The sequence below is a fragment of the Acrocarpospora phusangensis genome (assembly GCF_016862995.1).
GTDB classification, from domain to species: domain Bacteria; phylum Actinomycetota; class Actinomycetes; order Streptosporangiales; family Streptosporangiaceae; genus Acrocarpospora; species Acrocarpospora phusangensis.
Genome location: NZ_BOOA01000013.1, coordinates 56,682 through 113,933, shown reverse-complemented (window position 1 = coordinate 113,933; position 57,252 = coordinate 56,682). Strand labels below are relative to the sequence as shown.

49 protein-coding genes (1 of these 49 cut by a window edge) are annotated in these 57,252 nt (G+C 71.4%); 16 read left to right on the top strand and 33 right to left on the bottom strand.

The window, feature by feature from the left end:
* Nucleotides 1–198, top strand: the end of a protein-coding gene (locus Aph01nite_RS10685; RefSeq protein WP_204040640.1) for a phosphoketolase family protein. 2,118 nt of this gene lie to the left of the window's left edge; 198 of the gene's 2,316 nt are visible here — the last part of the coding sequence; its start codon lies off the left edge, out of view; the stop codon is at nt 196–198.
* 7 nt (nt 199–205) lie between these two features.
* Here Aph01nite_RS10685 and Aph01nite_RS10680 read toward each other — a convergent pair whose 3' ends face one another.
* Entirely contained in the window at nt 206–787 is a 582-nt protein-coding gene (locus Aph01nite_RS10680; protein ID WP_204040639.1) for a 1,2-dihydroxy-3-keto-5-methylthiopentene dioxygenase, read from the bottom strand.
* A gap of 85 nt (nt 788–872) precedes the next feature.
* On the opposite strand from Aph01nite_RS10680, the gene Aph01nite_RS10675 reads away from it, so the two are divergent.
* The 3 genes from Aph01nite_RS10675 to mtnK are packed head-to-tail and all read left to right on the top strand — an operon-like array spanning nt 873 to nt 4,113.
* On the top strand, nt 873–1,964 hold the full coding sequence (locus Aph01nite_RS10675) for a substrate-binding domain-containing protein (protein WP_204040638.1): 1,092 nt from the start codon (nt 873–875) through the stop codon (nt 1,962–1,964).
* The gene (locus tag Aph01nite_RS10670) at nt 1,961–2,926 is read left to right on the top strand and encodes an ABC transporter permease (protein WP_204040637.1); all 966 of its coding nucleotides are present in this window, start codon (nt 1,961–1,963) and stop codon (nt 2,924–2,926) included. Before Aph01nite_RS10675 ends, Aph01nite_RS10670 begins: the two co-directional genes overlap by 4 nt.
* The gene (gene mtnK / locus Aph01nite_RS10665) at nt 2,923–4,113 is read left to right on the top strand and encodes an S-methyl-5-thioribose kinase (RefSeq protein ID WP_204040636.1); all 1,191 of its coding nucleotides are present in this window, start codon (nt 2,923–2,925) and stop codon (nt 4,111–4,113) included. Before Aph01nite_RS10670 ends, mtnK begins: the two co-directional genes overlap by 4 nt.
* Here the strand turns inward: mtnK and mtnB are convergent.
* From mtnB to Aph01nite_RS10645, 4 genes are all read right to left on the bottom strand, one after another.
* Nucleotides 4,103–4,720 (bottom strand): methylthioribulose 1-phosphate dehydratase, encoded by a 618-nt coding sequence (gene mtnB / locus Aph01nite_RS10660; RefSeq protein WP_204040635.1) that lies wholly within the window; start codon nt 4,718–4,720, stop codon nt 4,103–4,105. The two genes, mtnK and mtnB, sit on opposite strands and share 11 nt — an antisense overlap.
* Entirely contained in the window at nt 4,717–5,388 is a 672-nt protein-coding gene (gene mtnC / locus Aph01nite_RS10655) for an acireductone synthase (RefSeq protein WP_204040634.1), read from the bottom strand. Before mtnC ends, mtnB begins: the two co-directional genes overlap by 4 nt.
* Before the next feature lie 75 nt (nt 5,389–5,463).
* Nucleotides 5,464–6,180 carry an SDR family oxidoreductase gene (locus Aph01nite_RS10650; protein WP_204040633.1) on the bottom strand — a complete coding sequence of 239 codons (717 nt, stop codon included), beginning with the start codon at nt 6,178–6,180 and terminating at the stop codon, nt 5,464–5,466.
* A gap of 206 nt (nt 6,181–6,386) precedes the next feature.
* A complete protein-coding gene (locus Aph01nite_RS10645; RefSeq protein WP_204040632.1) occupies nt 6,387–7,583 on the bottom strand; it encodes a cytochrome P450 in 1,197 nt (398 codons plus the stop codon).
* Between the two features lie 156 nt (nt 7,584–7,739).
* Between Aph01nite_RS10645 and Aph01nite_RS10640 the strand changes: the two genes are divergently transcribed.
* Nucleotides 7,740–8,318: a TetR/AcrR family transcriptional regulator gene (locus Aph01nite_RS10640; protein ID WP_204040631.1), complete on the top strand. Its 579-nt coding sequence runs from the start codon at nt 7,740–7,742 to the stop codon at nt 8,316–8,318.
* Here the strand turns inward: Aph01nite_RS10640 and Aph01nite_RS10635 are convergent.
* The 3 genes from Aph01nite_RS10635 to Aph01nite_RS10625 all read right to left on the bottom strand — a co-directional run bounded on the left by Aph01nite_RS10635 (nt 8,309) and on the right by Aph01nite_RS10625 (nt 11,410).
* Complete coding sequence (locus Aph01nite_RS10635) at nt 8,309–9,298, bottom strand: LLM class flavin-dependent oxidoreductase (RefSeq protein WP_204040630.1); 990 nt, start codon at nt 9,296–9,298, stop codon at nt 8,309–8,311. The two genes, Aph01nite_RS10640 and Aph01nite_RS10635, sit on opposite strands and share 10 nt — an antisense overlap.
* An 8-nt stretch (nt 9,299–9,306) precedes the next feature.
* Complete coding sequence (locus tag Aph01nite_RS10630) at nt 9,307–10,176, bottom strand: leishmanolysin-related zinc metalloendopeptidase (RefSeq protein ID WP_204040629.1); 870 nt, start codon at nt 10,174–10,176, stop codon at nt 9,307–9,309.
* A gap of 91 nt (nt 10,177–10,267) precedes the next feature.
* Nucleotides 10,268–11,410: a ZIP family transporter gene (locus Aph01nite_RS10625; RefSeq protein ID WP_204040628.1), complete on the bottom strand. Its 1,143-nt coding sequence runs from the start codon at nt 11,408–11,410 to the stop codon at nt 10,268–10,270.
* Between the two features lie 152 nt (nt 11,411–11,562).
* Between Aph01nite_RS10625 and Aph01nite_RS10620 the strand changes: the two genes are divergently transcribed.
* Nucleotides 11,563–12,423 (top strand): 3-methyladenine DNA glycosylase, encoded by an 861-nt coding sequence (locus Aph01nite_RS10620; protein ID WP_239161564.1) that lies wholly within the window; start codon nt 11,563–11,565, stop codon nt 12,421–12,423.
* Here Aph01nite_RS10620 and Aph01nite_RS10615 read toward each other — a convergent pair.
* From Aph01nite_RS10615 to Aph01nite_RS10575, 9 genes are all read right to left on the bottom strand, one after another.
* Nucleotides 12,406–12,654 carry a hypothetical protein gene (locus tag Aph01nite_RS10615; protein WP_204040627.1) on the bottom strand — a complete coding sequence of 83 codons (249 nt, stop codon included), beginning with the start codon at nt 12,652–12,654 and terminating at the stop codon, nt 12,406–12,408. The two genes, Aph01nite_RS10620 and Aph01nite_RS10615, sit on opposite strands and share 18 nt — an antisense overlap.
* Before the next feature lie 78 nt (nt 12,655–12,732).
* Nucleotides 12,733–13,458, bottom strand: coding sequence for an SIR2 family NAD-dependent protein deacylase (locus tag Aph01nite_RS10610; protein ID WP_204040626.1), 726 nt, complete (start codon nt 13,456–13,458; stop codon nt 12,733–12,735).
* 116 nt (nt 13,459–13,574) lie between these two features.
* Nucleotides 13,575–15,122: a fused response regulator/phosphatase gene (locus Aph01nite_RS10605; RefSeq protein ID WP_239161563.1), complete on the bottom strand. Its 1,548-nt coding sequence runs from the start codon at nt 15,120–15,122 to the stop codon at nt 13,575–13,577.
* A complete protein-coding gene (locus tag Aph01nite_RS10600) occupies nt 15,115–16,749 on the bottom strand; it encodes an ATP-binding protein (RefSeq protein WP_204040624.1) in 1,635 nt (544 codons plus the stop codon). Before Aph01nite_RS10600 ends, Aph01nite_RS10605 begins: the two co-directional genes overlap by 8 nt.
* Complete coding sequence (locus Aph01nite_RS10595) at nt 16,746–17,735, bottom strand: ATP-binding protein (RefSeq protein WP_204040623.1); 990 nt, start codon at nt 17,733–17,735, stop codon at nt 16,746–16,748. The genes Aph01nite_RS10600 and Aph01nite_RS10595 overlap by 4 nt, the downstream gene beginning before the upstream one ends.
* Entirely contained in the window at nt 17,723–18,121 is a 399-nt protein-coding gene (locus tag Aph01nite_RS10590) for an anti-sigma regulatory factor (RefSeq protein ID WP_204040622.1), read from the bottom strand. The genes Aph01nite_RS10595 and Aph01nite_RS10590 overlap by 13 nt, the downstream gene beginning before the upstream one ends.
* Nucleotides 18,118–18,471 (bottom strand): STAS domain-containing protein, encoded by a 354-nt coding sequence (locus Aph01nite_RS10585; protein ID WP_204040621.1) that lies wholly within the window; start codon nt 18,469–18,471, stop codon nt 18,118–18,120. Before Aph01nite_RS10585 ends, Aph01nite_RS10590 begins: the two co-directional genes overlap by 4 nt.
* Nucleotides 18,471–19,310, bottom strand: a complete 840-nt coding sequence (locus tag Aph01nite_RS10580) for an STAS domain-containing protein (RefSeq protein WP_204040620.1) — start codon at nt 19,308–19,310, stop codon at nt 18,471–18,473. Before Aph01nite_RS10580 ends, Aph01nite_RS10585 begins: the two co-directional genes overlap by 1 nt.
* Before the next feature lie 169 nt (nt 19,311–19,479).
* Complete coding sequence (locus tag Aph01nite_RS10575) at nt 19,480–19,722, bottom strand: hypothetical protein (RefSeq protein WP_204040619.1); 243 nt, start codon at nt 19,720–19,722, stop codon at nt 19,480–19,482.
* 725 nt (nt 19,723–20,447) lie between these two features.
* On the opposite strand from Aph01nite_RS10575, the gene Aph01nite_RS10570 reads away from it, so the two are divergent.
* From Aph01nite_RS10570 to Aph01nite_RS10560, 3 genes are read left to right on the top strand one after another with little or no spacing between them, the layout of a single operon-like run.
* Complete coding sequence (locus Aph01nite_RS10570; protein ID WP_204040618.1) at nt 20,448–21,542, top strand: hypothetical protein; 1,095 nt, start codon at nt 20,448–20,450, stop codon at nt 21,540–21,542.
* A 13-nt stretch (nt 21,543–21,555) separates the two neighbouring features.
* The gene (locus Aph01nite_RS10565) at nt 21,556–22,701 is read left to right on the top strand and encodes a hypothetical protein (RefSeq protein WP_204040617.1); all 1,146 of its coding nucleotides are present in this window, start codon (nt 21,556–21,558) and stop codon (nt 22,699–22,701) included.
* Between the two features lie 43 nt (nt 22,702–22,744).
* A complete protein-coding gene (locus Aph01nite_RS10560; protein WP_204040616.1) occupies nt 22,745–23,251 on the top strand; it encodes a GNAT family N-acetyltransferase in 507 nt (168 codons plus the stop codon).
* Nucleotides 23,252–23,255: 4 nt separating this feature from the next.
* Here Aph01nite_RS10560 and Aph01nite_RS10555 read toward each other — a convergent pair whose 3' ends face one another.
* The gene (locus Aph01nite_RS10555; protein ID WP_204040615.1) at nt 23,256–24,209 is read right to left on the bottom strand and encodes a TIGR03885 family FMN-dependent LLM class oxidoreductase; all 954 of its coding nucleotides are present in this window, start codon (nt 24,207–24,209) and stop codon (nt 23,256–23,258) included.
* A 143-nt stretch (nt 24,210–24,352) separates the two neighbouring features.
* On the opposite strand from Aph01nite_RS10555, the gene Aph01nite_RS10550 reads away from it, so the two are divergent.
* Both Aph01nite_RS10550 and Aph01nite_RS10545 read left to right on the top strand, forming a co-directional pair.
* Nucleotides 24,353–25,573 (top strand): endo-1,4-beta-xylanase, encoded by a 1,221-nt coding sequence (locus Aph01nite_RS10550; protein ID WP_204040614.1) that lies wholly within the window; start codon nt 24,353–24,355, stop codon nt 25,571–25,573.
* 90 nt (nt 25,574–25,663) lie between these two features.
* The gene (locus Aph01nite_RS10545) at nt 25,664–26,839 is read left to right on the top strand and encodes an erythromycin esterase family protein (RefSeq protein WP_239161562.1); all 1,176 of its coding nucleotides are present in this window, start codon (nt 25,664–25,666) and stop codon (nt 26,837–26,839) included.
* Nucleotides 26,840–26,958: 119 nt separating this feature from the next.
* On the opposite strand, the gene Aph01nite_RS10540 is transcribed toward Aph01nite_RS10545, so the two are convergent.
* From Aph01nite_RS10540 to lanL, 7 genes are all read right to left on the bottom strand, one after another.
* Entirely contained in the window at nt 26,959–27,729 is a 771-nt protein-coding gene (locus Aph01nite_RS10540; RefSeq protein ID WP_204040612.1) for a CGNR zinc finger domain-containing protein, read from the bottom strand.
* An 18-nt stretch (nt 27,730–27,747) separates the two neighbouring features.
* Nucleotides 27,748–29,466 carry an ATP-binding cassette domain-containing protein gene (locus Aph01nite_RS10535; protein ID WP_204040611.1) on the bottom strand — a complete coding sequence of 573 codons (1,719 nt, stop codon included), beginning with the start codon at nt 29,464–29,466 and terminating at the stop codon, nt 27,748–27,750.
* Nucleotides 29,463–31,112, bottom strand: a complete 1,650-nt coding sequence (locus Aph01nite_RS10530; RefSeq protein ID WP_239161561.1) for an ABC transporter ATP-binding protein — start codon at nt 31,110–31,112, stop codon at nt 29,463–29,465. The genes Aph01nite_RS10535 and Aph01nite_RS10530 overlap by 4 nt, the downstream gene beginning before the upstream one ends.
* Nucleotides 31,113–31,195: 83 nt before the next feature.
* Nucleotides 31,196–31,330, bottom strand: coding sequence for a hypothetical protein (locus tag Aph01nite_RS42095; RefSeq protein WP_275419049.1), 135 nt, complete (start codon nt 31,328–31,330; stop codon nt 31,196–31,198).
* Nucleotides 31,331–31,379: 49 nt separating this feature from the next.
* Nucleotides 31,380–31,544, bottom strand: coding sequence for a hypothetical protein (locus Aph01nite_RS10525; protein WP_204040610.1), 165 nt, complete (start codon nt 31,542–31,544; stop codon nt 31,380–31,382).
* Between the two features lie 59 nt (nt 31,545–31,603).
* The gene (locus Aph01nite_RS10520; protein WP_204040609.1) at nt 31,604–33,199 is read right to left on the bottom strand and encodes an alpha/beta hydrolase family protein; all 1,596 of its coding nucleotides are present in this window, start codon (nt 33,197–33,199) and stop codon (nt 31,604–31,606) included.
* The gene (gene lanL, locus Aph01nite_RS10515) at nt 33,196–35,907 is read right to left on the bottom strand and encodes a class IV lanthionine synthetase LanL (protein ID WP_204040608.1); all 2,712 of its coding nucleotides are present in this window, start codon (nt 35,905–35,907) and stop codon (nt 33,196–33,198) included. The genes Aph01nite_RS10520 and lanL overlap by 4 nt, the downstream gene beginning before the upstream one ends.
* A gap of 397 nt (nt 35,908–36,304) precedes the next feature.
* Between lanL and Aph01nite_RS10510 the strand changes: the two genes are divergently transcribed.
* Nucleotides 36,305–40,594 (top strand): galactose-binding domain-containing protein, encoded by a 4,290-nt coding sequence (locus tag Aph01nite_RS10510; RefSeq protein WP_204040607.1) that lies wholly within the window; start codon nt 36,305–36,307, stop codon nt 40,592–40,594.
* Nucleotides 40,595–40,661: 67 nt separating this feature from the next.
* On the opposite strand, the gene Aph01nite_RS10505 is transcribed toward Aph01nite_RS10510, so the two are convergent.
* Nucleotides 40,662–41,486 carry a DUF4253 domain-containing protein gene (locus Aph01nite_RS10505; protein ID WP_239161560.1) on the bottom strand — a complete coding sequence of 275 codons (825 nt, stop codon included), beginning with the start codon at nt 41,484–41,486 and terminating at the stop codon, nt 40,662–40,664.
* 381 nt (nt 41,487–41,867) lie between these two features.
* Nucleotides 41,868–42,044, bottom strand: coding sequence for a type II toxin-antitoxin system Phd/YefM family antitoxin (locus Aph01nite_RS10500; protein ID WP_204040606.1), 177 nt, complete (start codon nt 42,042–42,044; stop codon nt 41,868–41,870).
* Between the two features lie 54 nt (nt 42,045–42,098).
* On the opposite strand from Aph01nite_RS10500, the gene Aph01nite_RS10495 reads away from it, so the two are divergent.
* The 3 genes from Aph01nite_RS10495 to Aph01nite_RS10485 all read left to right on the top strand — a co-directional run bounded on the left by Aph01nite_RS10495 (nt 42,099) and on the right by Aph01nite_RS10485 (nt 45,820).
* Nucleotides 42,099–43,337: an RNA-guided endonuclease InsQ/TnpB family protein gene (locus tag Aph01nite_RS10495; protein WP_204040605.1), complete on the top strand. Its 1,239-nt coding sequence runs from the start codon at nt 42,099–42,101 to the stop codon at nt 43,335–43,337.
* Nucleotides 43,338–43,389: 52 nt separating this feature from the next.
* A complete protein-coding gene (locus Aph01nite_RS10490; protein WP_204040604.1) occupies nt 43,390–45,285 on the top strand; it encodes a WD40 repeat domain-containing serine/threonine protein kinase in 1,896 nt (631 codons plus the stop codon).
* A gap of 97 nt (nt 45,286–45,382) precedes the next feature.
* Nucleotides 45,383–45,820, top strand: coding sequence for a VOC family protein (locus Aph01nite_RS10485; RefSeq protein ID WP_204040603.1), 438 nt, complete (start codon nt 45,383–45,385; stop codon nt 45,818–45,820).
* Between the two features lie 27 nt (nt 45,821–45,847).
* On the opposite strand, the gene Aph01nite_RS10480 is transcribed toward Aph01nite_RS10485, so the two are convergent.
* The 3 genes from Aph01nite_RS10480 to Aph01nite_RS10470 form a co-directional block, all read right to left on the bottom strand.
* On the bottom strand, nt 45,848–46,516 hold the full coding sequence (locus Aph01nite_RS10480; protein WP_204040602.1) for a class F sortase: 669 nt from the start codon (nt 46,514–46,516) through the stop codon (nt 45,848–45,850).
* 1 nt (nt 46,517) lies between these two features.
* Nucleotides 46,518–47,360: a DUF4397 domain-containing protein gene (locus tag Aph01nite_RS10475; RefSeq protein ID WP_204040601.1), complete on the bottom strand. Its 843-nt coding sequence runs from the start codon at nt 47,358–47,360 to the stop codon at nt 46,518–46,520.
* Nucleotides 47,361–47,432: 72 nt separating this feature from the next.
* A complete protein-coding gene (locus Aph01nite_RS10470; protein WP_204040600.1) occupies nt 47,433–48,296 on the bottom strand; it encodes a hypothetical protein in 864 nt (287 codons plus the stop codon).
* 209 nt (nt 48,297–48,505) lie between these two features.
* On the opposite strand from Aph01nite_RS10470, the gene Aph01nite_RS10465 reads away from it, so the two are divergent.
* The gene (locus Aph01nite_RS10465; protein WP_204040599.1) at nt 48,506–49,411 is read left to right on the top strand and encodes an alpha/beta fold hydrolase; all 906 of its coding nucleotides are present in this window, start codon (nt 48,506–48,508) and stop codon (nt 49,409–49,411) included.
* Here Aph01nite_RS10465 and fxsT read toward each other — a convergent pair.
* From fxsT to Aph01nite_RS41285, 3 genes are all read right to left on the bottom strand, one after another.
* On the bottom strand, nt 49,380–53,285 hold the full coding sequence (gene fxsT / locus Aph01nite_RS10460; RefSeq protein ID WP_204040598.1) for an FxSxx-COOH system tetratricopeptide repeat protein: 3,906 nt from the start codon (nt 53,283–53,285) through the stop codon (nt 49,380–49,382). The genes Aph01nite_RS10465 and fxsT overlap by 32 nt on opposite strands.
* Nucleotides 53,275–54,537: a TIR-like protein FxsC gene (locus Aph01nite_RS10455; protein ID WP_204040597.1), complete on the bottom strand. Its 1,263-nt coding sequence runs from the start codon at nt 54,535–54,537 to the stop codon at nt 53,275–53,277. Before Aph01nite_RS10455 ends, fxsT begins: the two co-directional genes overlap by 11 nt.
* A 370-nt stretch (nt 54,538–54,907) precedes the next feature.
* Complete coding sequence (locus Aph01nite_RS41285) at nt 54,908–57,130, bottom strand: FxsB family cyclophane-forming radical SAM/SPASM peptide maturase (RefSeq protein ID WP_239161559.1); 2,223 nt, start codon at nt 57,128–57,130, stop codon at nt 54,908–54,910.
* Between the last annotated feature and the right edge of the window lie 122 nt (nt 57,131–57,252).

Sequence of the window (57,252 nt, the reverse complement as noted above, 5' to 3'; positions counted from 1 at the left end):
CCCTTCGACATGGCCATGCTCAACGACATCGACCGCTACCACCTGGTCATGGACGTCGTCGACCGCGTGCCGGGCCTGCGCGTCACGGCCGCCCACCTGCGCCAGCGCATGGCGGACGCCCGGCTGCGCGCCCGCGTCCACACCCGGGACCACGGCGAGGACGGCCCCGAGATCCGTGACTGGACCTGGCCCGGCTGAACCCGGTTCAGGCCCCGGCGCGGTCCGCGGTGATCGTGTCGTAGTCGGGGATGCGGGCGGCGACGGGGTCGCCGGTGAAGTCGCCCACCCAGCCGTCGTCGTCGTGGAAGAAGCGGATGGCGGTGAAGTCCGGCCGGGTGCCCATGTCGAACCAGTGCGTGGTCCGGGCGGGCACGCTGAGCAGGTCGCCCGGCTCGCACAGCACGGCGTGCACCTTGCCGTCCACGTGCAGGTAGAAGATGCCGGAGCCGGCGACGAAGAAGCGCACCTCGTCGTCGTCGTGGGTGTGCTCGGCCAGGAACTTGTTCCGGGCGGCGCTCGCCCGCTCCGGCCAGTCGGGGGAGTCATCGGGGTGCAGCTGGGCCACGTCCACGAAGCTGTAGCCCTCCTCGGCGACGACCTGAGCCACCTCCTCGCGGTAGGCGGCCAGGATCTCGTCCTGCCCGGCGCCGTCAAGACCGCCGACGGTCCGCCAGTGGCGCAGCCGTACGCCGATCTCCTTGAGGGCGGTGGCGATCTCGGCGGTGTCCTCGGTGCGCAGGAGCGTGCCGGGGGTGTCACCGTCGGTATACACAGTGAGATATGTCATGATATGTCCTTATCATGTCTCGCTATTTAGGTAAATCCTACTGGAAAAGTGGACAATCGGCATCAGGGCTGTCTAGCATCCCTCTGTGATTCGTGCACGACTTCTCGGAGCCCTGGTCAGCGTACTCACGGTCGCGGCCTGCTCCCAGGGAACCACCGCCTCCGCCCCCGCCGCACCCGTCCCCGGCACCGCCGCCGCCGCGCCCACCGCCGCCGCGCCCACCGCCGCCGTCCCGCCCAAGTTCGCCGAGGGTGTCCGGGTGGCCCTGGTCCGCCAGCTCTCCTCCGGCGACTACTTCGAGCAGTGGCTGGCCGGCGCCCAGGCGGAGGCCGAGAGCCTCAACGTGAAGCTGGAGATCTCCAGCGGGGACGGCAACAACGACAAGCAGGCGCTCAACCTGGAGCAGGCGGTCAACCAGAAGGCCGACGCGATCATCGTGGACCACGGCTTCGCCCAGACGGTGCAGCCCGCCATCAAGAAGGCGGCCGACGCCGGCATCCCGCTCGTCGCCTTCGACGTCGACCCCGGCACCCCGAAGGCGGTCTCCCTCACCCAGGACGACCACAAGATCGCCGAGCTGGCCCTGGGCGCGCTCAAGGAGGGCACCGGCGGCAGCGGCGACGTGATCTACGTCTACGTGGCCGGGTTCGCGCCGCTGGACCGCCGCAACGAGGTCTGGACCCAGTTCAAGAAGGACAACCCGGGCATCAAGGAGGTCGCCCAGATCGGCGTGGTCAACAACTCGACCGCGTCGGCCGTCGCCGACCAGGCCAAGGCGGCCCTCCAGGCCAACCCGGGCGTCAAGGCGATCTTCGCGCCGTACGACGAGTTCGCCAAGGGCGCCGCCATCGCGGTCAAGGAGCTCGGGCTCCAGGGCCAGGTGAAGATCTACGGCGCGGACATCTCCACCGCCGACATCGGCGTCATCACCGAGCCGAACAGCCCGTGGGTGGCCACCGCCACCACCGACCCGTCCAACGTGGGCCGGATCGCCGTCCGGGCCGCCGCGCTGCTGGTCGCCGGGGAGCGGGTCGCGCCCGAGCTGAAGGTGCCGCCCGCCCTGGTGACCCAGCGGCAGCTGCGCGACGGCGGCATCGCCGGCATCGAGCAGCTGACCGCCGCCGTACCCGCCCTGACCACGCCGGACGTCGCGCGGGTGCCCTGGGCCGCGTCGTGACCGAGGCGGCCTACCGGTATGGCCTGCTGGCCATCCTGGCCGCCATGCTGGTGATCTTCGCGGTGCTCCGCCCGGCCTTCGGCACGTACGGCAACGCCCTGATCGTGCTCCAGTCGGTGGCCGTGGTCGGCGTGGTCGCGCTCGGCGTCACCGTCTCGATGACCACCGGCGGCTTCGACCTGTCGGCCGGGGCCTGCGTGGGCGCGGTGGTCATGGTGACCGCGCTCACGATGGTCAGGTTCAACCTCACCGGCGGCACCGCGATCGCCGCCGGGCTGCTCACCGGGCTCCTGGTGGCCGGCGTGAACGCGCTGCTCACCGTGGTGGCCCGGATCCCCGACCTGGTGGCCACGCTGGGCACCATGTTCCTCTTCCAGGGACTCGCCCTGATCCTCACGTCGGGGCGGTCGGTGGCGGCCGGGATGACGGTGGACGGCGCGCCCGCTCCCGGCCGCTACACCGAGGGCTTCGCCTGGCTGGGCGGCGGCACGGTCGGCTCGGTGCCGGTCCCGGTCATCGTGTTCGGCCTGGTCGCGCTCCTGGTCTACCTGTTCCTCGAACGCACCCGCTGGGGCGTGGCCCTGTACGCGATCGGCGGCAACCCCGAGGCGGCCAGGCTGGCCGGCATCCGGGTGGCCCGCTACCGCGCCCTCGCGTACGCCGTCTCCGGCCTGTGCGCCGCCGTCGCCGGGATCATGCTGTCGGCCCGGCTCGGCCGCGGCGACGTCGGCGCCGGGGACGCCTACCTGCTCCAGTCCGTCGCGGCGGCCCTCATCGGGTACGCCGTGCTCGGCGCCAACCGCCCCAACACGCTGGGCACCGTGGTGGGCGCGCTCTTCATCGGCGTGGTCGTCAACGGCATGACCATGCTCAACGCGCCCTACTACACGCAGACCTTCGTCCAGGGCGTGCTGCTGGCCGGCGCGCTCGTCGTCAGCTACACCCGCAGGAGAGCCCGTTGACCGGCTACGAGCTGCTCACCGTCGAGAACGTGCCCGCCTACCTGGGCGGCCGGCCCGCGCTGGCCCGGTGGGCCGATCCGGCCAGGATCACCGGGGTGCGGGAGATCGGCGACGGCAACATGAACATCGTCTTCGCCGTCGAGGTGGACGGCGGGCCCGGCGTGGTGCTCAAGCAGTCCATGCCGTACGTGCGGGTGGACCCGGACTGGCCGATCACGCCGGACCGCAACCGGATCGAGGCCACCGTGCTGGCCGAGCACGGGCGGGTGGCCCCCGGCCTGGTCCCGGCCCTGCTCGACGTGGACGAGACCCGGCACGTACTGGCCCTGGAGGACCTGTCCGACCACCGGGTCTGGCGCGGCCTGCTCGTCGAGGGCTCCCGGGACGAGGGCGTCGCGGGCGAGCTCGGGCGGTACGTGGCCAGGGTGGCGTTCGGCACGTCCGTGTTCGGGCTGGGCGCGGAGCGGCACAAGGCCGCGGTGGCCGCCTCGGTCAACCCGGAGCTGTGCGAGATCACCGAGGACCTCGTCTTCACCGAGCCGTACGTGGAGCACGAGCACAACCGGATCCTGCCCGCCACCAAGGCGGACGTGGCCGCGTACACCGGCGACCCGGCCGTGCGGACCGCGATCGGGCTGGCCAAGCTGGCGTTCATGACGCACGCCGAGGCGCTCATCCACGGCGACCTGCACACCGGCTCGGTGCTGGTCCGGCCGGGCTCGCCGCCGTCGGTCCGCGCCTTCGACGTGGAGTTCGCCTTCTACGGCCCGGTCGGCTTCGACATCGGCGCGCTGTGGGGCAACTACCTGCTGGCGGCGGCCCGCGGCTTCGCCCTCGGCGACGCCGGGCGCGCCCGGTGGGCGCTCGGGCTGGCCGAGCGGACCTGGGACGCCTTCCGGGCCGAGTTCACCGCGCTCTGGCCGGACCGCGCCGACCCCCGCGTGTACGGCGACGGCGTGCTCGCCGCGTACCTGGCCACGGTACGGGCGGACGCGGCGGCCTTCGGCGCGGCCAAGGCGGCCCGCCGGGTGATCGGGTTCTCCCGGGTCGCCGACATCGAGACCCTGCCGGAGGAGCCGCGGGCCGCCGCCATCCGCGGCGTGCTGCGCGCCTGCCGGCACCTGCTCACCGCCCCGCCCGCCGAGGGCCTGTTCGACCGGGCCGGGGAACTCCTCGTCAGCGCGTAGCGATCCGGTACGCCAGCAGCCAGTCCACGCACTCGGTGACGTGGCGGGCCCGGAGCAGGTCGTCCCCCCAGGCGTAGAGCCCGTGCGAGGCGACGATCACGGCGGGCACGCCGGGGTCGTACGCGGCCTCGAAGCGGTCACCCAGTTCGGCCATGTCCTGGCTGTTGGGGATCACCGGGACGAGCACCTCGTCGTCGTGGGCGCCGCGGCCGATGCCCTTGAGGGTCTCCAGGTCCCGGAGGCGTACGCCGCCGGGCCAGTGCGCGCCGGCCACGACGGCGCTCAGCGTGTGCACGTGCACGACGGCGCCCGCGCCGGTCAGGGCGGCCACCCGGGCGTGCAGCCCGGCCTCGGCGGAGGGCCGCAGCGGCGCGATCCCCTCGACCTCCACCGGATCGCCCGCCGGGCCCACCACGGCCAGGTCGGCGGCCGACAGCTCGCCCTTGTCCAGGCCGCTGGCGGTCACCGCGAGGCGCAGCGGGTCGCGGGACACCACCTCGGACAGGTTGCCGGAGGTGCCGCGCATCCAGCCGAGCGCGGCGAACCTGGCCGCCTCGGCCGCGAGCCGCGCGCCCGCGCCGAGCACCTCGCCGGCGGTGGGGCTCATACGATCTCCTCGAAACTCGCGACCACGGGGTGCGCGCCGAAGCGGGCGTGCTCGTTGGGCTCGCCGGGGCGGCGCACCCCGGTCACCCGCCATCCGGCCGCCGCGGCGGCGTCCAGCTCGGCGGGCACGTCGGACAGGAAGAGCACGTCGCCGGGCGGGGTCTCCAGGGCGGCGGCGATCCGGCGGTAGGACGCGGGTTCCCGTTTGGGGCCGGCGTTGACCGTGTCGAAGTTCCGCTCGATCAGCGTGGACAGGTCGCCGTCCGGGCTGTGCGCGAACCACGGCCGCTGGCTGGAGACCGACCCGGAGGAGAAGACGGCCAGCCGCCGTCCCTCCGCGTGCCAGGCGCGCAGGGCGGGCGGCACGTCGGCGAAGAAGTGCGCGGTCAGCTCGCCCCCCGCGAAGCCGGCCGCCCAGATCCGTCCCTGGAGGGTCTTCAGCGGAGTGGCCTTGACGTCGCCGTCCATCCAGCCGTGCAGGATGGCCACGGTCTCCGCGGTGGTCGCGCCGCCGGTCTCCCGGACCGCGGCGGCCACCTCGGGGTCGTCGCGGTGGGCGTCGATCCACGGGCCGAGCCGGGGGCGGGCGTAGGCGTACAGGCCGGTGCGCACCGACTCGGTGGAGCTCGTGGTGCCCTCGATGTCCAGCACGATCCAGCTGATTCTCATGGGGTCCTGGTTCCGGGTGTTCGGGAAGTACACCGGCGAGCATATCTACATATTTCCTACCAAAACAAAATGTAATCACCCTTGGCGGGTGGGCAGGACCTCGACGCGGGCCACGTTCATCCGCGCCGGCGCGGCCACCGTGTACGCGATGACGTCGGCGATGTCCTCGCTCTCCAGGGGCGGCACGTCCGCCCGCCACCGCGCCAGGTGCTCCCGCTGGGCCTCGTCGCGCATGTCCTCGCCCAGTTCGGTGGCGACCAGGCCCGGCTCGATCGTCCTGACCCGGACGCCGCGCGGGCCGAACTCGGTGCGCAGGTTGCGGGTGAGGTGGGCGACCGCCGCCTTGGTGGCGCCGTACACGGCGTAGTTGGGGAAGACATTGTGGCCGCCGATCGAGCCGACGTGCACCAGGTCGGCGGGGCGGCCCTCGGCGGCGGCGGCGAGCAGGTCCGCCGCGAACGCGCGGCCCGTGTAGAGCACGCCGTTGACGTTCGTGGCGATCATGCTCTCCCACTCCTCGACCGCGGCCTCCTCGTACGGCGCGGGCAGCATGACGCCCGCGTTGGCCACGACCACGTCGACCCGCCCCAGATCCTCCCGGATGAGCGGCGCCACCCGCTCCATGGCGGCCCGGTCGGTGACGTCCACCACGACCGGCAGCGCGTGCCCCTCGATCTCGTACGCGAGCTCCTTGAGCCGGTCGTCGCGGCGCCCCAGCACGGCCACGGCCGCGCCGTCCCGGGCCAGCCGGCGCGCGGTGGCCGCGCCGATCCCGCTGGTCGCCCCCGTCACCACCGCAACCCGCCCGAAAAGCGGCTGTCTTTCACGGTTTGTTCGCATATTTCAAGTTTTGTTGGGCCTCGCAAAAGCGGTCATGCCGGGATGCCCATGCCTGGGCAAAGCCTGGCCTCGTCCGGCCGGGGTCAGCGGCCGGAGCGGACGAAGGCGAGCACGTCGAGCACCACCACCGGAGCACCGCAATCACCGGAGCGCCGGGGTCACCAGGTGACCGGGAGCCTGCGCGCGCCGAAGATGACGCCGTCGCGGAAGTCGATCTCGGCCGGGTCGACGGCCAGGGCGAGGTCCGGCATCCGGGTGAGCAGTTCGCCCAGGGCGATGCGCAGTTCGGCGCGGGCGAGCGGCTGGCCGAGGCACTGGTGCACGCCGAAGCCGAAGGCCACGTGCTGGTGGGAGCCGCGGCTCAGGTCCAGGCCCTCCGGGTCGTCGAAGACGGCGGCGTCGCCGTTGGCGGCCGACAGCCAGGCGATCACGCCCTCGCCGGCCTTGACGGCCTGCCCGCCGATCTCGGTGTCGGCCACCGCCGCGCGGGTCACGCCGGTCCGCACGATGGTCAGGTAGCGCAGCAGCTCCTCCACCGCGTCGTCCATGGACTCCGGCCGCTCGCGCAGCCGCCGCAGCTGCTCGGGGTGGCGCAGCAGCACCAGCGTGCTCAGCCCGATCATGTTCGCGGTGGTCTCGTGCCCGGCGACCAGCAGCAGCAGCGACGCGCCGACCAGTTCCTCCGCCGCCATCTCGCCGGTGGCCACCCGCTCGGCCGCGATCCGGCTGATCAGGTCCTCGCCGCCCTCCCGCAGCCGCCGGGCGATCAGGCCGGCCAGGTAGTCGCGCAGCTCGTCGCGGGCGGCGAGCGCCCGCTCCGGCGGCGTCGACCAGGCCAGCAGCGTACGGCTCCGCTCCTGGAAGAACTCGTGATCCGCGTACGGCACGCCCAGCAGATGGCAGATCACCTTCGACGGCACCGGCAGCGCGAACCACTCGATCAGGTCGGCCGGAGCCCCGGCGGCGCGCATGTCCTCCAGCGCCCCCACCACCGTGTCCCTGATCATGGGCTCCAGCGCGCGGATGTGCCTGATCATGAACTCGGGGATGAACATGCGCCGCAGGCGGGTGTGGTCCAGCCCGTCCATGCGGATGAACATGCCCGGCGGAGGCGTGTGGTCGGCCGGTAGGACGGGCCGCAGCAGCGGGAAGCCCGGCTTGGTGAAGTCGCTGGAGAAGTCGGGGCTGCGCAGCACCTGACGGACGTACTCGTGGCGGGTGATCAGCCAGGCGAGCTGCCCGTCGGGCAGTTCCACCTGCCCGAGCCCGTCGGGGAAGGGGTCCGGATGCGGCGTCAGGGTGTCCTCGCCGTACGGGTGGAACGGGAACCGCGGCGTCCCGGATATGCCGATCATCAGATCCTCCGAGTAGGCGAATGGGATGTTCTCCCTGGTCAGCCTCCCTGGTCAAAAGGGATGCACGCCCACGTTATCTGCCATTTAGGCAAAAATGCCCAATGGGCAAGTATGCTGGAGGTGTAGGTATATTTCCTGGTGGAAGGTGGTGCGCCCATGGCAGGGCTACGCGAGCGCAAGAAGGCCGCCACCCGCCAGGCCGTCCACGACGCGGCCATCCGGCTGAGCCTCGAACGCGGCATCGACGGCGTCACCATCGACGAGATCGCCGAGGCGGCCGGCATCTCCCGCCGCTCCTTCTCCAACTACTTCACCAGCAAGGAAGACGCCCTGCTGTACGCCGACGGCCAGCAGATCCGCGCCCTCGTGGACGCGGTGCGCGACCGGCCCGCGGGGGAGTCGGGGTGGACGGCGATGCGGGCGGTCGTGAGCGCCCTGGCCGTACAGGACGAGCACATCGTGCGCGAGTGGGCGCTGCGCAGCAGGCTCGCCATGAGCCACCCCGCGCTGCTGGCCGTGCAGCTGGGCAACCAGGCCGCCCTGGAGCAGGACCTGGCCGCCGCCGTGGCCGACCGCGACGGCGTCGGGCCGATCAGGGCCCGGGTGCTGGCCACGGCCTTCCTGGCCTCCCTGCGCGTCGCCATGCGCCTGTGGAACCAGCAGGAGCGGACCGCCCACCCGCGCGAGACCATGGAGCAGGTCCTGGACGAGATGGAGCGGGCCTTTCAGGGCTGAGCCCGGAGCCGGGGCAGGACCTCCGCGCCCAGCCGCCGGATGTTCTCCAGGGTGCGGCCGTGGTCGGCGCCGCCCTCCACCATGAGGATCAGATGGCCGAGGCCGGTGGCCTCCCGGGTGCTGGTGATCGTCCGTACGCAGTGGTCGGCGTCGCCGACCGGGTGGACGCGGGCCAGGAAGTCCATGTACTCGGTCAGGTCACGGGCCTGGCGGGGAAGGCCGTCCACGCGGACGTATCCGGCCAGGCCGGGTTCCAGCCAGCGGGGGAGCCGGGTCAGCAGCTCTTTCCTGGCCGCCGCCGTGGAGTCGCCGACGAACGCCAGGACCGCGGCCAGATGCGGGGGCCGCGCGGCCGGGGCCAGCCGTCCGTACTCGGCCAGGATCGCCGCCTTCGCCGGGTCGTCGAGTTCCATGCCCAGCAGCAGGGCCAGGCCCCGCTCGGCCGCGATCCTGGTCGTACGCTCCGACGCCCTGGCCACCACCGGCCGCAACGTGGCCGGCGGCACCATGTCCACCTCGCGGAACTGGAAGAACTCCCCGTCCGCCGACACCGTGGCCTGGCTCAGCGCGCGGCACAGCAGATCCAGGGACTCCGGGAACCCCCGCTCCCACCGGTCCAGGCCCGAGCCGAACACCTCCAGGTCCACCCACGGCCCGCCCCGCCCCACGCCCAGCGTGAACCGGCCGCCGGACAGGTGGTGCAGCATCGCCGCCTGCTCGGCCAGCGCCACCGGATGCGCCGTGGACAGCACGCTGACCGCCGTGCCGAGCCCGATCCGCTCGGTACGGCCCAGCGCCATCGCCGCCAGCGTGACGGCCGACGGGCAGACGCCGTACGACATGAAGTGGTGCTCGGCGATCCACGCGTCGTCGAACCCCGACTCCTCGGCGACGGCGACGGCCTCCAGCGTGTCCCGCAGGACCTGCCCCGGCTCGCGGTGCGGTCCGCCCGCCGCGATCAGGAATACGCCGATCCGCATGGATCCCCTCAGATGAGCGTGGGCGCCGACTCCTGCGAGACGGCGCAGAACAGGGTGGCCTCCAGTGTCGTCGACGCCCGGATTTCCGCGAGCAGCAACTGCGACGGCAGCGCGTACGGCTCCGCGGCGGCCAGATCGACCTGGTAGCCCATGTCGCCGAGCGCGGCCACCGTGATCCGGCTGAGCGGGTTGCCGATGCCGGTCCCAACCCTGCTGGTCATGAGCTCCGCGCCGAAGACCGACTCGCGCCAGTGGGAGCCGACGCTGCCGGGACCGCCGACGTTCTCGACCGGGACGACGTGCGGCACGCCGCCGCCGAGCAGGACGCCGAACTCCTGACCGGCCCTCGGCCCGACGAAGACCGGGTCGATGGCGCTGTCGCCCTCGACCAGGCGCAGCTCCCGCCAGATGCCGCCGCCGAGGCCCAGCGCGTGGCCCATCTCGTGGGCGATGACGTCGTGCAGCAGGCCGGTCTGCTCCATCCGGTCCAGGTCGAAGCTGTCGAAGGTCATCGTGCCGACGGCGGGCAGGCGGCTGCCGGTCCTGACCAGGATCGGGCGGGCCTGGCCCAGCACGTTGCCCGACGGGGTGCCCGCGCCGTCGATCTGGGCGCCCTGGGCCAGGATCACGATGTCGTCGACCGTCTCGCCCGCGGCCAGGCCCTCCGGCAGCCCGGGCAGGTCGGGAATCGCGACGTCGGGCAGATCCCCGACGATCATCCGGGCCCAGCGGTCGGCGGCGACCGAGAAGGCGGCCTTCTGGGTCTCGCTCAGGCCGCCCAGGAAGCGCACCTCGATCGTGAACGGTGACGCGGTGTCCGCCACTTCGCGGGCGCGCTCCGCGTCGGCGCGCGCCAGATGGGTCTCGAACTCGCCCATAGCCCCGTTTCTCCCTCGTTGCCGGTGCCTCACTGTGCGTCAATGGTCCACTCTCCGTGGCGTGCGGCGCTTGAGTAAGCCTCTACTCAATTCACTGGTCGGTCGAGATGTGCTCCACCAGGTAGTCACGCTGCCGCCGGGTCAGTTCCCCGATCGTGCGGGTCGGCGAGATGTCCTGGGCCTCCAGCAGCCGCCTGATGTCGCCGGAACGGTATCCGGGCAGGCCCCGGAGCAGCCACGCCACACAGGTGCGTTTCGCCGCCTTGTCGTCGCGTTCGAGCACCTGGGCGAGGCTCAGCTCCCCGGCCGCGAGCGCGGCGCGCAACTGCTCGCTGTCCTCAGGCTCACTTGTGGCCGTGGGGGTGGCGCTCGGGGCCGGTACGGGCGCCGGGCCGGCCGGCGCGGGCAGACGGTGTCCCGCGCCCGCGCTGAGCACGGCCGGATGCTCCGGCACCAGGTGCACGGCCGCCAGGAGCACCGCCATCGTTCCCGCGACGCCGATCGCGCTGAGCACGTGCCGGCGCGGCAGCCTGCCGTCCTCCTGCCGGATCGCCGCCAGTTTCAGGCCCACCAGCGCCGTACGCAGCAGCACGCCCGCCACCACCCCGACCAGGATGGGCTCCGCCCGCGCGGGCAGCGGGCTGACCGTGGCGATCAGGACGCCCGCCACGGGGCTGACGCAGGACACCACCAGCCACGGAGCCGGCCGCCGCGAGGCCATGTCCAGCAGGGCCGTCAGCGCCAGGCCTTCGCTGGTGGAGTGCACCATGAGGGCGATCACCACGACGGCCGACGTGGTCAGCGCGAGCGTCGCGCCCTCCACGGCACGGTGCACGGCGAGCGCGGCCGCGGTGCCCACTCCGCTGAACACGGCCGCGCCGATGACCTCCTTGACGCGGCGGTGCAGGCCGGGCGCGTGCCTGCCCGTCGCGGCGGCGGGCTCGTCGTGCCCGTGCCCGCAGCCCTTCCGGGTGAAATAGGTGATCACCAGGAAGCCGGACAGGATCGCCGCTCCCACCGCCCACAGCGGGACACCGCTCTCCACCGCGCCCTGCCAGGCGTCGGGCAGCATGTCGATCAACGCGGTGACCAGCATCAGCGCGGACGCGACGGCCAGCCAGGCGGTGACCTGCCGGGAGGCGCGGCGGGCCAGCCACGCGCCCGCGAGCGTGGACAGGCAGACCAGGACGACGGCCAGCCACACCGCCAGACCGGGCATCGGTTCCGTGACCATGGCACTCCCTTGATCGAGGGTGTTGGCGGGGAAGGGCCGCCACCTGCTCTCATTACGGAGAGTAGATATCCCGCTACCCATTGTTTACACATCTGAGCAACCGTTCACATGACACGCGCGGCTCATCCGGGATCTCCGCCTACGATGTTGCGGTGAACGTGCTCGGCAGGCGGGAGTGGGAGGCCAGGGCCACGGCCCATCGGCTGCGGGTGGACGCGTGGATCGGCCCGCACCTGAGCCGCCGCCGGGCCGGGGTCGCGCACCCGGTGGAGGACTTCCTGTTCACGTACTACGGGTACCGGCCGAGCAGGTTGCGGCGCTGGCACCCGGGTCCCGGCGTACTGCTGGAGGACGCGCGCGAGTTCGGGACCGGATACCTCGACGTGGACGGCGGGGCCACCCTGGACACGGCCGCGCTGGTGGCGCGGCGGCGGGAGACCCTGGAGTGGGTGGCCGGGCTGCTGGCGGCGACCGCCGGGCGGGCCGGGCAGTTCGGGTGTTTCGGCATGCACGAGTGGGCGATGGTCTACCGCCTGCCCCCCGAGCAGGTCAGGCACGCCGCCCAGCCGCTGCGCCTGACGCCCGCCGCGGTCGCCGCCGTGGTCGAGGAACGGCCGCTCCGCTGCAGCCACTTCGACGCCTTCCGGTTCTTCACCGAGGAGGCCCGCCCGCTCAACCAGCTGCTGCCCACCCGGGAACGCCAGACCGAACTCGAACAGCCCGGCTGCCTGCACGCCAACATGGACCTCTACAAGTGGGCGAGCAAACTCTCGCCGCTGGTCCCGAGCGAACTGGTCGCCGACTGCTTCGAACTGGCCCGCGACATCCGCGCGGTGGACATGCGCGCCAGCCCGTACGACCTGCGCGCCCAGGGATACCGGCCCATCACCGTCGAGACCCCGGAGGGCCGGGTCGAGTACGCGGCGGCCCAGCGCGACTTCGCCACCCGGGCCGCGCCCCTGCGCGCACGACTCCTGGCAGCCTGCGACGACCTGCTAGCGGCGGCACCCTAGGACCGCGGGGATCGGGCGGGTGTTCTCCGGGGCCGCGCCCGCCGGGTTCGGCGGGCGGCGCCGGGAGTAGCTGCAGGCGATGCCGCCGCGGGAGTTGGCGAATCCCACCGGATCGGTCGGCGTGGGGGCGTTCAGGTCGAACGCGATGGGATCCCGCTCCGCCGCGACGACGGCCGCGAACTCCTCCCGCACCGCTTCGAACCCCGGCGCGACGACCCCGTGCACGCTCACCCTCACTCCTCCCGATTCCGCCATGTTCCGGCGCTCTAGGCCCATTACCGGAAATTTCGGTACATCGGGGGTGTTGGGCTATTTGCGGCTCTCCTGGATCAGCCGGCTCACCAGGTCGGGCACGGCGACGCCGATCGGCTCCCTGACCACCTCGTCCGCCACCTCGTCGTACGGCGTCGCGCCCGCGTTGACGATGATCAATCGCGCTCCCGCCCGCACCGCCAGCCCGACCAGCCCGGCGGCGGGGTGCACCTGCAACGATGTGCCGACCGCCACGAACACCTCGCTCCGCTCCGCCGCCGCCACGGCCTCGCCGAGCGGCCCCTCCGGCAGCGCCTCCCCGAACATCACCGTGGTCGTCTTGAGGATCCCGCCGCACTCACGGCACGCCGGATCGCGCTCCCCGCCGTCGATGCGATCGAGCGCCTCCCGCAGCGTCGTCCGTTCCCCGCACCGCACGCACACCACGCCGAACATGTTCCCGTGCAACTCCAGCACCCGGCCGGACCCCGACCCCGCCCTCTGATGCAGCCCGTCCACGTTCTGGGTGACCAGCCGATCCAGCAGCCCCGCCCGCTCCAACTCCACCAGCGCCAGATGCGCGTCGTTGGGCTCCGCCCCCCAGGCCGGGCTGTCCCGCCGGAACTCCCACGACCGCCGCCGGATCTCCGCGTCCCCGAGGTAGTAGTCGATCGTGACCAGCTTCTGATAGTCCGGGTCGGCCCGCCAGAGCCCCTGCGGCCCCCGATAGTCGGGAATCCCCGACTCGGTCGAAATCCCCGCCCCCGTCAGCACGCTGATCATTCCCGGCCCTTTCCGATCACCCGGAGTTCCTCGCGGTCCTGTCCATAGTCATGTTCTCGACCTACCCGCGCCGGCACGTGCCGGCGAAGGGCTCCGCGAGGAGAACCGCCGGTCCGTCACGTGCGGCGCAGGACCACGAGGGCGACGTCGTCCTCGTGGCCGGGGCGCATCAGGCCCGTGAGCAGGCGGTCGCAGAACGCCTCCAGGTCGGGGTCCACCGGGGTGCTCAGCTCGCGCAGGCGGTCCAGGCCGTCGGAGACGCCGAGGTCGCGGTGTTCGATCAGGCCGTCGGTGACCAGGACGAGCGCGCCGCCGGGGGGGAGCGTGAGGCGGGTCTCGTCCGGGCGGGGGAGGTCGGCGCCGAGCAGGGGGCCGGGCAGGATCACGTACTCGGCGTGGCCGCCGGTGACGAGCAGGGGCGGGAGGTGGCCGGCGTTGCACATCAGGAGCTCGCCGGTGGCCGGGTCCACCAGCAGCAGCACCACGGTGGCCAGCTCGCGGGGCAGGAAGTCCAGCATGAGCCGGTTGACCCGGCGCAGGATCTCGCCCGGCGAATGGCCCTCGCTGGCGTACGCCCGGACGGCGTGCCGGATCTCCGCCATCACGGTGGCGGCGTGCAGCGAATGTCCCATCGCGTCGCCGACCGCCACCAGCAGCCGGTCGCCCAGCTGGATCACCTCGTAGAAGTCGCCGCCGATCTCGGCTTCGGTGGAGGCGGGGACGTACCTGGCCGCCAGCTTCAGGCCGGGCACGTCCGGCAGGGAGCGGGGGAGCAGGCTGCGCTGCAGGGTGAGCGCGATCCGCCGCTCCTCGTCGAGCGAGCGCAGCCCCTGCACGGCCAGCGCCACCGTCTGGCTGAGCTGCGACAGCACGTGCAGGTCGGCCTCGCTCGCGGTCGCGTCGGCCGGGACGAGCACGGCGACCAGCGGCCTGGCCTGGAGGCGGGCCAGCGCCACCCGCACCTCGCCGTCCCGCGCCGACGGGTCCAGCAGGGGAGCCCAGTCGGAGCCTGGCCCGGTCAGCATCGTGAGCCCGTGGGCCGCCTCGCCGAACACGGCCCGCTCCACCGAGACCCGCGCCTGCTCGCCGTCCGCGCCGACCGCCGCCACGTGCACGTGCGGGCCGTTCAGCGCGGTGGCCAGGACGGTCACGGCGCAGCCGAACATCAGCGCCGCGCCCCTGGCCGCCGCCGCGACCACCTCCGGCACGCTGCCGGTCGAGTTGACCGCCAGCGTCGTGTCGGCCATCGCCGCCAGCTGACCGGCCAGGCGTTCTGCCCGCCTTCGCGCGCTGGCGTACCTGAGCGTGGCCTGCACGGTCGCCAGCAGCACCTCCGGCTCGACCGGCTCGGTGAGGTATCCGTCGGCCCCGCGCGACAACCCCTGGGTACGGTCGCGCACGTCCACCGCCGACGCGGTGAGATGGATGACGGGCACCGCCGCGGTGGCCGGATCCGCCTTGATGCGCTCGCACACCTCGAAGCCATCCATGTCCGGCATGCGCACATCGAGCAGCACGAGGTCGGGGGACTGCTCGCGGACCGCCGCCAGCGCCTCCCCGCCGCTCGCCGCCTCGATCACGTCGTAGCCGGAGTGCTCCAGCCATCTGCCGATCACGTACCGGTTGGCGTTGACGTCGTCCACCACCAGAATGCGTTCACCCATCGGCTCCCACCCCTCTGATGACACGCAGCAGACCACCCCGGTTCAGCCGCGACTTCTCCAGCACCGCCACCGCGCCCGCCAGCGGTCCCGCCTCGGCCGAGGTGACCACGATGACCGGCAGGTCCCGCAGCTCCAGATCGGCGCGCAGCTGTGCCAGCACCTGCCCGCCATCCAGGTCCGGCATGCGCAGATCCAGCAGAACCAGGTCGGGCCGTTCCCGCCGGATCGCGGCCAGCGCCGCCCTGCCGTCCCCGACCTGCTCGATCTCGGCGGCCACGCCGCGCAGCAGGTCCGCCAGGATCGCCCGGAAAGCCGGGTCGTCGTCGGCGATGAGGACCCGGGGCACCGTGATCCGGTCCAGCCGGGGCAGGCACAGCTCGAACGTGCTGCCCACCCCCACCTCGCTCCGCACGGTCAGCGTGCCCCCCAGGATGGCGGCCAGACTCCGCGCGTACGGCAGACCGAGGCCCGTCCCGGCGAGACCGGTCTGGATCGGGCCCCGGACCTGGTAGAACTCCTCGAAGATCTGGTCCAGCTGGTGGGCCGGGATGCCGATGCCGGTGTCGGAGACCCGTACCAGCACGGTGTCCTCCTCCTCGGCCACGGTGACCGCGACCTCGCCCCGCTCGGTGAACTTCAGCGCGTTCGTCACCAGGTTGCGCAGCACCTGGGTGAGCATCATGGGGTCCGTGAGCAGCGGGGCGATCCCGTCGGGCACGTCCACCACGAGCGCGACCCCGTCCCTGGCCGTCGGCCGCAGCTGGCCGGCCAGCCGTTCGGCGATCGGGCGGATGTCGACCTCGGACAGCGTCGGCTCCAGCCGTCCCGACTCGGCCTTGGCCAGGTCGAGCAGCTCGTTCACCAGCGTGAGCAGGTCCCGGCCGGAGACGCGGATCAGCTCGATCTGGTGGCGCGTGGTGTCGTCGAGCGGCTCGCCCAGCTCCAGGATCATCCGGGCCAGCCCGAGGATGGAGCTGGCCGGGGCGCGCAGCTCGTGGCTGACGCTGGCCAGGAACCGGGTCTTCGCCTCGCTCGCCTCCCTGAGCTGGACCGTCTTGTCCTCCAGCTCGGCGTACAGGGCGACGACGCCCTGGTTGGTGTGCTCCAGCTCCTCCGACAGCTGGGTGTAGAGGGCGAGCACGCCGTGGTTGGTCTGCTCAAGTTCGTCCCGCTGGGCCTGCACGTCCTCCAGCGCGGACAGCAGTTCCTGGTTCTGGGCGCGCAGCTCGTCCAGGGGGTTGATCGTGGCCAGGGTGGACAGGTGGGCGCGCAGGTCGTCGAGGCGCGGGGCGCTGGGCTGGGGCAGGCTCTTGACCAGGGTGATCGCGTCGGCGTCGTACCTGAGCTCGTCCACCAGGCGGGATGCCGCCGCGAAACCCGGAGTGCCCGGCTGGAACGCGCGGTCGCCGCGCAGGGTCACGGTCAGCACGCCGTCCACGGCGAAGACAACCGTGCCGCCGCCGGCCTGCGCCAGCGCCTCCCGGCCGACCTCGCTCAGCGCCGTCGCCAGGCGTACCTGGTCCTGGTAGTCGAGCCCGGCCCCGGCGGCCACCTCGCGGCCGGCCCGGCGCAGCGCGAACACGTCCGGCTCGGCCCTGACCACCATCGTCAGCAGGTCGGCGGTCACGGCGCGGTCCCGGCCACGAGGACGCCCGCGTCGTCGCGGCGTACGCCCATGTCGCGCAGGAGCGCCCCGGCGATCACCAGCGGGTCGCGGCTGCCCAGGCCGGGATAGCCGGCCAGGTCCCACCGCTGGCTCAGCCCGTCCGTGTGCATGATCAGCAGCGGGCGGGCCGGCAGCGGATACTCGAACGCGCGGATGGCGGCGGCGCGGTGCCCGGCGATGCCCGGCAGCGACACCAGGCCGCGGCTCTGCCCGCCCAGCAGGACGCCCGAGATGTTGCCGAGCCCCGCGTAGGCGAGCACGCCCCCCGCGCGGTCCAGCCGGGCCACCGCGACCGCCGCGCCCCGGGTGTGCGCGATCTCCGCGTGGACCCGCTTCAGCAGCTCCGCCGGCGCTCCCGGGGGCGCGTCCTCGAAGGCGCGGACCGCCGCGTGCGCCGCCGACGCCGCCAGCGGGCCGTGGCCGAGCCCGTCACACAGCATCAGCGTGACCAGCGGGCCGTCCGCGCGCACGGCGAAGCCGTCCCCGCAGCTGTCCTCGCCGCTCATCGGGCGGACCAGCCCGGCCACCCGCCAGCCCGCCGGGTCCGGCTCGGCCGGGCCGATCCGCAGCGTGTAGACCGTGCCCGCGCCCGGCCGGGAGTACCCGTCCGTCCAGTCGCTCAGCCGGGCCAGCGCGCCCAGGCCGATGCCGAGCGTGCCGGCCGTGGAGTAGCCGTCCGCCTCGTACGGGATGCCCTCGGCCATGCCGGGTCCTGAGTCCAGCGCGAGGATCTCGACCGCGGAACCGGTCCGGCGGACCAGGACCGTGCCCCGGCCGGCGTGCCGGCACAGATTCGTGACGATCTCCGCCGCCACGATGCCCAGCCCGGCGATCCGCTGCTCGCCCAGGCCGGCCGCCGCCGCCCGCTCGGCGACCGCGCGCTGCACGGCCGCGACGGCGCTCTCCTCCGCCACGTCGATCCAGACGCCCGGCGTCAGCGCGCCCATTTGACCACCGTGACCGTGGTGCCCTCGCCCGGACTCGACACGATGTCGAAGGTGTCCACCAGCCGTTTGGCGCCGCCCAGGCCGAGGCCCATGCCGTTCGCGGAGGTGTACCCGTCGGTCAGGGCGAGCGCGATGTCGGGGATGCCCGGCCCCTTGTCGTGGAAGACCACCCGTACGCCCGCCTTGATCGTGGAGGAGACCTGCTCCACCGTGGCGCTGCCGCCGCCGCCGTGCGTGAGGGTGTTCCTGGCCAGCTCGCTGGCGGCGGTGACCAGCTTGGTCTGGTCGACGAGCGAGAGCCGGGCGGCCACGGCCGCCGTACGGACCAGCTGGCGGACCCGGACGACGTCCGCGTCTCCGGCGATCGGCAGCTCCTGGGCGGTCATGCGCGGGCGGAAAGCAGTCGCATGCCGCGCTCCACGTCCAGAGCCGTCTTGATCCCCTCCAGCGAGAGCCCCAGCTCGACCAGGGTGATCGCCACCGCCGGGCGCATGCCGACGACGACCGTCTCCGCGTCCAGCACCCGGGAGATCGAGGCGATGGTGGCCAGCATGCGCCCGGTGAAGGAGTCCACGATGTCGAGCGCCGTGATGTCGATGACCACGCCGCGCGCGCCGGTGGCCACGATCTTCTCGGCCAGGTCCTCCTCCAGCGTGATGACGGTACGGTCCTGCAGGTCGACCTGGATGGAGACCAGCAGCAGATTGCCGATCTTGAGGATCGGGATGCGCTCCATCACAGACCCCGCTTCGCCATCTCCGCGCCGAAGTCCACGCCGCTGCGGCTGATGGCCAGCATCAGCGCGTCGGCCAGCGTCGACTTGGTCGCGATGTCGCCGAACTCGATGCCGAGCGCCACGATGGTCTGGGCGATCTGCGGGCGGATGCCGGAGATGATGCAGTCGGCGCCCATCAGCCGGGCCGCCACGACGGTCTTCAGCAGATGCTGCGCCACCTGCGTGTCGACCGCGGGGACACCGGTGATGTCGATGATGGCGTGCTCGGAGCCGGTGTCCACCAGGGTCTGCAGCAGCTTCTCCATCACCACCTGGGCGCGCGCCGAGTCCAGCGTGCCCACCAGCGGCAGCGCCACCACGCCGTGCCACAGCTTCACCACCGGGGTGGCCAGCTCCAGCAGCTGCTCCGCCTGGTTGCTGATGACCTCCTCACGGGCCCGCGTGTACACCTCGAACGTGATCAGGCCGAGCTCGTCGATCAGGTCGGTCAGCGGCGTGAACCCCGGCTCGTCGCCGATCCGGTCGCGCAGGGCCCGCTTCAGCGCGAACACCGCGACCGCGGTCTCCCGCGGGCTGAACCCCTGGTGCGCCCGGTTGCGCGACAGCTCTCCCAGCAGGGCCCTCACCTCTCCGTACGCCTCCGCGCCCGGATCCGTGCCGCCGCCGGCCGCGAGCGCCGAGAGCAGCGCGTCGAGCAGGTCCCGTAACTCCTTGTCCAGCTCGACACCGGTCATCCGCCCCCGCAACGACTCGGCGACGATCTCCTTCCACCGGCCGAGCAGTTCCTCCTCCTCCGCCCGGCACCGCTCCACCACATTCCCGAAAACCTCGGCCGCCATGACTTCCCCTACTGTCCGGTTTTATCGGCATATCTCGCCTTGGAGAGGCAGCCAAGTATGCGGCATCTTCCGTGCCGGAACACCCTCTCCGGACCCTTCACCGGCGATCCGGGGACCGACGGCGCTTGCCGCGGCAAGCCCTGCGCCAAGCGCCGCATCCGGTACGGCCTCAGGCCGTCTTGACGGTGAACAGGTAGGCCAGGATCAGGATGATCAGGGCGTTGCCCAGGACCACGATGACCAGAGCGGTGACCAGGATCCGCATTCCGCTGATCTTCGCGGTGAGGCGGACCAGCCAGCGGATCGCGCCCAGGACCAGCATGATCGCGCCGCCCAGAATCAGCAGCGTCATACTGGCGGGATCGAGCGAGACGGGCATTGTCTCCACGATGTGGAGGTCTACTGTTGTCATAGGGTTTCCCCCGGTGCCGAGAAGCGCTGGATTGGAAGCCTTGCCGCGGGCGCACCTCTGCCGATTCGCCAGTCGTGGGGGTGCCCGCGGCCAATCAGTGAGTGACCTCTCCGGTCACGGTGACGCTCTTCCTCCCCCCGAGTTTTCCGTTGACGGATACGTCGAGCAGTGATGCCGGAAGATCGGGGCAAAGCTCATAGTGCTCCCTTCTCGCTGGTTGGCGCGTTGCGCTCATTGTGAGGAATGGCAAACGCGGGGGCAATATGCGATCGCGAGTAAATGGGAATTCACGTGAGGTAAGGTGCTCGCACGGTTCGGGGAAGTATTCACCTAGCTTTTGTGCAGGTTAGCTCAATTCGTTGACGTGATGCGTTGGCTACTGCTGTGATCGTGTGCCGTGGCATTATTTTGCAACCTGGGGTGCGTGGTGCCGGATTTCGTGTGGTGCTGGCCCGCTGGACTAGCTGATCAGCTTAACTTCACCTGAAGTCATTGCGACGTGAAGTTGCTCGCAGTGCTCGCATCGTGTTGGCCAGATGGGGCCAGCCGAGTCCTGGACCGGCTCAAATGTGCATGGAGCGCACGTTAATAGGCGAGGAGGGCGGGCTCGCCCTCAAGATCAATAACTAGGATGGTGCTCCGGGTCGAGGAAAATCTTGATGGGCAACCTCTCGACGAAGAGACTTAAAAAAGGTTTGCTGAACTTCAGGTGAATTGGAGTTGAGGTGACTGACAAGGTTCCTGGCGGGGGCGGTGCGCTGGCGCGCCGGTTACGCGAACTCCGCGGCGGCCACTGGCCCGACATGGCGATCACGCAGGTCCAGCTCCGTATCGCCCTCGACGTCAGCGCACCGCTCATCTCGTCGTGGGAGTCAGTCAAGAACCCCAAAATTCCACCGCTGGATCGCATTCGGGAGTACGCGGCGTTCTTCGCCACGCGCCGCTCCATGGCTGGAAGCACGCCCCGGAAGCTCGCGCTCGCCGAACTGACCGGCGAGGAGCGCGCCGAGTATGAGCGGCTCCTCGAGGAGTTGAGAAAACTACGCAACACCGCACTCGGCGATCAGGGGTTCATGTCTGACGGCGGGACATCGACAGGCAATCCCCTCGTCGGGGACTTGTGGTACTTCGCTGACGATGTGCCGATCGCTATGATCTGTTCCGAGGTTCCCCTGAGCGTGCGAGCCCAGATCCCGTACTCGGATCCGAACGAGCCCGATCACATCGATCTCTATCGATTCTCCGACCTCGACTCGCTGATGGAACTGCACGGCCATTTGCGCGCGGCAAATCCGCGCAGCCTGGTCACCTTGCGCACAGTCGAAGACCTGACCTCCGACGACCTCACCTCGCATATCGTCCTGTTGGGCGGCGTGGACTGGAACCGCATTACCGCATCCTTTCTGAATCGCCTCGAACTCCCTGTACGTCAGGTGTCTGATTGGAACGGGGCGAAGGGGCCGTATTTCGAGGTGGACGAGGACCCTCAACGTCGGCATTACGCGACGCTGGACCCCGAGGACCGGACTCTCCGGGAAGATGTGGCCTTCTTCTATCGCGGGCCGAACCTGAACAACGTCCAGTGCACCATCAGCATCTGCAACGGCATGTACGCGCGCGGCGTGTACGGAGCGGTCCGGGCGCTGACCGACGCGCGGTTCCGGGACAGGAACGCGGGCTACCTGCGCGAGCGCTTCGCGGGCTCGGAAGCTTATAGCATCCTGTCCCGGGTGCGGGTCGAGGCCAATCGCGTGATCACGCCGGACTGGACGATCGACACCACCCGGCTGCACGAGTGGCCGGAGCGGCAGCATGCATAGTGGGACCAAGCAGGTGGATCAGGCCCGTCGCGACCATCATGGCTCGCACCGGCATTTGATCGCCGAGCCCTCCCTGCCCGGCGACGCCTCGCCTGGAAAGGTCGACGCGGTCGTGGTGCCGACCATCCGCCACCCCCGCTGGCTGCAGCACGCGGCGCGACTGGCGGCCTACCTGGAGTGTCCGCTGGTCTCGCTAAACAGCAAGTACTGGAGCAACGTCACGGACGTCCTAAGCATCGTGCCGCGGGCCGTGGAACTCGCCGCGGTGTTCATCGAGGATGCCCGACGACTGAATCTGCCGGATTTCGCGACCGACGCGCTGCTCCGCCGCAGCCCGTTCAGCCGTTCCACCGACTTGAGCGCGAAACGCAACCTGGGCCTCGTGCTCGCACGGGTGGCGGGCTGGCGGCACATCGTCTTCCTGGACGACGACATCAAGGTGGGGGCCCCGCAGGAGGTCGCGCGGGCCGCCGCGCTGCTGGACATCTATGACGCCGTGGGGATGCGGATCGGCGGCTATCCCGACAACTCCGTCGTGTGCCACGCGTACCGGGTAACGGGAGGCCGGCAGGAGTCGTTCGTGGGTGGCGGGGCTCTCGTCGTGCAGACGATCAGGAACGTTTCGTTCTTTCCGAATGTGTACAACGAAGACTGGTTCTATCTGCTGGGAGAAAAGGAGCTGCGGTCGCTCGCCGTGACGGGGACAGTCGCGCAGCGGCCGTATGACCCGTTCGACCGGGCTGTCAGAGCGCGGGACCAGGAATTCGGGGACGTGCTCGCCGAGGGTATCTACTGGCTTCTCGACGAGCGATCCGTGGACGGCTGGATGGCGGCGGCGGACCGGCGGCACTGGGAGCGGTTCCTGGCCCAGCGGAAGAACTTTATCGAACACGTGCGGTACCGAGTGCGGAAATTTCCCGGCATTTCTCGGCCGGAACGTGAGGCCATGGAGTCGTCCCTGCGCGCCGCGCTTGGCCGCCTCAGCCTGATCACACCCGACTTCTGCGTCGCCTATCTGCATGCCTGGATGGATGATCGTATTCGCTGGGAGAAACACTTGGACGGACTGTCGCACCACACGCCCGAGCTCGGCGATGCACTCAAGTACCTGGTCAAAAGGGGTGGACCCGCATTGCTTTCGGAATATCGATATCGCTGATAACTTATGATTTCTCCCGCGTTTAGGCGGGAATGTGGGGTTTGTGCGGTCTATTGATATTCGGCCAGCGGTTCGGGCGGAGCTTCCGCGTATCTGCCGGACGCTGGGGCAGCGACCCTACTTCGTCGACAGGCTGAACGCGCAGGCCACCGGGCATGGGGTGCTGCTGGTCGCGTGGGACCGCACGGAGGCGGTGGGAGACCTCTACCTGTGGCTGGCGGCGGCCGAAGAGCGAGAGATTCGGGCCCATCTGCCCGGCGTGCCGCTGATCACGCATTTGGAGGTCGAGGCGGACCGGCGCAACCGGGGGGTCGGGACCGCGCTCATGCGTCACGCGGAACGCCACCTGTGGCTGGACGGCCTCAAGCAGGTCGCCCTGGGGGTGGGCCTGCACAACGAGGCCGCCAGGCGGCTGTATGTCCGGCTGGGTTACGTCGAATGGCCGCACGGACCGATCGACACGACCGAGGTGCTGTTTCGCGCGGACGGCACGCGGGAGCACCGCCCCGAGACCTGCCGGATCATGGTCAAGCAGCTCGCCTCCGAGTGACCCGTCAGGTCGGCAGGTCGGGGAGGACCTTGGTGCCGAAGGCGTCGATGAAGGCGGTCTGGTCCTGGCCGACGTGGTGGAGGTAGACCTGGTCGAAGCCGAGGTCGGCGTACGCGGCGAGCCAGGCGCGGTGGCGGCCGAGATCGGCTGAGATGTGCACGGCCTCCGCGACGAGGGCGGCCGGAACGTGGGCGGAGACCTGGTCGAAGAGTTCGGCTGTCTCCAGGTCCCAGGTGACCGGTGGGCCGAAGACGTTGGAACGCCACTGGTCGTACGCGATGGACCTGGCCTCGTCCTCGCCGGGAGCCCAGCTGAGGTGGACCTGTACGGCGGCAGGGCCCCGGCCGCCGGCCTGGCGATAGGCGTCGAGCACGCGGCCAGCCGCAGGGCCGCCGACGGTGATGAGACCGTCCGCCCAGTCGGCGCACCAGGCGGCGGTGGCTTCGGAGACGGCTGCCCCGATCAGGAGGGGCGGCTGCTCCGGCAGGGTCCAGAGGCGGGCGCGGTCGACGGTGACGAGGCCGTCGTGGCTGACCTCCTCGCCGGCGAGCAGGGCGCGGATGACGTCCACACACTCGCGCAACCGGGCGTTCCTGACGTCCTTGCGCGGCCAGCGGTCTCCGGTGATGTGCTCGTTGCTGGCTTCGCCGGTGCCGAGCGCGACCCAGAACCGGCCCGGGAACATGGCGGACAGGGTTCCGGCGGCCTGGGCGATGATCGCGGGGTGGTAGCGCTGGCCGGGGGCGTTGACGACCCCGAAGGGGAGCCCGGTGGCCTGGAGGGCGGCCCCGAGCCAGGACCACGCGAAGCCGGACTGGCCCTGGCGGGCGCTCCAGGGCGAGAAGTGGTCCGAGCACATGGCCAGAGCGAATCCCGCCTGCTCCGCCTGGGCCACGGCGGCCAGGAGCGCCGAGGGGTGGACTTGTTCATGAGACGCGTGAAAGCCGTAGGTCGCCATCGTGGCCGACTACCCCAGGCCGGATCGTGCTCACCCGATTCGCGTGACGGCTACTCGCGGCCCGGCTCGGGTCACTTTGGAATTGTTGCGGTTCGTGGGGATCGGGGTGGGCGGCGGGGGTGGTGGGAGCTGAGAATGGGCGCATGTCGATCAGGGAGTTCCGGGCCGCGGGCGTGACGTTGACGGTGAGCGAGGGCGGGGTGCCGCTCGCGGGCAGGGAGGTGACGGTCGCCCAGCGGGACCATGCGTTCCTGTTCGGGTGCATCGGGTTTGACTTCGTGGATCTCGCCAACGGCGCGGGGACCGAGCAGGACGAGCGGATGGCTGAGCTGTGGCTCGGGCTGTTCAACGCGGTCACGTTGCCGTTCTACTGGGGCGGGTTCGAGCCGGAGCGGGGGCGGCCGGACACCGCGCGGTTGCTGGCGACGGCGCGGTGGTTCGCGGAGCGGGGACGTGTGGTCAAGGGGCATCCGCTGGCCTGGCACACGGTGACGGCCGACTGGCTGATGGACCTGCCCAACGAGGAGATCGCGCGGGTGCAGGTCGAGCGCATCAAGCGGGAGATGACCGACTTCGCCGGGGTCATCGACATGTGGGATGTCATCAACGAGGTCGTCATCATGCCGATCTTCGACAAGTACGACAACGGCATCACCCGAATCTGCCGCGAAATGGGCCGCATCCCCATGGTCCGCATGGTCTTCGACGCCGCCCGCGAGGCCAACCCGCGCGCGACCCTGCTGCTCAACGACTTCGACATGTCCGCCGCGTACGAATGCCTGATCGAGGGCGTCCTGGAAGCCGGGATCAAGATCGACGTGCTCGGCCTGCAGAGCCACATGCACCAGGGCTACTGGGGCGAGGAGAAGACCCTGGCCACGATCGACCGTTTCGCCCGGTACGGCCTGCCGATCCACTTCACCGAAACGACCCTCCTGTCCGGCCACCTCATGCCCCCGGAGATCGTCGACCTGAACGACTACCAGATCCCCGAGTGGCCGACGACTCCCGAGGGTGAGGCCCGCCAGGCGGACGAGGTCGTACGCCACTACAGGACCCTGCTGTCGCACCCGTCGGTCAAAGCCATGACGTACTGGGGCATGACGGACGGCGGCTGGCTCGGCGCCCCCGGTGGCTTCGTCCGCGCCGACGGAACCCCCAAACCCTCGTACGAGGCCCTGCACAACCTCATCAAGGGCGAATGGTGGCTCCCGCCCACGACCATGCGCACCGACGGCGAAGGCCGAATCCGTTTCAACGGCTTCCTCGGCGCGTACGAGGTCACCGCGGATGGCGCCACCGCGGAATTCACGGTCGACGCTCCCGGCGACGTGACGGTCGAAGCGGCGCTCACGAAGCCGTGAGCCCGCATCACCGATTGAAGGTTTAGCGCGATGGAAGCGGGGATTTGAGGCAAAAGTTTACATCGAATGTTCAACGATACCGTTGAAGGTATGGACATCAAGGACATAGCACGTCCGCTTGACGGCGTGGGCGTATCGGCGTTCCTCCGAGAGCTTCCCGCCAGGCCCCTGCTGCTCGGCCTGGGCGAGGCCAGGCATTTCGTGGGAGAGCTGGGCGAGTTGCGCAACGAGATCTTCCGGCATCTGGTCGAGCACGAGGGCTACCGCTCGTTCGCCATCGAAAGCGACTGCCTCAGGGGCCTCGTGGTGGACGACTACCTCGCGACGGGCGCGGGCACGCTCGACCACGTCATGGAACGCGGCTTCAGCCACGGCTTCGGCGCCGCACCGGCCAACCGCGACCTCGTCCAGTGGATGCGCGCCTACAACGAGAAACATGACGAAAAACTCCGGTTCTACGGGTTCGACGGCCCTCTGGAGTACTGGGCGGAGAGCCCGCGCCAGGCGCTCACCGGCCTCTACGCCCTCCTCGACGGCCCGCTCCCGCGCACCGTGGTGACCGGGGAAACCCTCGACACGCTGCTGGGCCCGGACGACCGGTGGTCGAACGAGGCCACGGCCATGGACCCGTCCCAGTCGATCGGCCGGTCCGCCGACGCCCAGCGGCTGCGACTGATCGCCGACGACCTGGTCGCGCTCCTCGACACGCAGACGCCACAGCTGAACGCGAAGGACGGGGAACTCGCCGCACTGTACGCGCGCACCGCCACCGGCCTGCTCCGCTACCACTACTGGATGGCCGACACGTCCCCGGCCCGCTGGACCCGGCTGTCGGCCCTGCGGGACGCGATGATGGCCGCCAACCTGCGCGCCATCGCCGAACACGGCCCGGCCCTGGTCTTCGCCAGCAACCTCCACCTGCAGCGGAACAAGACCGTGATGCCGTTCGGCGACCAGTCATTGGAGTGGTGGAGCGCGGGAGCGATCACCTCGACCCACCTGGGTGACCGGTACGCCTTCCTGGCCTCGGCCCTCGGCACGGCCGGCGACGACACCCCGCCCCCGGACACCGTCGAAGGCATCCTGTCCACACTCCCGTGGGACCAGGCGCTCATCGACGCCCGCCGCCTAGCCGAGGCCATCCCGAACCCCGCCCCGCGCATCTCCCACGATTTCGCGTATTTCCCACTCGACCATGCCCGGCTCGACATGATCGACGGCGTCGTCTTCCTCAAGAAGGCCGTCAACCTGGGAAAGCTGGGCTGACAGCCCGCGTACGCGCCAGTCTGGGCGGATAGGGGAGAACCGCCGCCGGCGGTGAGTATCGGCACCACGTCCCGCACCCGAGGGATCGCAAGGCGGAGTAGCGGTCGCGAGCCACGAAGTCAGCGGGTGCGTTTCGCCTCGCGGTAGACGCGCATCTTCGCGCGCGTGCCGCAGACCGCCATCGAGCACCACCGGCTGCCCCGATTGCGGGATCGGTCGTAGAAGATCCACTCGCAGCGAGGCTCATGGCAGGCCTTGAGACGCTGCCAGGACCCGTCGGCCACCGCCCCCGCCACGGACGCCAGGATGACCGCGAGCGCGCCGCGGATATCGGACAGCACGGGCCGGAACCCGAGCCGCCCGACACCTTGGCGGTCGTCGGACGCCCCGGAGGGCCCACCGGCCAGAACGGCCGGTCCACCGGCTGAGCGGACCTCTCCGCCGGTCACGCCGATCGGTCCGCCGGTCACGCCAGCCAAACCTCTGGCGACGCCGGTCGGGCCGGCGTCCGCGGCGGACGATCCGGAGTCCTCGTGGGTGGGTTCGGGGTCCGAGCCGCTCGGTCCGATGGCGTGGCCTGTGCCGAAGCTGACGACTAGCGGGCAGTTCCTGGCGATGTGCGCCATCGTGCGGCGGGCCTCCAGGTCGGGCCCGGCGCCGTTGTTCTCGCGGAGGAGGGCGCGTACGGCCTCGCGCAGGGCGACGGCGTCGTGGCGGTCGAGTTCGCCCACCGCGATGGTCCCGAGGCTGTGGCGGGCCAGCCAGGCCGCGAGGCCGTCCGCGGTGGCGAACTCGTCAGGCCCGAACTCGATGTTGACGCTGTTGACGAACATCTGGACCAGGCCGAGCGCGCCCGGCGCCTCGGCTCTGTCGGCCGCTTGGACCTTCATACCTTCTATTTAGCCCAATCAGGTGCCCGCGGGCGCGGGATCGGCCGCCCAGTGGCCGGACAGGCCGGCGTAGAGCGGGTTGGCGTGGCGCAGCGACTCGTGGGTGCCGAGTTCGGCGCGGGCGCCGTCCATGACGAGGACCTGGCGGGCCCGCATGGCGGAGCTGATGCGGTGCGCGATGACGACGAGGATGCCGCCGCGCGCGGCGAAGGCCCGCTCCACCGTGGCTTCGGCGGCGGCGTCGAGATGACAGGTGGCCTCGTCCAGCACGACGACCCGGGCGGCCGAGACGTGCACCCGGACGAGGGCGATCAGCTGCCGTTCCCCCTGCGAGAGAGTGTCCGGGACCTCGGCGTCCAGCCCGCCGAGCCGGGTGACGAGGTCGGCCGCGCCGAGCGCCGCGCAGGACTCGGCCAACTGGCCGTCGGCAGCGTCCGGGTTCAGGTAGGCGAGGTTGTCGCGGAGGGTCCCGGCGAAGACGTACGCCTCCTGGGGGATCAAGGCGACGGTCCGGCGCAGGGCGGCCTCGTCCAGGTCGGGGAGGGGGACGCCGCCCAGCCGTACCTCGCCGTGGCGGGGGGAGAGGAGGCCGGTGAGCAGGCCGGCCAGGGTGGACTTGCCGATGCCGCTGGGGCCCACGACGGCCAGGTGGCAGCCATCGGTCAGAAACAGGTCGAGGCCGGCGACGACGGGTTCGGCGTGGGGGCCGTACGCGAAGGTGAGACCGGTGGCGGTGAGGTCGCCGGGGGTCGGCGGGCGGCCACCGGGCGGGCGGCGGAGGGGCGTCCAGGACTGTTCGGCGATGCGGGTGAGGAGCGTGCCGAGCTGGAGGCCCCAGCCGCCGACGACGGCGATCAGGGAGCGCACGGCGGGTTGCAGGGTCACCGACACGTACGCCACCGCCGCCAGCAGTTCGCCGGGGGTGACCGTGCCGCCGGACAGCAGCCAGGGCGCGCTCAGCAGCAGCGCCACCAACGGCAGCTGTGCGCCCAGCAGCAGGACACCGGTCCTGGTCGTCTCCGCGTGCGCGACCGCCCGGCTGGAGCGCACCTGCTCCTCCAGCGCCCGGTCCAGGTCGGCCAGAGCACGCTGTTCCGCGCCGCACGCCACGATGTCGCGCACGCCCTCCAGCATCTCGGTGGTCGCGGTGGACACGCCCTCGCGGGCGAGCACGCTGCGCCGGTTGACCCGCGCCAGGCCGCGCAGCGACCGCGCGAAGACGAACGCCGCGATCAGCAGCGGCGCGCCGACGACGAGCAGCACCTGCGGGGCCAGCGCGGCGAGGCCGGCCACCCCGGCCAGCAGCGTGACGAGCGTCGTCCGCAGCTGCCGGATCAGCGCGGACACCAGATTCCTGACCATCTCCACGTGCTGGGTCAGCCGGGCCACCGCCGCCGTGTCCGGCCGCTCCGCCCCGAGTACGGCCCGCGAGAGCGCGCTCCGCACGACCCGCAGCACCAGCCGGTCCCGCAGCGGCTCCACCACGGCGGCCAGCGCGGGGAACATGGCGTACTGCGCGCCCGCCCCGGCCAGCATGAGCACACCCATCGCCAGCAGCCACAACAGCCCCTCCAGAGGGCGTCCGGCCAGGAAGCCGCGGTCGAGGGCGGCGGCCAGCAGCAGGCCGTACCCGAGGGGAGGCAGTGCCTCGACGGCGGACCAGAGCGCGACGCGGCGCAGCGCCCCACGGGACTCGCGCAGTTCCGCGAGGAGCAGCCGGAAACCGGGGGTTCTCACGCGCCGAACACCTCCCGGTACTCGGGCTGCGCCCACAGCTCCGCGTGTGGCGCGAACGCGCGCACCCGGCCCCCGTCCAGCCAGGCCACGAGGTCGGCCCGCGCGGCCGTGGCCGCCCGGTGCGCCACCACCAGCCGCGTACGGCCCGCCAAGGTCGCCGTGATCGCCTCCCTTACCTGGCTCTCGGTGACCGTGTCCAGGCTGGAGGTGGCGTCGTCGAGGATGGTCAGCCGCGCCTCCCGCAGCAGCGCCCTGGCCAGCCCGATCCGCTGCCGTTCGCCCCCCGACATCGGCGCGGCTTCGAGCGGCGTGTCGTAGCCCCGCGGCAGCAGCCGGATGAACCGGTCGGCCTGCGCCGCCCCGGCCGCGCGCTCGATCTGGGCCCTGGTCGCCTCGGGCATCCCGTAGGCGATGGCGTCCTCGATCGTCTCGCCGAGCAGGACAGGGCGCTCGAACGCGTACCCGATGTGCGGGCGCGCGTGCGCCAGCCGCAGGTCCTGGCCGTCGAGGGCGACCACGCCGGAGTCCGGGTCGGCCAGCCTGCCCGCCAGCATGGCCAGCGTCGACTTGCCCGCCCCCGACCGGCCGACGACCGCGACGGACGCCCCGGCGGGCACGGTGAGCGCCACCCCGGACAGCCCGGCCGACGCCACCGCCGCCTCCCGCAGCGTCAGCGTCCCGGGCCCGCCCGCCAGCTCCCGGTCACCGGGCCGGGGCGCGGGCTCGGCCAGTACGGCGGACACCCGGGCCGCCGACTCGCGCAGCGAGAGCAGGCCGCTGAGGCTGTCCAGCTGCCACAGCAGGTTGACGGCGATCAGCAGATAACCGGCCGCGGCCGTGAGCTGCGCGGGCTCCAGGTCGCCCGCCGCGACCGCGAACCCGGCCGTGGCCAGCACCGCCACCTCCAGGACCGGCGTCAGCAGCGACAGCCGCCACGAGGTGCGCCGCTGCGCGGACCACACGTCACGCCCGGCCGCGCTCAGTTCGGGCAGCACCGCCGACACCCGCGCGATCTCCCGCTCCAGCGACCCGGACGCCCGGATCGTGCGCGCTCCGCGCAGCGCGTCCAGCAACCGGGCGGCCAGCCGCCCCTGCGCCTGCTGGTACCGGCCGAAGGCATCGGAGAACTGGAACACACTCGACCTGGTCAGGAAAGCCGCCACCGGCAGGCCGATCAGGAGCACGGCGGCCAGCCGCCAGTCGATGAGCCAGAGGCCGGCCAGCCCGCCCAGCGCCGTCGCGCCGGACACGACCACCGCGAGCCCGTCGGGCACCACGTCGGCCACCTCCTCCGCGTTGCCGGACAGCCGTACGGTCAGGTCGCCGACGGAGAACACCCGCCCGCCGGGCACGCCGAGCGCGAGCACGTGCGCGGCCAGCCGGCGGCGCAGCCGCGCGGTCATGTGCGCGCATCCGGTGGTGACGGCGTACGCCGACAGCACGGTGATCGCGGCCTCGGCCAGCACCAGCCCGCACAGCAGCGCGACCGGCCGGAACGCGTCCCCGCCGCCGATCACCGCGGCCACGGCACGGGCCAGGACGAACGGCATGAGCAGGGATGACACGGCCAGCGCCAGCGTCGCCGGGACGTACAGGGCGGTCCAGCCGGGCGCGTCCCGCGCGGTGCGCAGGACCAGAGCCTTCACGAGAACCTATCCTTCGAGTCGGAGGGCACAGGCCGGCCGTATTCCGGCCTGTGCCCTCTCACCACGCCCTCAGGCGCCTACTTTCAGCCGGTACGCCCGTTCGGACAGGTGTAACCGTTGGTGCACGTCTTGCCCCCGTTGCAGGTGGGCTCGCACGGGCGCAACCCGATCTCCAGCTGCTCCGGGAGCAGCTGCAGGGCGTCGATGCTGAGTTCCATTTCTTTCACCCCCTGACTGCGTCGAAATATGGGACCGCCGTAACCCCGGTCAGCCGCAGCCGCCACCGGTGTTGGTGGTCGGGCAGCCGGCGCCGCAGGTGCGGGTGCAGGTGTTGCCGCCGCCGCAGGTCACCTCACAGGGACGCAGGCCGGTCTCGAACTGCTCGGGGAGCAGCTGAAGGGCGTCGATGCTGATCTCCATGCTCTTGTTCACCTCCTTCCGTGTCCGCCGGGTCGCGGGCGCGCCGGATCGCGCGCCCGCCCGTCGTGGGGTCAGGCCGCCAGGAACTCGGCGAGCCTGCCGGTCAGCTCCGCGCCGCCCGCCTCGCTGAGCGGGGAGTGGCCGGCGCCGGGGATCTCCAGGTAGTCGATGGCCGCCGGGATCAGCGTGCGGAGCCGGCGCGCGTGCGCGACCGGGATGACCGGGTCGTCGGCTCCGTGGATCACCATCAGCGGGGGTCTCAGCCGTTCGGCCAGCGGGGCCACGTCGGGCCCGGAGTGGCCGTCCAGCCGGTCGATCAGGCGGCGCACCGAGGGGTCGGCGTGCGCGTACAGGCCGGCGGGGGACAGGAAGGGCGCGACCACCGCGCAGCGGGACCAGCTTTCCGGCCGGCGGGCGTAGGCGAGCAGGGCCAGGTAGGCGCCGTAGCTCACGCCGTACAGGCGGGGCCGGCCGCCGACGGCCGCGGCGACGGCGAGCACGTCGTCGAGGTCGGGGCCGCCCCACGCGCCGACCAGGGCGTCCCGGTGGGCGGCGCCGTAGCCGGAGCTGCCGCGCTGGTTGGGCGCGACCACCGCCACCCCGGTCTCCGCGATCGCGGCGAACACGCGGTCGTAGGCGTACCGCCAGGCGTCCTGCGGGCCGCCGTGCAGGGCGATCACCACCCGGTCCGCGGCGCGCCAGTCGCCGTACGTGACGGCCTCCGTGCCCGCCACCACCTCGACCCTGGCCCGTACGGCCCGCGCCGGCGGATCCAGCCGGAACCCGTCCGGCGTGACGCTGAGCACGGAACCGGGCGCGCCCGGGGAGGTGAACGGCACCCGCAGGGTGTCGCCCTGCCAGCCGGCCGAGGCGTGCAGCACGCCGTCCGGGACGGCCGGTTCGGTCAGCTCGCCCGTCTCCGGGGTGAGCACGGCCAGGCGCGAGCGGCTGCCCCGGTCCAGGCGCAGCGCGAACCGCCGCCCGTCCCCGTGCGCGGCCAGCGGGGTCAGCACCCCGTCGATCCCGGTCACGCGCCGGGGCTCGGCCCGGCCGTCGGCGTGGTTCCACCGCACCTCGTACCCGTCCGGCCGCGGCTCGGCCAGCAGCATCAGGCCCGACCGCGGCGAGCCCGCGAGCAGCTGCGCGCCCGGTCCCGCGCCGGGGACCTGCGTCCAGGCGTCCCGCACCAGATCCACCATGACCGGCCCCGCCGTGTACGGCCCCAGCCGCGTGAACCCCAGCAGCCCGGGACCCAGCGGCACACCCGCGCCCTGCACGCCCGGCGGCAGCGCGGCCAGCGGCTCCAGGCCGGTCCCGACCCGGAAGATCCGGCCGCCGGAGCCGTCCGGCGCGGCGCCCACCGCGAGCACCCCCGAGGTGTGGCTCCCGGCGTTCAGGTGCACGACCAGGCCCGTCCCGGCCGCGACCACGCGTTCGCCCGCCTCGGTGAGCTCGGTGATCTCGTACCGGCCGTTTTCATTACGGCAGAGCAGAATCCGGTCGCCGTCCAGCGGCAGAACCTGGGTGCCCGCGTCGGCGGTTCCCGGCAGCAGCCGTACGCCGTTCCGGGTGAAGTCCCACACCTCGGGCTGGAGGCCGCCGTCTTCGCCGGCCGACAGGCAGGCCGCGTAACGCCCGCACGCGGAGAAGCGGAAGCTGACTCTCACCGGTCGTGCCCTTCCGCCATGAACGGGCGCGGGCCGCCGTGGCGCAGCCGCAGCAGCAGCGCCACGACCCCGCCCAGGCCGGTGTGATAGGAGGCGGTGACCTCGTGGAAGGAGTCGTCGCCCACCACCAGGTGGCCGTCGCGCGTGGCGTGCCTGGCGAAGACGGCGCCGCTCATCTCGGCGGCCATCCGCCGGTACCGGTCCTCGCCCAGCGCGTCGGCCATGTCCAGCAGGAACTCGGCGTTCCCTGCCGTGCCGTGGCAGGCCGCGGGGGAGGTGTACCAGGGCGTTCGCCAGGACGCGACCGCCGCCTGCTCGGCCAGTTCGCGCGCCTCCGGGTCGCCGGTCTGCCGCCAGAGCCGGATGAGGAACGTGCCGACCCCGGAGGAGCCGTTGCACCAGTAGACCGCCTCCGACGGCGCGCCGTCGGCCTTGCGGGTGCGGATCTCCCGCTCGTCGGAGGGCCACCAGGCCTGCCCGCCGTCCTGGTCGGCCACCTTGACGAGGGTGCGCCCGGCCTGCTGGGCCATGTCCAGGTAGCGTTCGTCGCCGGTCTCCTGGAAGGCGGCCAGCAGGAACGCGCCGATCCCGGCGACTCCGTGCGCGAATCCGTAGTGCCGGATTCCGGCGAGCTGCGAGGCGAAGTCCTTGGGCACCTCCCACATCACGCCCTCCGGCGTGGGCTCCACGGCCGCGAGCAGGTTGTCGGCGGCCCGGCGGAGCCGTACGGCGAAACGCTCGTCGCCGGTGGCGCGCAGGAAGTGAAGCTGGGTGAGGCCAGCGCCCGCCATGCCGTGGCAGATGTCCGGGTTGGGCCAGTCGACCGGCGCGTTCAGGGCGAGGCTCTCCGCCCGGTGCGCCATGCGCCCGTCGCCGAGCAGCCGGGCGGCGTCGTGCAGCGCCCACGCGGTGCCGGAGCGGCCGAAGTAGAGGCCGGGCAGCACCCGCGGCTCGGCGGCGATCTTCCGCTCGATCCAGCCGGACACGTCCGCGACGGCCTGGCGCAGCCGCTCCTCGGGCCGGAGCCCGGCCGCCCGGGTGAGCACCGCGAGCACGCCGGCCGCGCCGGTCTGCACGTTGCACGGGTCGGACTCGGCGGCGAAGCCGAAAGCCGGCCAGAGGAAGTCGCGGCTCTCCAGATCCATCGTGGCGAGGATGAAGCCGAGGCCGCCGGTCAGCAGGCGCTCGTGCTCGTCCTCGGTGATCTCGTCCGTCCCGGCCCGTACGGCCAGGGCGGGCAGTTCGCCGTCCAGGTACTCGGCGGCCCGCGCCGGCGTCCAGCGTTCGCCGTCCACGCCGAGCAGGCCCAGGATGAGCGGGCCGACCCGGCGCAGGGCCAGATGCCGCACCGCCGCGCGTTCCACGAACTCCCGCATGCGCTCGGGGGAGGCCGTGTCCGCGCCGCCGGTGCTGGGGGAGACCGGGTCCAGGCCGGTGGCCAGGTGGAAGACCGTGGCCCCGAGGGCGAAGCAGTCGGCGTCGAAGCCGGGGGCCTCGGTGACGCGCGGGCCGGAGAACGCCTCGGGCGTGCCGTACCCGGGGGTGGCGGCGGCCTCGACGACGTCGCCGGGGCGGGCCGCGAGCTCCAGGTCGATCAGGCGGAGCGTGCCGTCGGGGGCGACCATGACGTTGCTCGGGGTCAGGTCGCGCAGCACCACGCCGCGCTCGTGCACGGCGGCGACCAGGGCGATCAGCCGCCGGGTGAGCGCCAGCACGTCCGGCAGCGGCGCGCCGAGGTCGTCGTCGGACCTGCGGACGCGGTCGTGCGCCCAGTCGCGCAGCCGCTGCCCGTCGATCTTGTCCTCGGCCAGGAACAGGTCGCCCTGCTGCTCGAAGAGGGCGATCTTGCGGGGGGTGAAGCCGAGCGGGGCCAGCTCGTCCAGCATGTCGGCCTCGTGGCGGAGCCGGTCCTGGGCGTCGCGGCCGAACCGGGAGCCGTCGGTGTGCCGCCGGGCCTGCTTGATCACGACCTCGGCGCCGGTCTCCCGGTCGGCGCCGACGTACACGCCGCCCTTGTTGGCCTGCACGATCGCCTCGTGCACCGCGAACCGGCCGCCGAGCAGCACCGGCTTGGCCGGCCCCTCGGTGGCGGCCGGCCTGGGCTCGTCGGGGATCGGGCACGGCGGCGCCCACTCGGGCGTGGCGAACCAGGGCATGCGCCGGTCCAGCGCGAAGGTGCCGTCCGGCCGGGTGAACAGGGACGCGTCGGTGCCGTCGTTGTCCAGCATGCGCGTCCCGGCGATGACGCCGAACCGGTAGTGCACCAGGCTGCCCGGCCGGTACGGCTTGTCCGACAGGATGCGCGGCCCCGCCAGCCCCCGCGTGATCCGGTCCAGCTCCTCGGCCAGGACGGTGAAACGTTCGTCGTTCTCCGGATAGACAGTGATCACCTTGCCGGAGCCGCCCCGGTCGTGCTGGGCGCCCACCAGCTCCTCCACCCGGTCGATGGTGGTGGCGAACTTGAAGGAGGCCCGGCGGGCGATCAGCACCGAGGCGGCGCGGGCGACCACGATGGGCGCCGACAGCGGCGTCGCCGACACGTGCAGCTTCCAGCCCTGCGGCCGGTCCCGGTGGCCGTGCGGCGCCACGTAGCACCACGCCTTACCCGGGTTGACGTGCCAGTCCTCGCCGGTACGGGCGACCGCGGCCCGTACGTGATCGACCAGCAGATCGTTCTCGGCCCAGTATCCGCCCGGGTGCCCACTCATCGATATCCCCTTGTCCCGTCCGGCCCCCCGGACGCAGGAAGGACACTGGCCGCCGGATCTTGCGGATCACTTGGACACGACTGGGGACGGACTGGCTCCGGTCCGTGACCAGCGGAGATCCACCGCCGGTCGGACAGGTGGTCTCACAGGGCGAGAAGAAGATCTGTCATGCGCAGGGAACACCCGCGTTTCGACCCGTTGACGAGCACGTATCCCCTATGTAACCTTTGGCCAGCGCTGCGCAAGAATCTTGCAAAGTGCTGTTCAATTTCTCGCTGTTCCTCGCAACTTCAGGGATGCACTGCGTCCGTGCACCTGCCCCCCATCCGCGTCCGGTGACGGCAACGCGCTGCACCGGCCCAGCCCTGTCGTTCCTGACGAGAGATAGAAGAACGCGATGAGAAAGACGCACGGACCGTTACGCATGGCCGCCGCCGCCCTCGCGGCCGGCGCGCTCGTCCTCATGGGGTCGGTCGTCCCGGCCGCCGCCACGGGCGGGCCCAACCTCAGCCTCGGCAAGACCGCCTCGGCCAGCACCACCACCGGCGGGCACACCGCGAACCTCATCAACGACGGCAACCAGGCCACGTACTGGGAGAGCGCCAACAACAGCTTCCCGCAGTGGGCCAGGGTGGACCTGGGCGCCGCCACCAGCATCGACCAGGTCGTGCTGAAGCTCCCCGCCGACCCCGCCTGGCAGACCAGGACCGTGACCCTGTCCGTCCAGGGCAGCAACGACGGCACCGGCTTCGCCACCATCGTCGGCTCGGCCGGTTACACCTTCAATCCGGCCACGAACAACACCGTGACCATCAACTTCGCGGCCACCAGCACCCGGTACGTGCGCGTCAACATCACGGCCAACAACGGCTGGCCCGCCGGGCAGCTCTCCGAGCTCGAGGTGTACGGCACCAGCACCGGCGGCTCCGCCAACCTCGCCCAGGGCAAGACCATGACGGGCAGCAGCGTCTCCCAGACGTACGTGGCGAGCAACGCCAACGACCTCAACCAGGCCACCTACTGGGAGAGCAACAACAACGTCTTCCCCGAGTGGCTCCAGGTCGACCTGGGCGCGTCCGTCGCGGTCAACCGCGTCGTGCTCAAGCTGCCGGCCTCCGGCTGGCCCACCCGCACCCAGACGCTGGCCGTCCAGGGCAGCACGAACGGCTCCACCTTCAGCGACATCGTCGCCTCCGCCGGATACGTGTTCAACCCGGCCAACGGCAACACGGTCACCATCAACTTCGGCACCACCACCACCCGGTACGTGCGGCTGAACATCACCGCCAACACCGGCTGGCCCGCCGGCCAGATCTCCGAGTTCGAGGTGTACGGCCCGAGCACCGGCGACACCCAGGCGCCCACCGCGCCCGGCAACCTGGCCTTCACCGAGCCCACCCCCGGCCAGATCCAGCTCACCTGGAACGCCTCGACGGACAACGTCGGCGTGACGGGCTACGACATCTACGCCAACAACACCCTCCGCGCGAGCGTCGGCAACGTCACCTCCTTCGCCGACACCCAGCCGGTCAGCGCCACGGTCACCTACTTCGTGCGCGCCAAGGACGCCGCCGGGAACCAGTCGGCCAACAGCAACTCGGTCACCCGCCAGGGCCAGCAGCAGGGCGACACCCAGGCGCCCACCGCGCCCGGCAACCTCGCCTACACCGAGCCCGCTTCCGGCCAGATCCGGCTGACGTGGAGCGCCTCCACCGACAACGTCGCCGTCACCGGTTACGACGTCTACCGCAACGGCTCCGTCGCGGCCACGGTCGCCGGCAACGTGCTCACCTACACCGACAACCAGCCCGCCACCGCGACCGTGACCTACCACGTCCGGGCCAAGGACGCCGCCGGCAACGTCTCCGGCGAGTCCAACTCGGTGACCCGGCAGGGCTCCACGCCGCCGGGCAGCAACCTGGCCACCGGCAAGGAGATGGTCGAGTCCGGCCACGTGCACACCTTCGTCGCGGCCAACGCCAACGACGGCAGCCTGGACACCTACTGGGAGGGCGCGTCCGGCGCCTGGCCGGGCACGCTCACCGTCAAGCTGGGCGCCAACGCCAACGTCACCTCGGTGGTCGTGAAGCTCAACCCGTCCAGCGCGTGGGGCACCCGTACCCAGAACATCCAGGTCCTGGGGCGGGAGCAGAGCGCGACCGGCTATACCAGCCTGGTTGCCGCGGCCAACTACACGTTCAACCCCGCCTCGCAGAACACCGTCACCATCCCGGTCACCGCGACCACCGCGGACGTGCAGCTGCGCGTCAACAGCAACACCGGCGCGCCCGGCGGCCAGGTCGCCGAGTTCCAGGTGTTCGGCACCCCGGCCCCCAACCCCGACCTGGTCGTCACCTCGGCCACCTGGTCGCCCGCCTCACCGGTCGAGACCGACGCCATCACGCTGTCGGCCGTGGTCCGCAACAACGGCACCGCGAACGCCCCGGCCACCACCGTCAACCTCTACCTGGACACCACCCGGGTGGCCACGGTGAACGTGCCGGCGCTGGCCGCGGGCGCGCAGACGACCGTCACGTCGAACATCGGCCCGCGCGACGCCGCGAGCTACTCGGTGAACGCCAAGGTGGACGAGTCCAACACGATCATCGAGCAGAACGACGGCAACAACGCCTACGTCAACCCGGCGGCACTGACCGTACGCCCGGTCGACAGCTCCGACCTGGTGGCCTCGCCGGTGGCCTGGACCCCGAGCAACCCGTCGGGCGGCCAGACCGTCAACTTCAGCGTCGGCATCAGGAACCAGGGCACGGTGGCCTCGGCCGGCGGCGCCCACGGCATCACCCTGACCGTCCTCAACGACCAGGGCACCGTGGTGCGCACCCTGACCGGCTCGCACACCGGCGTCATCAACGCCGGCGCCACCACCGCCCCGGTCGCCCTCGGCACCTGGACGGCCGCCAACGGCCGCTACACCGTCCGGGTCGTGCTCGCCAACGACGGCAACGAACTGCCGGTCAAGCAGGCCAACAACACCACCGACAGCAGCCTCTTCGTGGGCCGCGGCGCGAACATGCCGTACGACCACCTGGAGGCGGAGGACGCCGTACGCGGTGGCGGCGCCGGCCTCGTCGGCCCGAACCGCACCATCGGCGACCTCGGCGGCGAGGCCAGCGGACGCCGCGCCGTCACCCTCAACACCAACGGCGCCTTCGTCGAGTTCACCACCCGCGCGGCCACCAACACCCTGGTCACCCGCTTCTCCATCCCCGACTCCGCGGGCGGCGGCGGCATCAGCGAGGAACTCAACGTCTACGTCAACGGCACCTTCCACAAGGCGATCAACCTGACCTCCAAGTACATCTGGCAGTACGGCAACGAGGCGAGCCCCAACAACTCGCCCGGCTCCGGCGGCCCGCGCCACATCTACGACGAGGCCAACATCTTCCTGAACCAGTCGTACCCGCCCGGCACGAAGATCCGCCTGCAGAAGGACCCCGGCAACGACACCACGTACGCGATCGACTTCATCAACACCGAGCAGGTCGCGCCCAACGCCAACCCCGACCCGGCCAAGTACACCGTGCCGACCGGCTTCACCCAGCAGGCCGTCCAGGCCGCCCTCGACAAGGCGCGCATGGAGACCGGCTGGGAGGGCGTCTACCTGCCCGCCGGCGACTACCAGATCTCCGGCAAGCTCAACGTGTACGGCAAGGCCGTCAAGGTCGTCGGCGCGGGACCCTGGTACACCCGGTTCTACTCGCCGACCGCCCAGGAGAACAGCAACATCGGCTTCGACGTGCAGTCCTCCGCCAACGGCTCCGCCTTCTCCGGCTTCGCGGCGTTCGGCAACTACACCTTCCGCGAGGACGGCCCCGGCAAGGTCTGGAACCTGACCGGCGTCAGCAACATCACGATCGACAACATGTGGATCGAGCACCAGATGGTCATGGTCTGGGGCACGAACATCAGCAACATCACCCTGTCCAACAGCCGCATCCGCAACATGTACGCCGACGGCCTCAACTTCACGAACAACAGCCGTAACAACACGGTCAGGAACATCGACGCCCGCTCCACGGGTGACGACGCCTTCGCCCTGTTCAACGCGGTCGACATCGTGCAGGGCGACAACACGGGCAACCTCTTCGAGAACCTCTCGGTGACCACCCCGTGGCGTGCGGCCGGCCTGGCCATCTACGGCGGCTTCGACAACACCTTCAGGAACATCTACATCGCCGACACGCTGACCTACTCCGGCATCACGGTCAGCTCGCTCGACTTCGGCTACCCGTTCCGGGGCTTCGGCACCACGCCGACGCGGATCGAGAACGTCTCGATCATCCGGTCCGGCGGCCACTTCTGGGGCGCGCAGACCTTCCCCGGCATCTGGATGTTCTCGGCCTCCAAGGAGTTCCGCGGCATCCGGATCAGCGATGTCGACATCGTGGACCCGACCTACAGCGGGATCATGTTCCAGACGAAGTACAACGGCGCGGCGGAGTTCCCGCACACCGACACCATCTTCACCAACATCAGGATCTCCGGGGCGCAGAAGAGCGGCGACGCCTTCGACGCCAAGTCCGGGTTCGGCATCTGGGTCAACGAGATGCCCGAGTCCGGTCAGGGCCCGGCGGTCGGCTCGGCCACCTTCAACAACCTGGTGATGAGCAACAACTTCCAGAACATCAAGAACACGACCTCGACGTTCACCCTCAACATCAACTGACCCTCCCCGGGAAGAGCGGCGCCGCCGGAGCTCCGGGCTCCGGCGGCGCCGCCGTGTCTTCCACCGGTCAGTCCCACCAGAACGACCACGCGTGCTTGCCCCGGATCTGCTCCGCGTAGTCCTCCAGCGTGCCCGGCCCCTGGATGATGCTGTCCGGGCAGAACGTCCAGTGCTCGGCCGCCACGTGCAGCGCGTGCAGGCCGGCCGTGGGCGGCGCGGCCACGCTCAGCTCCAGGGTGTTGAAGCCGGCCCCGACCACCCGCACCCCGAAGCGCTCCTCCCAGCTGCGCAGCACCGCCGCCAGCGGCACCGTCCACTCGTTGTGGTTGATGGCGCCCTGCCAGCCCATCACCGCCAGCGCGTCCGCGCCCCGGTCGGCGGCCACCAGGCCGAGCGGCGTGCCGTTGCGGGACAGCACCCCGGCGTACCAGTCGGCCACCACGCCCGGCTCTGCCACCAGCGTGCCCGGCTCGGCCAGGCCGGGGGAGACCGGGCCGAACGGCTCCAGGTTGCCGATCTGGTCCTTGTCGGCCTGCTCCACCCAGTCGGCCCAGACCTCGTCCATGAAGTCGCCGGCCCGGAAGTTGTCGATCTCGGCGGCCGTGTCCGGCGCGATCTGCCCGATCGACCAGGGCTGCACCGACTCCTCCAGCAGCAGCGGCCACAGCCCCGACTCCGGATGCTCGGCGCGCAGCCGCGCCCACAGCTCGCCCGGCACGGGGTCGTCGCTCAGCCAGAACGCCGGTCGCCGGTGCTGCCGCCGCCGCTCGAAGTTGGGATCGGGCCAGACGGCCGCGCCCTCCGGCAGCTCCACGCCCAGCGTCCGCCCTTCGCCGTGGTCGGCGAAGAGCTCGCGTATCTCGGGCGGCAGCTGCCCTTTCCTAACCGGCACGGCGAAGAGAATAGTTCACGCGTTCTTCCTGCGGTTTCCGGAACAGGTCGTTTGACCGAGGCCGTCGGGCGTAAGCCCCGTCCTTCAGGACTTTGTTGCCCGATTGGGTTGATGATCGTTGATTGCCAACGCAGTCTGGGATTACCCGGGCCGCGGAGAAGATGGAGAAAGATCTGCCATGTTTCTGCGCCCCAGCCTGCCCGTTCGGTGCCCGAGGCAACCGAACGGGTCGCGCGCGCGGAATCCCGATCACCCCGGCTCCACTTTGACGCCCGCGACTGCGCCCCTGCCCGATAGGCGACCAGTGCACCTGCGCGATGCCTGTGGGCCGACGCTCCTATCCGTGGCACCCGCGTGTCTCACCTGGCGCGGGAGTGCCAGCTAGGGCGCGAGCGTGTCCTGACCTGGACGGTGTTCGGCCCACCAGGTGTACGGCACCAGGACGGCGTGGACCTCCCCGTATTTGTGCACGATGGTGTGCAGACCATCGGTGCGTGCGGCCTCGACGCAACGACCGAGATGATCTCGGAGTTCTCGAACACTTATACGCTCAATCATGATTCGCCATGGTACCATTGGAGATCAAGAGGCTTCATGCCGAGGAGGTGTTCCATGCTGGCAGGCCGCCGCTACCGGGCCGAGTTCACACCCGAACAGGCTGAGTTCGCCGAGCAGATCGGCGGCATCTGCCGGTCGGTGTGGAACACCGCCCTAGAGCAACGCCGCGCTTACCGCAGACGAGGCGCGTTCATCGGCTACGCCGAGCAGTGCAGGCAACTCGCCGACGCCAAAGCCGATTTCGGCTGGCTGGCGGAAGCCCCGTCGCATTGTCTGCAACAGACCCTCAAGGACCTGGATCAGGCATGCAGGACGCACGGCGCGTGGAAGGTCCGGTGGCGATCAGGCCACGGATGGTCGCCGTCGTTCCGGTTTCCCGACGCCAAGCAGATCCTCGTGGAACGCCTGGCCCGCACGTGGGGCCGGGTCAAGCTGCCGAAACTCGGATGGGTGCGGTTCCGCTGGTCACGTCCGCTCGGTGGCATGCCGCGCAGCGCGACGATCACCCGCGATGGACGGCATTGGTACATCAGTTTCCTCGTTGAGGACGGAACGACCACCCCGCGAACTCACGCCCGGCCGGACTGTTCGGTCGGGGTGGACCGGGGCGTGGCCAGCGCCGCGGTCACCTCCGACGGCGAGTTCTTCGACCGGGAGTTCATCACCGCCGGTGAGGCGGAGCGGTACCGGCGTCTACAGCGGCGGCTCGCCCGCGCCCCGAAGGGCTCCAACCGGCGCAGGGCGGTCATAGCCGAGCTGGGGACAGTGATGCGGCGGGTCCGGCACCGACGTGCTGATTTCAACGCCCAGACAGCTCACGCCCTTACCAGCCGGTACGGCACGATCGTCCTGGAGGACCTCTCCACCCGGAACATGACCGCGAGCGCGAAGGGAACCAACCAACAGCCCGGCGCGAAAGTCGCCCAAAAACGAGGTCTGAACCGGGCCATTTTGGACAAGGGCTGGCACGGGCTGGAACTCGCGGCACGCAGCGCCGCGCGGCACAAGGGCAGCGCGCTCATCAAGGTCCCGGCAATGTACACGTCTCAGACGTGCTCGGCATGCAGGATGGTGGATGCGGTATCGCGTGAGAGCCAAGCGTGGTTCGCCTGCGCCTCCTGCGGCCATGCCGAGCATGCCGACGTGAACGCCGCCAAGAACATCAAGGCCGCCGGGCTAGCGGTCTCAGGACGTGGAGACCTCGCCGTTGGGCGGTCTGTGAAGCGTCAACCACCCCGGCCACGAGCGCGGCGGCATGCCGCGTCAGCGGCACGGGGAATCCCGCTCCTTTAGGGCCGGGAGGAAGTCAACTATCGTCGTCTCGTCGCCGCACGTGGAGGTCCCCATGCCGCTGCCCCGCCCGCTGCGGCCGGGCGACCCCGAACAGCTGGGCGGATACCGGCTCACCGGGGTCATCGGGGAAGGCGGCCAGGGCACGGTCTTCCACGGCGAGACGGCCGCCGGCGACCCGGTCGCGGTGAAAGTCCTGCACGCGCGTTTCCTCGGCCGCGCCGACGCGGAACGCCGTTTCTTCAACGAGGTGGCCGCGGCCCGGCGGGTGGCCGAGTTCTGCACCGCCCGGGTGATCGACGCGGACGTCACCCACGACCGGCCGTACATCGTGAGCGAGTACGTGGCGGGGGAGTCCCTGGACGCGCTCGTGCGCCGGGAGGGCCCGCGCGACGCGGGCGCGCTGGACCGGCTGGCGGTCGGCACCGCCGCCGCGCTGGCCGCCGTGCACCGCGCCGGGATCGTGCACCGCGACTTCAAGCCCGCCAACGTCCTGCTCGGCGCGGACGGCCCCCGGGTCATCGACTTCGGCATCGCGCAGCTCGTGGACGCGGCCGGGACCGAGGCGGGCCGGGTGCAGGGCAGCCCCGCGTACATGTCGCCGGAGCAGCTCGCCGGCCGCCGCCCCGGGCCGTCCACGGACGTCTTCAGCTGGGCGGTCACCATCAGCTTCGCCGCCACCGGCCGGCCCGCCTTCGGCGACGACTCCATCCCGGCCGTGATGAACCGCATCATGCGCCGCGAACCCGACCTGACCGGGGTGCCCGTACGGCTGCGCGGCGTGCTGAGCGACTGCCTGGCCAAGGACCCCGCCGCCCGGCCCAGCGCCGCCCAGCTGCTGATGACGCTCGTGCACCTGGCGGACGAGGCCGAGCCGCCGCGGGCCGGGCCCGTGCCCCGCTGGGCGCTCGGCACGCTCGCCGCGGTCGCCCTGGCCGCGGCCGGGGTGGCGGTCGCCGTCCCGCTCTGGCCGCGCGCACCGGCTCCCGTCCCGGCCGTGGCCGCTCCGATGAGCCTGGCCACCGCGGGCCCCGGCTTCGGCGAGCCGCTGGGCACGCCGTTCGCGGGCCACACCGGCGAGGTCCTCTCGCTCGTCCCCGCCACCCTCGGGGACCGCCCGGTGGTCGTCTCCGCGGGCAGGGACGGCACCGTCCTGGTCTCCGACGTGCGCACCGGCGCGGCGGTCGGCCCCGCCCGCCGCGTGGACGCGCTGGCCATCTCCTCGCTCGCCCTCGGCGACCTGGCCGGCCGCCAGGTCCTCGTCTGCGGCGGGTACGGCAAGGGCGTCTGGCTCTCCGACCTGGCCACCGGCAGCGAGCTGGCGTACGGCGGGGCGAGCGGCGACGTGGTCGCCCTGGCCACCGCCCGCGTGGACGGCCGCCCCGTCCTGGTCGCCGCCGGGCATCGCGCCGTGCACGTGACCGACCTGGCCGGCGGCAAGGCGCTGCTGGCGCTCGGCGGCGGCGCGTCCGACGTCGCCACGGCCGTGCTCGGCGGCCGGCAGGAGATCGTCGCGGCCGCCCTGGACGGCACCGTGCACCGCTGGGACGCGGCCACGGGGGAGCCGGTGGGCCGCCCGTTCCCGGCTCCCGGGACCCGGCTGGCGCTCGCGTACGCGGCCGGGCGTCCGGTGGTGGTGTCCGGGGCCCAGGACAACACGCTGCGGGTGCTCGACCTCGAAACGGGGGCCCAGTTAGGGAAGGCGTACGCGGGGCACACGGACCGGATCAGCGCCGTCGTCACGACCGTGCTGGACGGGCGGCCCGTGGCGGTCACGGGCAGCTGGGACGGGACGGTCCGGGTCTGGGACCTGACCTCGGGCCGCCCGGTCGGCGGGCCGCTGACCGGTCCGGACGGCTGGGTGACCTCGGTGGCCGTCACCGAGGTGGACGGGCTGCCGCTGGTGGTGGCCGGCAGCCGGGACGGGACTGTGCGCACGTGGCGGTTGTGACGCGTCGCCGTACGGAACAGGACCGATCCTGACCGCTACAGGGGAGAGGCTGGGCCCATGACCGACCAGACCGATATTCCGCGGGAGGCGAGCTGAGATGACTCGTGACGTTCAGATCACCTTCGACTGCGCCGACCCGGCCAAGCTGTCCGCGTTCTGGGCCGAGGCGCTCGGCTACCGGCTGCAGGATCCGCCGCCGGGCTTCGAGTCGTGGGATCAGGCCCTCGACGCCATGGGTGTGCCGCCCGAGCGGCGCAACGACGCCTCGGCGCTGCTCGACCCCGGCGGCGCGGGGCCGCGGCTGTTCTTCCAGCGGGTGCCGGAGGGCAAGCAGGCCAAGAACCGGGTGCACCTGGACGTGCGGGCCGCTCCCGGGCTCCAGGGCGACGCGCGCATGGCGGCCCTGGAGGCGGAGGCCGAGCGGCTGGCCGGTCACGGCGCCACCCGGCTCGCGCGCCACGAGCCCGCGCCCCCGCTCGACGCCGGGCACATCGTGATGGCCGACCCCGAGGGCAACGAGTTCTGCCTCGACTGATCGGCGACTGATCGGCGACTGATCGGCCTATCCGGGTGAGGCGAAAGCGATCACGTTGTCCGGGTAGTGCCCCCGGCCGCGGTCGAACATGCCGCCGCAGGTGATCAGCCGCAGCTGGGGGCCGAACGTGGGGCCGTAGACGGCGTGGGTCGGGAACTCCGCCTTCGGGTAGGCGCGTACGTCGTCCACGAGGAAGCGGACGCGGCGGCCGTCCGCGAGTTCCACGTGGACGGCGTCGCCGCGCTTGAGCCTGCCGAGCCGGGCGAACACCCCAGGCCCGGTACGGCTGTCCAGGTGACCGGCGATCACGGCCGGACCCGGGTCGCCTGGGCGTACGCCCGCCGCGTACCAGCCGGCCACGGCGGCGTCCACCGGCGGGACCATGACGCCCGCCGCGTCCAGGCGGAGGCGCTCCAGGGCGCTGCGGACGCCGATCGCCGGGATGGAGACGGCGACCGGTTCCGCGTGCCGTACCGGCGGGGAGACGACCGCGGCCTGGCCCCGGACCGCCGACCAGCCGGGGACCGGCGTGGCGAGCGTGGGCACGGGGACGGGACGCGGCGTCCCGCACCCCGCCACCGCGAGCACCACCATCAGCGCCGCCATCAGCGCCACGCCCAGCCGCACCACCAGCGGCACCGCCTGCCGCACTGCCAGCCGCACCGCCGGCGCGGCGCAGGCCGGGCCGCGCCGCATGTCAGCGCACGCGGCGGCGGCGCAGCACGACCGACAGCGTCAGCGTGATCCCGGCCAGCACGCTCGCGACCGCCGCCGCGAGACCGGGACCGCTCGCCGTGAGGCCGCCGGACCGGTTCCCGCTCGCGAGGCTGTCGGCCTTGTCCCCGCTCGTGAGGCTGTCGGCCTGGTCTCCGCTCGCGAGGCCGCCGAGGCCCGTGTCGACCGCCCCCTTCGGGGTCACGCCCGGGGCGGCCGCGTCCCGCAGGCTCAGGAGGTCCAGGCCGCCCTCGCCGTCCAGGACCACGACCGTGTTGGTGCTGCCCGGCGCGAGCGCGACGTCCGCGCTGGCCGACGCCTCGCCCGCGGCCACCGTGATCTTCTGGGTGGCGGCGGCGTCGACCGGCCGGTAGTCCGGCGTGTCCGCGAACTTCAGGCTCTCCTCGAACACCGCGCCGCCCGCCGTCACCTTCAGCGTGCGCTCCTTCAGCGACGCCGCGATCACCCGCAGCCCCGCCTTGCCCGCCGGCAGCTCCATCGAGTCCGGCAGCACCTGCAGCCGGATGCTCTGGTACGGCCCCAGGCCCGCCACCGTGTACGCGTTGCCCCCCGCCACCCGCACGTTCGCCGACAGCACCGGCGGCGTCCCCGCCCCGGCCCCCGCCGGCCGCATCGCCACCGTGTACTGCCCCGCCCCCAGATTCTGGTACGGCGACACGCCCCCGTACGGCACCGCCTTGAGCACGAGCTTCGGCGCGTCCCCGCCGAACGGGTAGAGGTAGACGTCCACGGCCGGGGTGTCGGGCGACAGATGCGCGAGCCGTACGTGGCCGACGGCGGACGCCGCGGACGCCGGAACGGCCAAACCAGCCAATGCGACGAAAAATGCGAATAAGAGGGTGATGCGTGAGGTCATGAGGGGGCCAGCTCCGTGAGGTCAGGAGGAGAGGGAGCCCGTCGGGCTCGGGGCGGAATACCGGATGCGCAGGATTGTGGACGCTGCGTCACTCGGCTGAGCCAGTTTGACCTCGATGGGATGGAATTGTGATTGCTGCGCCTCGAAGAACCGCAGAATTCCGGAGATGTTCTCCTCCGACGGCTGGTCCCCGTCGATCGTGCTGATCTCCACGCCGCGCAGCGGCACCCCCGGGTCCGCGCCCGCGTCCCCGAACGCCCGCACGTACAGCCGGTGCGAGGCCGCGACCGCCGCCAGCGCGCTCAGCAGCCGCGCGTCCACCTCGCCCGCCGCCAGCTGCCGGGTCGCGTCCGGCGCCGCCGCCAGACGCGGATGCCCCAGCAGTTCCCGCCCGGCCCGGCGCCGGTCCGCCGCGTCCCGCGCCAGCTCGCGGGCGAACCGCCGAACCCCCTCCGGCGTGACCCGCCGCACCTCGATCTCCGCCACCCTGGCCAGCGCCTCCGGCGCGAGCACCGGGTCCAGCCCGGCCCCGAACATGGCCCGCACCGCCGGGGTCACCACCACCACGTCCGCGTTGAGGACCTCGTCGCGGGGGCCGCGCAGCGGCAGCAGCGTGCCCGGATGCACCCCCGCCGCCGTCAGCTCCGCGCACATCGGCGGGTCGCACGCCACGATCCCGCGCACCTGGGCCACCACCCACCGCGCCGCGTTCCCCCGCGACAGGTCCGCGACCTCCACCCGCCGCAGCTGCTCCGCCCGCGGCGCGGCCACCTCCCTGACCGCCCGCGAGTTCACGAACGCCCCCGCCACGAGCACGCCGGCCGCCGCCAGGGACAACCCCGCCGCAACCCGGACCAGCCGCCCCGGAGGCATCCAGAACCGCACCCGACCTCCCCGCGTTCTCGGAAATCACCGCCGCCTCGTGAACAGCTTCGTGAACACACGCCCGTCCGTCCATCCCGGCCCGCTCATTTCGGTCGTCCGCATGGTCGGCGACGTACGGAACCCGGAACTCCCACGGATTCCCGGTATGGACATCGCGGGGAAATATTGAGAAACCTCAATTAACGGGTGGAGTCGTGGGGAGGCTTCTGTTGACGAGGATCATCGTCACTCCAGACGGCCGGAACGTCGCGGTCGAGGTGTGGGGGAAGCCGGACGGCAGGCCCGTCTTCCTGCTGCACGGGACCCCTGGCGGCAGGTTCCAGCCCAGGCCGCGCGAGAAGTCGCTGCACATGCGGGGCATCCGGCTGATCAGCTTCGACCGGCCCGGCTACGGGGGGTCCACCCGGCGGCTCAACCGGACCGTCGGCGACGTGGCCGCCGACGTGGCCACCATCGCCGACGCGCTCGGCCTGGGCCGCTTCGCGGTCGTCGGCAGGTCGGGCGGCGCGCCGCACGCGCTCGCCTGCGCGGCCCTGCTGCCCGACCGGGTGACCAGGGCCGCGGCGCTGGTCGGCCTGGCGCCGCGGACCGCCGACGGGCTCGACTGGTTCGCCGGCATGATCGACGCCAACGTGATGGCCTACACCGAGGCGCGCGGCGGGCACCGGGCCATCGCGCCCCGGCTCCGCGCGGCCGCCAGGGAGATCCGCGCCGACCCGAACAGCAAGGTCCGCGGCATCTACGAGCAGGTGCCCGAGTCCGACCGGCGGGTCGTCGGCGACAACGGCATCCGCCGCATGCTGGAGCGCAACTTCGCCGAGGGGCTGCGCGACTCCGTGGACGGCTGGGTGGACGACGTGGTGGCCTTCTCCATCGGCTGGGGCTTCGAGGTGTCCGCCATCCAGGCGCCCACCCTCATCTGGCACGGCGAGAACGACGTGTACTCGCCGGTCGGGCACGCGTACTGGCTGGCCCAGCAGATCGCGCACGCGGACGTGTGGATCCAGCGCGGGGCGGCCCACTTCGGCGCCCTGGAGGTGCTGCCCCGGGTGCTGGCCTGGCTGGTCCGCGGCGGCGGCGAGGTCAGATCGGCTGCGGTTCGAGGTCCCGGTTGACCCGGCGCCACTCCCGCAGCGCCAGGCTGCTGGGGTGGTGCTCGCCGAGCCGCGCGCCGACCGCCGCCAGCGCCTCCTTGTGCACCTGCGCCGACTGCGTGGTCTGCCCGAGGGCGCGCAGCGTGATGGCGTAGTTGGCCTGGCACGCCAGCGTGTCCGGATGGTCCCGGCCGAGCGTGGTGAGCAGGCTCGTGAGCGCCTGCCGCTCCAGCTTCTCCGCGGTCTCGTGGTCGCCGGCGTCCGCCGCGCAGTTGGCCACGTTGATCGTGCACGACAGCGTGAACGGGTGCTGGTCGCCCAGCCGCGCCCGCATCGACGCCAGCGTCTCCTGGCCCAGCCGCAGCGCCCCCGCCAGGTCGCCCGTGCCCCGCCGGTAGGTCATCAGGTTGTTGGCCGCCACCAGCGTGTAGGGGTGCTGGTCGCCCAGCCGCTCCCGGTAGCCGTCGAACACCGACGCCGCCAGGTCCCGCGCGCTCTCCTTGTCGTCCACCGCCGACAGGCAGCAGGCCAGCTCCAGCGCCGCCGCGCTGGACTCCGGGTGGAACGGGAACAGCCGCTGGTAGTGGTCGTGGGTGTCCTGGGCCCGCTTCAGCGCCTCCTGCCGCTCGCCGGCCCGCCGCAGCGAGACCGCGATGCTCTTGGCGGCCCGCAGCGCGTCCGGGTAGTCGTCGAACTGGAGCATGCTGTAGCCCGTCAGGGTCCGGTTGAGCAGCTCCACCGACGCCGCGAACTCGCCCGCCTCGCGCATGTCCCTGGCCAGGTTCTGCGCCGTGCTCAGCGTGTACGGGTGCCCCGGGCCGAACACCTCGCCCATGCGCTGCAGGGTGTCCTCGTCCAGCTCCTTGGCGCTGCGCCAGTCGCCCACCAGCCGGTAGGACACGGCCAGGTTGTTGGCCGAGTTGAGGGTGCGCGGGTAGTCCTCGCCGTAGGTCTCCTTCCACTGCTCGTGGTTGTTGCGGTCCATCTCCAGCGCGCGGGCGAACTCGCCGAGCGCCCGCAGGTCGGCCGCCAGGCCGCCGGTCGTCATCAGCGTGTGCGGGTGGTTCTCCTTCAGCGTCTTGCTCTGCTGGGCCAGCACCCACTCGTCCAGCTTGCGCGCCTCCGCGAAGTTGCCCTGGGAGCGGAGCACGTTGGCGATGTTGAACAGCATGTGCAGCCGCTGCCGCTCCAACTGCCCGAACTTCTCCTCCCAGTAGTCGGCCAGGCGCTGGCCCAGCTGGAGGGCGCTGTCGTACTCGCCGCGCTTCCACCAGTAGCGGACCCGCTCGGTGAGCAGCTGCCTGGTCTCCTCCTCCACGCACTTCTCCGCGTCGGAGGGCAGCAGGTGCGGCCAGATCAGGTCGTACTGCTGCCAGTTCTCCGGGTCGTCCACCTCGCCGGTCTGCGGGCGGGCCGCCACCAGGATGTGGTGGACCTGGTGGGAGATGGTCTCGATGTCGTCGGAGGACATCTGGTCCCGGATGACCGTCTGCACCAGGCGGTGCACCTGGATGGTCTTGCTGCCCTGGTCGATCTTCGCCAGCGCGAACCGGCTGATCTCCCGGATCACCCGCCCCAGCACCAGCTTCTCGCCGCGCAGCGAGTCGTCGTACGGCAGCAGCGCCCGCATCATGTCGTCGCTGTAGATCAGCGACAGCGAGATCGGGTCGGGGGAGAAGTACGCGCAGAGCTGGAGCATGCGCTCGGCCGCGGGCGACCTGCTGCGCAGCTGCTCCAGCGAGACGTTCCAGGTGGCCGCGACCGAGTTCTCGTAGTCCGTCGGCCGGTTCATGGCCAGGATCCTGGGAGCCTGCTTCTGCAGCTGGGTCACGTATTCGGCGGCCGAAAGACCGGTCTCGCTCAGCCAGGCCGCCGCCTGCTCCACCGCCAGCGGCAGGAAGCCGAGCTCCTCGGCCACGCTCAGCGCGTCCGCGGGGGCCAGCCGGGGCACCCGGCGGAGCAGGTGCTCCACGCTCTCCTGCTGGCTGAACACGTCCACTTCCAGCGGCGCCGCGATGTTCGACCAGGTCTGGATCCGGGAGGTCACGATCACGTGGCCGGTGCCGCCCGGCAGGAACGGCTTGAGCTCCTCCGGGTCGCCCGCGTTGTCGAAGATCAGCAGCCAGCGGGCGTGCGGCTCGCCCCGCCGCAGCGCCTCCCTGGCCGCCAGCGCGCCCTCCACCACGCTGTCGCTGACCGGCAGGCCGATCCGCCTGGCCAGCTCCGCCAGCATCGGGTTGATCAGGTCGGGCTGCTCGGCCGGGATCCACCAGACCAGGTCGTAGTCGGCCGCGAAGCGGTGCGCGTACTCCAGGGCGACCTGGGTCTTGCCGACGCCGCCCATGCCGTACAGGGCCTGGGGGAGGACCACGGCCTGGCTGCTGCCCAGCAGCTGGTTGCGGAGCGTCTCCAGGGCGATGTTGCGGCCGGTGAAGGAGGCGTTGCGGGCGCCGACGCTCCAGATGGACGGCTGGGTGCCCGGGTAGCGGGTGCCCAGCTGGGACAGCTCGATCGTGTCGTGGCCGTGCCCCGCCCTGCCGACCGCGCGCAGCACCGCCTCGACGGCGTCCTCCGAGCTGAGCCGGACCAGGTCCACCGGCGGGCGCTCACCCACCGGCATGGTCAGCCGTACGGCGTCGGAGACCCGCAGCGAGACCACGTCCGGCGGTGTCCCGGTCGGCAGGTCGGCGCTGGACGGCCACTCGTCCCGCTGTGAACCCCGCAGGTAGGCCGGGGAGAGGATGACCACCGTGCTGGCCGACTCGGGCATCTCCTGGGCGGGGGAGCGGTCGGCGGAGCCGTACCGGGTGACGGGGGTGACGCGGAAGCCGGCCTGCTCCAGCACGGCCATCACCCAGTCCGCCCACATGCGGTCCTCCGGCGCGTAGCTCAGCCGGATGTCGGGATGCTGGGCGGGCTGCCGCCGGGTGAACGCCTCCAGCCAGCGCAGCCGCACGGTCTCCTCCATCGGCGGCATGGCCGCCACGGTCCCGTCGGTGATGGCCGAGGTGAGCCGCTCGTACGCGGACAGCAGCGACCCCGGCGACCCCGGGCTGTCCCCGAACGTCGCCAGCGTCTCCTCGAACGCGTAGAACCGCTTGTACGGCACCTCGATGGTCGCCCAGTAGTTCTTCACCCCGTCCGGCGAGAGCCCCTTCGGGAACCCGACGAACTGGTCCCTGGCGTGCATGCGCCCCGCGTCGACCTTCTTCTTCTCCCCGTCGTCCACCCGCATGAGCACCGGCAGGATGCGGATGTTGTGGTCGGGATACTGCTTGTCGATGATCCGGGCGACCTCGGCGGCCCCGTCGATGCTCTGGTCGCTCATGGTGAAGCAGTCGACCAGCACGTCCGGCAACGCGATGGTGCAGATGTCCGCGATATCACTGAACCCGGTACGGCTGTCGATCAGCGTGTAGTCGTAGTTGCGGCGCATGTCGGCCTGCAGGGCGTCCAGGAACTGCCCGCCGCCCCGCTCATAGAAGACGTCGAGGTCGAAGGTGGACAGCGAGGAATAGTCGCGGTTGCGACGCCCGGCGGAGAGGAAGTCCAAGGTGCCCGCGCCGGGGAAGTCCCATTTCTCCAGGGAGACCGCGTGCCGGGTGACCCGGGCGTACTCCCTGTGCCAGTCAGGCTCGTCATGCGGGGACGTGGTGGCCCACTGATAGTCCGTGATCATGTCCACCACCCCCTTCGTGGCGGCGATCACACTCTCGTCCAGGAAGGGGTGAAAGAAGCGGTGCAGACCGGGCGATTCCAGGTCCCAGTCGATGACCAGAACACGTCGGCCGTGGCTGGCCAGAATCCACGCGGTGTTGGCGAGGGCCATGGTGCGGCCGGTTCCGCCCTTGAACGAATAGAAGGTGATGATCTTGCCATTCTGGTCACTTACCATCGGAATCCTCCGTCTTCGTCAGTCGCGGTCGGGTGCCGGGCACGCCACGGGGGGAATAGTTGGGCGCCGACTTCAAGTAGCTCTTGGCGGCACTGGTGAAAATTCTCGGCAGCCCCCGCTGAAATGCGCCCAGTGAGGAGATGTGGCTGACGACGGGCAGACCGGGCCGTTCCGGAATGACCTCGCGGAGCAACGCGCGCAACTCGGATTCCGCCGCCGCCGTCTGCTCGTCCTGAAGGTTCCACGGCACGATCGGCTGCGGCCGCCGGTCCTGCCCGCAAACGCGGCGCAGCACTTCCCGCGTTTCCGCGTGCCGCGCCGCCCACGGATCCACGACGAGCACGCTGGGCGCGTCGGGGCCGCCCGCGCCGGTGAGGTGTTCGACGTGATTGTCGAATGAGCCGACTTCGAGAAGATATCCGTGGCGCAGCGCCAGTTCCATCGCATAGGAGGCCAGCGGCCGGTGCTCGCCGGGTTTCGGAAACGGATTCCATTCTTGCGGAGTCTGCCCGTACGACTCGGTGAGCCGCCCATCCGGCAGCCGGGACAGGTCGGGCGCGACCACGGTCAGCCGCATCCGGGGCGAGCTGGACTTGGCCGGCGGTTCGCCCGCCGCGTCGTGGAACGCGCTGGTCAGGCTCATGTAGTCGACGGGCTCGCCGGGCGGCACGAGATCCTGCTCGGCCACCTTGATGATCCGGCGCGCCAGCGCCTTGATGGCGGTCTCGTAGTGTGTGCGCATCGACCGGGACTTCATCAGCCCGTAGAAGCCCTCCTGGCGATATCGGGGGCCGAACATCTCGTGGTCGAACTGAATTTCCTGCGCGCATTTCGGCAGATGCTCAGGATCCTGGAGCGGCGCCCAGAGAGCCGGGATGATGGCGGTGAGCCGGTTGCCGCGATCGGGTGTCGCCTCCAGCCGCTGGGCGAAAGCCGTCCATTCCTTCCCGCATTCTTGGCTGTCGAAGTAGCGGGGCGAGTACAACGGGATGAAAACCCGGCAGGTGGCCAGCGCGCCGGCCAGCTGCTCCGGCCATCGGTCGCCGGACTGAATGCCGCGATCCATGAATCCGGCCTGTGCGGCCTTGAGTTTTGTCTCGTTCAGGACGATCTCGGAGAGATCGATAAAGAGTCTCGCCACCCATCTGTTCGGGTCGGGCCCGCGGGTGGAGTCGAGGCCCGGGATGTGCGCGTAGCTGAGAAAGAAGCAGGGGCCTTGGACCACCGATCGTGAGGTCGGGTTTGGTGCCATCCGCCTCCTTCCTCGCGGGCTTTACCGTAGGAACGCAGATTAGTCCGAAGGAGTGCCCGTGAGGAATATTTCGATGGGATTTCTCCGTTGTCACACCCAATCTGTGGCGAAATCTACCGTTATGGGCACAGGAAACAACCGGGGAATACGCGTTTCCGAGCACGCCGCGCTTACCCTTTACGGCCCGCACGGAATCAGCGCCCGGCCGAGCGTGATTCCGTTCCGCCGGGCACGATTTCACCGTATTCCACCCAGGTCCGACCGTACCTGAAATCGGCGGCATGACGAGAGGCCCGTACGGGTGGGCGGGCCGAATACCGATATTCGGCGCGGCGATAGGGATACGCGTGGGAAAGATGTCGCGGGCGGGTCAGCTCTCCCAGCCCTGGACGGTCCGCCGCATGCGGGCGACGGCCCGGTCGCCGAAGACCGTGAGCCGGCCCGAGGCGGACAGCGTCTCGATGGCCCCCTCGGTGTGGCCGCGCCAGAGCGTGTACTGCTCCCGCGCCCTCACCTGCTCCGGCCCGGTGACGCGGTCGCGACGCACCCGCCAGAAATCGCTGACCGCGATGTGCGCGTACGTGCCCTGCAGCAGCCCTTCGAGCGGTCGCGGGTCCTGGCGCCAGGGGGCGTGATAGAGCGTGGTGTCCGACTCGTCGTACAGGTCGAAGAGGTCGAGCAGGGCGCCCAGCTTGACGTGCTGGAACTCGTGGATGAGCAGCAGCGCCAGGGTGGCCGGGTCGGCGGGCAGGGCGGCGGCGACGGCGCCGAACGCGTGCCTGGCCGTGGAGGACACGTCCTTGCCCGCGGGCGCGGGGGCGAGCGGCATGATCGTGGACAGCCCCGCGCGCAGCCCTTCCGCGTACGCGGGGTAGTCGGACTCGATGAGCCGCCAGGCGGGGTCGAAGCACTCCTGCCAGGCGTCGGCGTCGGCCTTGCCGAGCGTGGCGGCGGCCGGCCACTGGTGGCAGTCGCGGTTCGGGTCGCGGTCCTCCAGCAGGACGGAGAAGTCCCCGGAGCGGAGGCGGCGGGTCCCGATCAGCGCGGTCGCGGGCCCGTCGATCCAGGCGGAGCCCGCCTCGACGACCAGCGTGGCGGTGTCGCCCGGCACCTCGTCGAACGTGCCTACGGTGGGCAGGTGCACCGAGCCGCCGGTCACCGCCACCGGCACCCGCACGGAGAGCCCCGCCCGGTACGCCGCCGCGGCGGCGATGTTGGCCAGGTAGCCGGGACCGGCGTGGGCCCGCGTGGCCGCCCAGACCCGCACGTACGGATGGGCCAGCACCGTGAGCAGGGTGGCGCGGTGGTCGCGGTCGAGCGCCACGAGCAGGTCCCAGGCCGCGGGCGGCCGGTCCGGCAGCGACGCGACGATCATGCGCTGGAGGCTCGACTGCGACCGGGCCAGCGTCTCGATGTCGCCGCCGTCCCCGAACCCGGAGGCCAGGGCGTCGTAGGTCGCGGCGGGCATGCCGTGGTTGTTCGCCGGGTTGATCATCGCGGTGTTGTCCCGGATATGTGAGATGAGGGCGAGCAGGTCGGCGCAGAAGACGCTCGGGTTGTCGAAGGAGCCGTCCCGGAACCGGTGCGGGTAGAGCCCGCCGCCGCAGCTGCGGACCACCGGGCAGGCCCGGCAGGTGGCGGAGAGCCCGTCCAGGCCGCGCTGGCGGGCCCGCACGCCGGGGTGCCCTGCCACCTCGTTGAGCGAGTGCCCGGCCAGGTCGAAGCCGGTGGCCGGGGCGCCGTCGAAGGCCACCTTGAGCGAGTCGACCTGCTCGTAGCCGCCGTCGGTCTCGATCACGACGAGGGTGGTGGGCTCCAGGCCGATGGCCTCGCTGAGGCTGCCGCGGCCCTGGACGGTGTTGATCACCGACTCGAAGAGGCGCACCGGGACCGGGCGGCCGTCCGCCTGCCAGCGGTCGAAGATCGTGATCAGCCAGTCGGCGTAGGCGGTGGCGGACGGGCGCGGCGGCGGCTCGTCCCAGGTGGCGTGCGGGAGCAGGAAGTCGACCCGGGGCGGCTGGAGGGCGACGAGGGCTTCGTAGACGGCGATCGGATCGTTGGCGACGTCGATGGTGCAGAGCAGGCCCGCGTAGATCTCCGGGCGGGCGCGGAGCAGGGCGATCGCCTTGATCACCTGGTCGTAGCTGGAGCGGCCGTTCGCGTACAACCGGTGCCGGTCGTTCGCGATCCGGTCGCCGTCCAGGGAAATTCCGACTTTAATCTGATTTTTGGCGAAAAGGTCGCAGAACCTGCTGTCGAGGGTGACGCCGTTGGTATGGATTCGAAGATCAAGATGGCAGATTCCGTCGAGGCGTTCCCGGAGCACGCGGATGATGTCGGCCAGCAGGTCGTGACCGGCCAGCAATGGCTCGCCCCCGTGGAGCACGACGTGAATATTTTTCACGTCGTGCTCTTCGACGTGCTCGGCGATGCGCTCGGCGGCTAATGCCGCCGTTTCGACGGACATGGCTTTGGGGCGGCCGCGCCAGCTCTGGTCAGCGTGCTCGTAGACATAGCAGTGGTCGCAAGCGAGATCACAACGGCTATGAATTTTCAGGACAAACTGATCGAACGGCAGGATAATCCCACTCACGTCGCCCCGATCCAGTGCTATAGAGACGACTGGAAGGCGGCTACGGCGACTCTGGGGTTGTCCGACGCCATCGGCACGATTCTGGCCAGGGACGAGCGGTGCGAACCCTGGGTCGTGAGCTC

Bases quoted from the DNA above. Each gene is read 5' to 3' on its own strand.
- Aph01nite_RS10680 (WP_204040639.1), bottom strand. From the start codon at position 787: ATGACATATCTCACTGTGTATACCGACGGTGACACCCCCGGCACGCTC.
- mtnB (WP_204040635.1), bottom strand. From the start codon at position 4,720: ATGAGCCCCACCGCCGGCGAGGTGCTCGGCGCGGGCGCGCGGCTCGCG.
- mtnC (WP_204040634.1), bottom strand. From the start codon at position 5,388: ATGAGAATCAGCTGGATCGTGCTGGACATCGAGGGCACCACGAGCTCC.
- Aph01nite_RS10645 (WP_204040632.1), bottom strand. From the start codon at position 7,583: ATGATCGGCATATCCGGGACGCCGCGGTTCCCGTTCCACCCGTACGGC.
- Aph01nite_RS10640 (WP_204040631.1), top strand. From the start codon at position 7,740: ATGGCAGGGCTACGCGAGCGCAAGAAGGCCGCCACCCGCCAGGCCGTC.
- Aph01nite_RS10635 (WP_204040630.1), bottom strand. From the start codon at position 9,298: ATGCGGATCGGCGTATTCCTGATCGCGGCGGGCGGACCGCACCGCGAG.
- Aph01nite_RS10630 (WP_204040629.1), bottom strand. From the start codon at position 10,176: ATGGGCGAGTTCGAGACCCATCTGGCGCGCGCCGACGCGGAGCGCGCC.
- Aph01nite_RS10625 (WP_204040628.1), bottom strand. From the start codon at position 11,410: ATGGTCACGGAACCGATGCCCGGTCTGGCGGTGTGGCTGGCCGTCGTC.
- Aph01nite_RS10610 (WP_204040626.1), bottom strand. From the start codon at position 13,458: ATGATCAGCGTGCTGACGGGGGCGGGGATTTCGACCGAGTCGGGGATT.
- Aph01nite_RS10605 (WP_239161563.1), bottom strand. From the start codon at position 15,122: ATGGGTGAACGCATTCTGGTGGTGGACGACGTCAACGCCAACCGGTAC.
- Aph01nite_RS10595 (WP_204040623.1), bottom strand. From the start codon at position 17,735: ATGGGCGCGCTGACGCCGGGCGTCTGGATCGACGTGGCGGAGGAGAGC.
- Aph01nite_RS10590 (WP_204040622.1), bottom strand. From the start codon at position 18,121: ATGACCGCCCAGGAGCTGCCGATCGCCGGAGACGCGGACGTCGTCCGG.
- Aph01nite_RS10585 (WP_204040621.1), bottom strand. From the start codon at position 18,471: ATGGAGCGCATCCCGATCCTCAAGATCGGCAATCTGCTGCTGGTCTCC.
- Aph01nite_RS10580 (WP_204040620.1), bottom strand. From the start codon at position 19,310: ATGGCGGCCGAGGTTTTCGGGAATGTGGTGGAGCGGTGCCGGGCGGAG.
- Aph01nite_RS10575 (WP_204040619.1), bottom strand. From the start codon at position 19,722: ATGACAACAGTAGACCTCCACATCGTGGAGACAATGCCCGTCTCGCTC.
- Aph01nite_RS10555 (WP_204040615.1), bottom strand. From the start codon at position 24,209: ATGGCGACCTACGGCTTTCACGCGTCTCATGAACAAGTCCACCCCTCG.
- Aph01nite_RS10550 (WP_204040614.1), top strand. From the start codon at position 24,353: ATGTCGATCAGGGAGTTCCGGGCCGCGGGCGTGACGTTGACGGTGAGC.
- Aph01nite_RS10545 (WP_239161562.1), top strand. From the start codon at position 25,664: ATGGACATCAAGGACATAGCACGTCCGCTTGACGGCGTGGGCGTATCG.
- Aph01nite_RS10540 (WP_204040612.1), bottom strand. From the start codon at position 27,729: ATGAAGGTCCAAGCGGCCGACAGAGCCGAGGCGCCGGGCGCGCTCGGC.
- Aph01nite_RS42095 (WP_275419049.1), bottom strand. From the start codon at position 31,330: ATGGAACTCAGCATCGACGCCCTGCAGCTGCTCCCGGAGCAGCTGGAG.
- lanL (WP_204040608.1), bottom strand. From the start codon at position 35,907: ATGAGTGGGCACCCGGGCGGATACTGGGCCGAGAACGATCTGCTGGTC.
- Aph01nite_RS10510 (WP_204040607.1), top strand. From the start codon at position 36,305: ATGAGAAAGACGCACGGACCGTTACGCATGGCCGCCGCCGCCCTCGCG.
- Aph01nite_RS10500 (WP_204040606.1), bottom strand. From the start codon at position 42,044: ATGATTGAGCGTATAAGTGTTCGAGAACTCCGAGATCATCTCGGTCGT.
- Aph01nite_RS10495 (WP_204040605.1), top strand. From the start codon at position 42,099: ATGCTGGCAGGCCGCCGCTACCGGGCCGAGTTCACACCCGAACAGGCT.
- Aph01nite_RS10490 (WP_204040604.1), top strand. From the start codon at position 43,390: ATGCCGCTGCCCCGCCCGCTGCGGCCGGGCGACCCCGAACAGCTGGGC.
- Aph01nite_RS10485 (WP_204040603.1), top strand. From the start codon at position 45,383: ATGACTCGTGACGTTCAGATCACCTTCGACTGCGCCGACCCGGCCAAG.
- Aph01nite_RS10480 (WP_204040602.1), bottom strand. From the start codon at position 46,516: ATGCGGCGCGGCCCGGCCTGCGCCGCGCCGGCGGTGCGGCTGGCAGTG.
- fxsT (WP_204040598.1), bottom strand. From the start codon at position 53,285: ATGGTAAGTGACCAGAATGGCAAGATCATCACCTTCTATTCGTTCAAG.
- Aph01nite_RS10455 (WP_204040597.1), bottom strand. From the start codon at position 54,537: ATGGCACCAAACCCGACCTCACGATCGGTGGTCCAAGGCCCCTGCTTC.